A 57,671-nucleotide genomic window follows, 5' to 3' on the forward strand; every position below is an offset into this window, starting at 1 on the left:
ATTTCTTACTTTATTTAAAGAACAATTTTTAATATAATGTTAAAACTATACAAGAAAATTTAGATAAAAATTCACTCAAGGTTTAATCAAACCGCACGAAATACACGCCATATATAAAAATAACTATTTGCTAGTAATAGAAAAACTTGACAATAATTAAATTATTAAAGAAAAAATATATTGAAAAATAAATGCTTTTTATCAAATAAAGATCATCACCATTAAATAATAGTATCTTTAAGCAATTTTTCAAACTGCACACCATATTTTGTGCGGTTATTATCTTGTAGCGTGATCTTGATGCTCTCAAGCACAAATTTTGCTGCCTTTTTGATAGCATTTTGCATGCTTTTTCCATTTATCAGCGAGCCAAAAAGCACTGAAGCGAATATATCTCCTGTGCCACTTGCGTGAAATGGCAAATACTCGTGAAAATACTCCACTTTTTCTTTCGTTTTTGCATCGTAAGCTATGATACCACACTCATTTTGCTTGTATCTAATGCCCTTTAAAACGATCTTTCGCGCGCCAAAACTAGCCAAGCCCTCAAGCAACTCTAAAATGTAATCCTCGCCGTATCCCTCACTCAAAAATGACTTTTCACACATAAAACTTGCCTCAGTTATGTTTGGCGTGATGACGTGTGCCTTTGTGCAAAGTTCTCTCATCTTTGCGACAAATTTCTCATCAAAGCCGTGATAGAGCTTGCCATTATCGCCCATGCAAGGATCCACAAGCCTTAGCAAAGAGCCGCTATCAAACTCAGCAAAGACCTTTTCTATAAGCTCAAGCTGCCTAAAACTACCTAAAAATCCAGTGTAAATTCCATCAAAGCTGATGCCCTCTTTGTGCCAAACCTGCGTTATAGCGTCAAATTCATCAGTCAAATCACGAAAAGTGAAATTTTTAAAGCCAGTGTGAGTTGAGAGCAGTGCCGTTGGCAAGATGCACGCCTCGATGCCTTGGGCGCTGATTATGGGAAGTGCGACAGTGAGCGAGCATTTGCCCACGCACGAGATGTCTTGTATAGTTAAAATTCGCTTCATCTATCATCTCAATTTATAAAATTTAACGCCAGCAACGTCAGTTTGATAAACCACGCCGTCTTGCAAAAGGCTGTTTAAAATTTGCTTTGAGTGCTCTGAGAAATTTTCTTCTACATTTGCCATAGTTTGCGGACGGCGCTCTAGCATGGCTAAAATTTCACTCTTGCTAAATTTATACTTTTGCTCTATCTTGTGAGCCCTAGCTATGGTGACTGGCACGCCTTTTATCTTGCTTGCAAGCTCTTCAAGACTACTAGCATCAACGCCTTTTACGTTGTAAGCTGGCGGGCGATCTATCGTACCCACATCCACTCGGTGCGGAGCTATCTCATTTATAGTCTCATTAAGCGCTATAAATTCTTCTTCTTTATCGTTAAATCCGGCCACGACCAAAATTTCAAGCACAAGCTCACCCTTAAAGTCCTTGCGAAATTTAGCCATCGCTTTTACAAGCTCTCCAACTTCTATGCCACTTTTGTTGCGGTCTATCTTTTTAAATGTGCTTTGCACGGCGCTATCAAGGCTAAATTTAACTATATCAAGCCCTTGCAAGGCTTCACAAATTTTTTGATCTCTCGCGCCTGAGCCGTTGCTTAGGATGAGAGTTTTTGCCTTGCCTTTTATCTCATTTACTTTTGCCACCAGCTCTTTTAAGTGCGGATAAAGAGTTGGCTCGCCATTTGCTGTAAGCGTGATGACGTCGATGTTTTGATGAGCTTTTAATGCTTCTTTTAAAGCGCTTATGATTTCATTAACGCTTGGTGGATTTTCTATCTCTTCAACCGGCTTTGCACCCTTTAGCTCACAATAAACACAGTCAAAATTGCATGATTTTTGCTTTGGGCTTAGATCGATACCAAGACTCATGCCAAAACGGCGCGAATTTATCGGCCCAAAGACTGGAGTGCTATCTTGCACTTTTTCTTTGAACCTCTTTTATGAAATATTTTGCGTTTTCAACTGGCACATCAGGCAAGATCCCATGACCAAGGTTAAAGATATGCGGTGCGCCTTTCATCGTGCTTAAAATTTTATCCACGCCCTCATCTATCGCCTTTTTGTTATAAAGCCTTGTTGGCTCCATGTTGCCCTGAAGGACGTATCTTGGGCTAAGTTTTTCTTTTGCTAGCTCGATCGGCGTGCTCCAATCAACGCCAAAAACATCAAATTTACCTGAAATTTTATCCAGATAGCCGCTTATACCTTTTGGAAAAACGATGACTGGAATTTCTGGAAATTCAGCCTTAACACTATCAACTATTTTATTAATGTAGTTAAATCCAAACTCAAAATAAGCCTGCTCTTCAAGCGCAGCCGCCCAGCTGTCAAAAATTTGCACCGCATTTACGCCAGCTTTTATCTGCTCTTTGACGTAAAGGATGAGCGCTTGCGTCACTTTTTCTAAAATTTGATGTAAAAATTCTGGATTTTGATAGAGCATCTTTTTGCAGACCGCATAGTTTTTGCTGCCACCACCCTCTATCATATATGTAGCTATTGTCCATGGCGCACCACAAAAGCCAATGAGTGCCTTATCTTTGGCTAAATTTTCTCTTGTAAGCTTGATCGTGTCATAGACGTATGCTAAGCCTTTAACTGATCTTTCGATACTAAGCGCATCAAGTGCAGCCTCATCACGCAAAGGCTTTGTAAAAACTGGTCCCTCGCCCTTTTCAAAGCGCAGATCCATGCCCATTTCAAGAGGCACGACAAGGATATCGCTAAACAAAATCGCCGCATCAACGCCTAGGATTTCAACTGGCTGAAGCGTGACCTCGCTAGCCTTTTTATAGTCTTTGCAAAGTGATAAAAAGTCCCCTGCTTTAGCTCTTACAGCCATATATTCTGGCAGATATCTGCCAGCTTGGCGCATCATCCAAACAGGCGTATATGGGGTCGGTTTTTTAAGGCAAGCGTCTATGAAAATCATCAAATTTCCTTTAAATTTTTAAATGGATATTATCCAAAAATAGCTAAAGAAAAGATGTAGGAGAAATTTTAAGCGTAAAAACGCTTAAAATTTTAGTGATCTCCCTTGTGAAGGAAGTAAAGTCCAAGGCAAAGCGCTAGGATAGAAGCCGCAAGATAGGCCATTTCAAGCGGAGTTGTGAAGTTTGCATGAAGCACTCTTTGGAAGAAATTTACGATTAAAACCATGACGATCACTTTGCCAAGCTTGTCTTTTAACTCATCAAGTGAATGCACTTCAAGCACCTTGCTCTGCTTTGACTGCTTTAGCTGTGTGATCTCTGAGATGAAAAGCTCGTAAATTCCGAAGCTAAATATATAAAGAACAAGCGCCATCAAGTATAGATCGATCGCTCCAACGACCTCACCAACGACCTCTGAGTGGAAATTTTCAACGTGAAAATCTGCAGCGAAGAAATATTTATAAACCTCTAAAAGTACCTTGCCGACATCATAACTTGCGATGATGAAAAGCACGATCGCACCTAAAAGTCCAAAGACTACTGGAAAAAGCGTGAAACTGTTGCTTGCAAGCAAAATTCTCTCGAATATTTTACGCAATAAAAACCCTTTTTGTGAAATTTAAAAAGGGGGTATTTTATAGTTTTTTCCTTAAATTTTAGGTGCAAAATCGCAATTAATTTTAGCTCAGGCTACTCTTGCATCGTGATCCATTTTTGTGCGATCCTGACGGCATTTGTCGCAGCTCCCACACGGATCTGATCGGCACTACACCAAAGGTGAAGCACATTTGATCTAAAGTTATCAACTCTGATCCTGCCAACGTAAGTCTCGTTTGTATCACTTGAGATAGTAGGCATCGGATACTCTTTTTTAGCCGGATTATCGACTACGACGACACTTGGAGCTTTACTTAGAACCTCTCTTGCCGCATCTGCGCTCACATCTTTGTCAAAGTGGATAGTGATCGCCTCAGAGTGGCTTCTAAGCACTGGCACACGCACACAAGTAGCGCTCACTTCGATATCTTTGTGAAGAATTTTTTGCGTTTCATTGACCATTTTCATCTCTTCTTTTGTATAGTCATTATCCAAAAAGACGTCGATGTGTGGGATCACGTTTAGCGCTAGGCGGTGCGCAAATACCTTTGGCTCGCACTCATCAAGCTTAAATTCAAAAAACTTTTGCATCTGCACAACAAGCTCCTCCATGCCCTCTTTGCCAGCGCCACTTGCTGCTTGATAGGTAGAAACATCGACCCTGTTGATGCCAAAAGCGTCATTTAGTGGTTTTAAAATTTGAACCATTTGGATGGTTGAGCAGTTTGGATTAGCGATGATGCCGCGGTTTTTCCACATAGCAATGTCACTTGGGTTACACTCAGGCACAACTAGCGGGATATCTTTATCCATCCTAAAATGGCTAGTATTGTCGATAACTACTGCGCCGCTGTCAGCTGCAAATTTGGCAAATTTCTCTGAAACTGAGCCACCTGCACTAAAAAATGCGATATCGATCTCGTGCTCGCTAAAAACTTTCTCGGTTAGCTCTTTTACTTTGTAGTGTTTGCCCTTAAATTCGATCTCCATGCCAACGCTCTTTGCACTTGCAAGTGGCAAAAGCTCACCAACTGGGAAATCAACCTCCTCCATAACTCTAAAAAGCTCTTCGCCGACCGCTCCAGTAGCACCAACGACCGCTACGTTAATTTTTCTCATCTGCTCTCCTTGGTTTCTTTTAATTTTCTTAATTTGCATAATTTTACTAGCCAAAAACTTAAATTTTTACCTATTTTTTACTTCGTGCTTGCAAAAATAGATCTTTTGGCAAAATTTCATCACCCTCGCTTAGTATCGCTGCACGCTGCACGACTGAGATGAGCTCCCTTATGTTGCCTGGGTAGTCGTAGCCCAAAAGCTCCTCTTTGGCTGCTTTTGAGAAATTTTTAGCCTCAAAGCCATACTCTTTGCAGCATTTGTCCAAAGCATCCTGCGCGATAGGCAAAATTTCATCCTTTCGCTCGCGAAGTGGCGGGATGAAAAGCGGGATCGTGTTTAGGCGGTAGAAAAGGTCCTCTCTAAACCTGCCCTCTTTCATAGCAAGCTCTAAATTTGCATTTGTAGCGCAGATGATGCGAACGTCTATCTTTTCGCTCTTTGTAGCGCCAAGCCTTGTTATCTCGCGCTCCTGCAAAGCACGAAGCAATTTTGGCTGTAAATTTATAGGCATCTCGCCGATCTCGTCTAAAAATAGCGTTCCGCTATTTGCCAGTTCAAACTGCCCTTTTTTGGTAGTCGCAGCGTCAGTAAAGGCGCCCTTTTCAAAGCCAAAAAGCTCACTTTCTATCAAATTTTCAGGGATCGCAGCCATATTTAGAGCGATAAATGCCGCATCTTTTCTAGGTGAGTTTGCGTGGATAAATTTAGCAAAGATCTCCTTGCCAACGCCACTTTCGCCACTAAGCATTATTGAAGCGTCAGTTCTTGCAGCTTTTAGCGCGATATTTAGCGTGGCTTCTAGCGCCTTTGAAGTGGCTAAAAAGCCGTTATTTTCGCTTTTAGTTTCAACTTTTTTTATGCTTTTTGGAGTTTTTTGTTTTAGCGCTTCTACCCTTTTTATCGCTTCATATAGAGTTGAGACGTCAAATGGCTTGGTTAAAAAGTCCTTCACGCCGAGCCTAACGCTCTCGATCGCCTTGTTAAGTGTCGCATTACCTGTCATTATGATGACGTCAAATTTGCCGTTTAACTCTTTAATGAACTCGAGTCCGTCCATCTTAGGCATGTTTATGTCGGTGATGATTAGATCAGTGTCGTCGCTTAGCTTTTTTAGAGCTTCAACTGCGCTCTTGTAACTCTTGATGTTTAGCTCGTCGTACTCGCCAAGTGCGATCTCAAGCGACTTTCGCATATTGATGTCATCTTCTACTATGACAATATTCATTTGATCTCTTTTTTATTGAAGTGTGCCGATGATAGCGGATTTTGGCTTAAATTCCACCATAAATCTAACTGGCAAAATTTTCAAATTTGAAGCATTTGTGACCTGCGCATTTTTGACATTAAGCTCATTTTTTATCATCACTTTTTTTAAGGCAAAGCAGTCAAAAATTTCATCTTTGTGTAAATTTAAAAAGCCAAGAGTTGTTGTGTTTTCATCTTTAAAAGCATCTATCTGGCAAAGAAATTTTGGTTTTGGATTGGGCGTTAGAGTCATCGCCTTAGAAAATGAAATTTCTTCAAAGGCAACTATTTGATTTTTCGTATCGACCTTCGCCCAGAAGATAAACTCCTCCAGGCAAAAGGCGAAATTTAAAAGTATCGTTAGTAAGAAAAGACTTCTCGCCACTTATCTTCGTCTATCTTAAGCTCCATATTTACCTTATAAAGCCCGTCTTTGAAATTTTCATTCACGATCCTTGCGTTTTTAACAAGACCTTGAACCTTTGAAGTGATAGATGAGTCGTTTAGCATCGCGTCTCTTACGGTGTCTTCAGCGTTGATCTTTACGCCGTAAAGCTTGCCTGCAAGCTGCGAATAAGCATCAGCCATCGCTGCTCTTTTTGCAAGAGTGACTGACTGAGCGTATGAGAGCGAATTTAGCGGAGCTATGCCCTCGCCTGTGGCTCTAAAAGTGGTCTCTCTTGGAGCGCTATCATATATCATCTTCTCTTTTTTCATAACCTCTCTAAGATCGTCTTTATCGACCTTTTGGATGACTACGTTGCGGTTTGATGTGCTAGTTGGCTCGCCCATAAAGCCATTAAATGAGCAGCCGCCAAAAATAGCGATCATCAAAGCAAAAGATAAAATTTTAACCTTCATAAACAACCTTTTTTATGCTTTTATTTAAAATTTAATAGCAAAATTTATTCCAAAAGCCCCATATCTTCGCCTGATGCTTCATCCTCATCTTCGCCATCATCTGCCTTAGGGCATCTTGCGATACTTACAACATCATCGCCATCGACGTTTACGACGATCACGCCGCTTGTGTTACGTCCTGCTTTGCGGATGCTTTGCATATCTACTCTTATCATCTTGCCGCTTGATGTTAGAGCCATAAGGTCTTGCTCTTCATCAACCATCACAACGCCCACTAGATCGCCTGTTCTACTTGTTAGCTTCATGCAGATGACGCCTTTGCCGCCGCGGTTTGTCAAGCGGTACTCATCAGCTGTTGTGCGCTTGCCGATACCTTTTTGAGATATGCTTAAAATTTCTTGATCATTGCTTTCGATGACTGCTGCGCCTACGACCTCATCGCCTGGCTCTTTAAATTTGATACCAGTTACGCCGCGTGCAGTTCTACCCATTTGGCGAACTTTGCTGATCTTAAATTTAAGACACATACCCTTTTTAGTAACGACAAATAGCATTGTCTCATCGCCTGAGTTTGCGTCTTCTTCGGCATTTACATTATCTTCGTCGATCTCGTTTTGAAGCTCTTCAACTTCAAGCACCTCTGTCTCAACGCTTAGCTCATTTTCAGGGTCAGTTACTGGCATATCATCATATGTTTGAGCAATGAGTGCAGTTACAAGCTCGTCGTTCTCATCAAGGCTTATAGCTCTTACGCCAACTGAGCGGATGTTTTTAAACTCGCTTAAATTTGTGCGTTTTACGATGCCATTTTTAGTGAAGAATGCTAGCGATTTGCTCTCATCAAAGTCAGTCGTTGGGATGATCGCTTTGATCTTCTCATCAGGCTGCAGCTGTATCAAATTTACAACCGCTTTGCCCTTTGCTGTGCGGCTTCCCTCTGGAATTTTATAAACTTTTAGCCAGTATAGCTGTCCGCGGTCAGTCACAAACATAAGCGTATCGTGAGTATTTGAAGTAAAGAAGCTCTCTATAAAGTCATCGTCGTATGTCGTGACCGCTACTTTGCCCTTGCCGCCACGTTTTTGCTTCTCGTACTGCTTGCTTGGCACACGCTTGATGTAGCCGCGGTGTGTTATGGTTACGACCATATTTTCATTTGGTATGAGGTCTTCAATGTCGATATCATCGTAGTCATCAACGATCTCAGTAACTCTTGGCACTTTAAATTTATTTTTGATCTCAAGAAGCTCTTCTTTGATCAAATTTTCAAGCAATGTCTCGCTCTTTAAAATTTCATCAAGTCTTGCGATCTCAGCCATAAGCTCGGCTAACTCAGCCTCTAGTTTTTCTCTCTCTAGCCCTGTGAGCTTGCTTAGACGCATATCAAGGATAGCGTTTGCTTGAAGCTCTGAGAGATTAAATTTACTCATCAAGCCTTCTCTAGCAACCGCCGTATCAGCACTATTTCTAATAAGCTCGATCACCTCGTCGATGTTATCAAGTGCGATCTTTAGACCCTCTAAGATGTGGGCTCTTGCGCGCGCTTTTTCAAGCTCAAATATCGTTCTTCTAATGATAACTGTTTTTCTGTGATTTAAAAATAGCTTAAGTAGCTCGATAAGATTAAATACCTTTGGCTCTTTGTTATTAATAGCAAGCATAATAACGCCAAAAGTGCTCTCCATCGTGGTTGATTTAAATAGGTTATTTAGCACGATGTCGCTCATAGCGTCGCGTTTTAGCTCGATGACTACGCGGATGCCGTCTTTATCAGACTCATCTCTAACCTCGCTAATGCCATCTATCTGCTTATCTTTTACAAGCTCAGCGATCTGCTCGATGAGCCTTGCTTTGTTTGTTTGATAAGGTAGCTCATCGATGACGATGACGTCTTTGTTTGGCTTTTTTTCTATGTGAGTTTTGGCTCTTAGTTTGACCCTGCCACGACCTGTGCGGTAGGCCTCTATGATGCCTTTTTTACCAAAGATGATACCACCAGTTGGGAAGTCTGGACCTTTTATAAATTCCATCACCTCTTCAAGTGTCGCCTCTTTGTTTTCAAGAAGTAGTAAAAGACCGTCTATCAGCTCATCGAGGCTGTGTGGTGGGATATTTGTCGCCATACCGACCGCAATACCGCTTGAGCCGTTTAATAATAAATTTGGCACACGGCTAGGCAAAACATCTGGCTCGACCTCTCTATCGTCGTAGTTTGGTACAAAATCAACCGTATCTTTATCGATATCTTTTAAAAGCTCTTCAGTAAGCATAGTCATTCTAGCTTCGGTATAACGCATCGCAGCTGCGCTGTCGCCATCAATCGAGCCAAAGTTTCCTTGTCCATCAACGACTGGATAACGCATAGAAAATTTCTGAGCCATACGAACAAGTGCATCATAAACCGCTATGTCGCCGTGTGGGTGGTACTTACCGATGACTTCACCAACGATACGAGCTGACTTCATATAAGCACTTCTGCTGCCAACGCCGAGGTTATCCATAGCGTATAAAATTCTTCTATGAACTGGCTTTAGTCCGTCTCTAGCGTCAGGCAAAGCACGTCCAACGATGACGCTCATAGAGTAGTCAAGATAGCTATTTTTTATAGAATCTTCGATATCAACTGAAGCGATATCTTGAGTTAATTCAAGTAGATTGTCTTTCATTTTTATCCTTAAATTTAGCTTGTGGGATTTTAGCTAAAAATTGATAAAAACTTTCTAAGGGCAAAGCGGCCTGGGTTAAATTTAACCCTTAAGCACGCTCGTAATATGTAGCTCCGTTTGAAAAACGCTTTGTGTAAAGCGGGGTGTAAGGCACAAGATCAGCGTGTCCTGCGTAGAGCCTGCCCTCTGGTTTAAGTAGCTTGTGCAGCCTCTCAACGCACTTTAGTCTAAACGCATCGTCAAAATATATCATCATATTTCTTGAAAGGACGATATCAAATTTTCCAAGATTAAATATCGCATCATCAAAAACATTTAAAATTTTAAACTCACACCTTGGTAAAATTTCTTTTTTTATCTGGAATTTGTCATCAATTTTTGTAAAAAATCTCTCTTTTTGAAAATCGCTTAGTCTATTTAGACTTCTTTCACTAAAAATACCTTTTTGACAGCTCGTTATAGCTTCTGAGTTTATATCGATGCCAACGATTGAAATTTCATTTTGCTTGAAACCTAGCTCATAGGCCAGCATAGCTAGTGAATATGGCTCATCACCAGTTGAACATGGCGCACATAAAATTCTAGCCTCTCCAAGATCTTTAGCATAGTAAATAACATCTTTAAGCTGTGTCAGCTCTCTGTAAAAATATGTCTCATTTACAGTTACTAGATTTAAGATATCTTGGCGCAAATTTGAGTCATATCTTATCATCGAAACTAGATCTTTAAAGCTCTTTATCTGGCGGTTTTTAGCAAAAATGCTAATTCTTTGAAGTGTAATATCTCTCTTTGGCTCTAGATCGACCCCACAAAGTGTCTTTATAGTACTCATAAATTCGTTAAATCCATCCATGTCGCTTGGTGCTTTTACTTCCAAAGCTTCACTTCCCTTTGTATCTTTGTTAAAAAGCATTTAAAAAATCCTCCAATTCTTTTCTTATCATCATTAGATTTAACGATTTTAAATTTTGATTTAGTTCTTTAGCACGCTTTGGCATACCATAAACTATCGCACTCTCTTCATTTTCAGCTATGCATTTTGCACCTGCTTTATAAAGCTTATCAAGCCCAGCTGCACCATCATCGCCAATGCCAGTTAGTAAAATAGCTAGCACATTTGCGCTTTTACAAATTCCAACTCCAGAGCTAAACAAAACATCTACATTTGGTGTATATATCGTTTTTTCTTCAGGATTAGGTTTTGCACTTATTGGCAAAGTTGGCGCCACTAATGTATTTTGTTCACATATATAGACAACATTTTCTTTCAGATTTGTTTTTTCGGTCAAAATTTCAACATTTATATTGCACTCTTTTCCTATTTGTACTGCGAAAGAATGTATAAACATCTTGTTCATATGTTGAGCTATCACAATGATGGCACCATTTAGCTTTATGTCCTTTAATAGCTTCTTAATATGTCCAGGACCACCAGTTGATGCACCAATTAATATTAATTTTTGTGCCACAAATTACCTTTTATTTTATTTTGTGCTTACTATATCGTCTATTTTGTATAAATTTTTACTGCTAAATATCAATAATAATTAGCAAATATATAGTGTTTTTGTGAGTACTCTTAAGGTATTTTTATGATTTTTTATTTGTGATCTTATATAAAAAGCTAAATATCTCAGCCACCGCTTTATATAAATTTGGCGGTATCTCTTGATCGACCTCGACCTTGCTTAAAATTTCAATGAGATCAGGATCCTCTTTGATCGGTATGTCATGCTCTTTTGCAAGGCTTATTATCTTGTTTGCTATCTCGCCAGCACCGCTTGCAAGCACCTTTGGAGCGTTATCTTGCGATCTGTTGTAGCCAAGAGCGACTGCTTTTTTCTTATTTACTTGCATCAAATTTTCTTATCAAAGCCCACATCAAGGCCGCCAAAATTTTTAAATCTATCGTTTAGCTTCACCTTTGGCAAGGTTTTGATGTTAAAATTTGAAACAATTAGTCCAAGCTTTGAGATAGCTTGCTTTAGCTCGCTTGAGCTAGACAAGATAAGCTCTTTAAACTCATTTGTCTGCGTTGCCACCGATAGATCGATATAGCGTTTATCCACAAGCCCAACCATCACGTTTATCTGTCCAAATTTCTTAAAATTTAGATCGATCTGGGCATAAAATTTATCCTTTTTACCCTGCTTAAACGCGACATTTCCGCCCTCCACGCCGTCCCAGATATAAGGCATATAAGTTTGTATGCCTCCTTGCAGGCTTGAGACCATCTGGTGCATCTCTATTTGCGAGATCATCTTATTTGCAGCATTGACGGTCTGGGCGTTTTGGCTCTTTTCGCTGATATTTAAAAGCGTGCTTTTTACATCTTGATTTAGCACTTTTGAAATTTCACTCTGACTCTTTGTCGTGATGTTATTTATATCATTTGTGGCTAGTTTTAGCTGCTTTAAAAGCGCCTTACTTTCAGCTAGATCGCTTTTTGCCGTGCTAGCTTCTGGGTCTGCTAGGCTAAGGCTATGAGCTAGGCGTCTTGCTGCACTTTGGAGCTTATCTTGCAAGCTGCCCTCTTTTGAGACGTCGCTAACCTCGTTAAACGCCTTTACAAGTCCAGCCTCATCGCCTATGTTATTTAACATTTTTAGATCGTTTTTTAGGCTCTCAAGGATAGCTTTTAGCTCTTTGTGATTTGAGCTAAAAGCCACACTTTGATTTAGTTTTTCGCTAGCTAAATTTGCTACCTTCTCACTTAAATTTGAGATGAAATTCTCCATCTTACTGGTCTGATTTTTAACAGCGTCTGCGCTTTGCTCTTTTGAGAAGTTTTTATCTAGAAATTTAGCCACATTATCAAGCTTATCCACATCTTTTAAAAGCGTTTTTACGCTCGAGTTATCAAGGATGTTTTTAGCATCACCGCTCGCTTTTTCAAGCATAGAAGTAAGCTTCATAAATGAGTCTTGATTATCCAAGCTCTCATCATTTAGGGTTAAAATTTGACTAAGTAAATTTTGATTTGAGAGATTTTTTATATCGCTTAGTAGCTTTTGTATCGAGCTTGGCAGCTTCTCTGGGGTAAGCGCATCTTTTAAATTTGCTTCAAGCATGACGCCAGAGTTTTTTATCTGATCATTTAGCGAGCCAGCTTTAAGATCAGCTATTGGCTTTAGAAACTCTTTTAGTTTTAGAGCAAGGCTCTTTATCTCAGGGCTTTCATTTTGCGCAGCCTCGCTCTCTAGGCTTTTGACAAGGTCAGAGAGCTCGCTAGCTAAATTTGGAGCGATCTTTGTATCTTTTGCCTGAGATAAAATTTGCTCAGCTTTACTAAGGCTTGAAGCGCTTTTTAGATCATCAAGCACCCTAGCAACTAGCTTGCCAACGTTATCAAGGGCGTTTGAGACGCTCTGTTCGCTTGGCGTCCCAGCTGGCTGATTTTTAAAAAGCGAACCCTCGTTTTTACGGACAGGCGCGTTTTGAGCAGCATTTTGCCCAGTTTGAACCGAGGTGTTTGATATGTTTAGAGAATTTGCTACGTCCATTTTCTACTTTTTATTTTCTCTATCGGCAAAATTGCCATTTTGCTGAATAGTAGCGATGCCAGCCGTCCTTGCAACGAGCCTGTCGTTGTACTCTTTTCTCATGTGCTGTGGTATGGTTTTTTGCGTTAGTGCAAATAAAATAAGCCCAACATAAAGCACCAAATAGACATAGATAAAGCCAAATGCGCCAAAAATTTTCATCGCATAGCTCATAAGAAGCGGCGAGAAAAGCGAGGCAAAAGAGTAGCTAAAAAGTAGCGCGCGTGCCACTTGGACGCTCTTTGTCTTGTCTGTGATCTCGTCATTTGCCCTAGCAAGCGAAAGTCCGTATGTGCAGAAAATTCCGCCGCCAAAGAAAAATGAAAGTATGTATTGAATGATCAAATTTGAGCCATTTAGTAAAAAGAGTGCTGCGCTAACTAATGCCACGGCACTGCAAAGCAAGAGCGCTGGGCGTCTGCCGTATTTATCTGAAAAGCCTCCGATAAACGTTTGAGCTAAAAAGCCCCCAGCCATCGCTATGGTCATAAAAAATGACGCCTCTTTTGCACTATATCCTTGAAGCAAGACAAAGAGACTTGCCATAGAGAAAAAGCCATTTATCGCTAAGCCCGCAACTAGCGCTCCCACAAGGGCTAGCGGGACGATGCCAAAAATTTTAGGGATGTTTATAGGTTGGCGCTGTGGGATTTGAGGCTGGTTTATGCGGATTAAATTTAAAGGTATGCTTGAGAGCATGATAAAGGCTGCGCTGATGATGAAAATTTCAAATGCGCTAAGATCAAGCGCTAAGATCAAAATTCCAAGTCCAAAACTCGTGTAGAAAACGCACTCGTAAAAAGCGATGACACGCGATCTTATCTTGTTTGGGATCTTAGCGTTTAGCCAGCTTTCTATAACCATCAAAAGTGCGTAGTAGCAATATCCCAAAAAGGCTCGCAAAATCGCCCAAAAGATCAAATTTTCACTTATGGCGTGAAGCATGGCAGAGACTGCAAAGATAGCTGAAAAGATAGCAAAAGCTCTGATGTGGCCGGTGGTTGAGATGACCCTGTGCGCTGTGATCGTGCTAATTAACGCTCCTATGAAAAATCCAGTGTTAATTAGTCCAATCGCAAGTTCGCCTACACCATTTTGCTTAAGAAGCGCGCTACAAGATGCGATGACTAGGCCATTGCCTATAAAAAGTAGGCTCATACCTAAAAATAGCGGCCCCATCGAGCGAATGATCCTAAAGCTACTTGCCATCTGCGTCCTTTCTCAAATTATTTTGCATTATCCCAAAGATAAAAGCTCCAATGGGCATCGGAGCAAGCCCCACTAAAAAGCCGGGCACGTTTAGTAAATTTTCATTTTTTAAAAATATAAATCCAAAAAAAAGTATCGCGTAAGCAACCAAGCGATAAGGCATAAAAGCTGCCGCAAAGCTTCTATCTTTAAATGAAAATTTCTGCTTTTTTAGCCTTGCTTTTTCATCTTTTAGGCTAAATTCTTTTGCCTCATTTTGGGGCAAATTTTCTTCGTCCTCTTCATCCTCTTCATCCTCTTCTTCTATCTTGGCTAAAATTTCATCTCTTGCATTTTCTAGCCTTGAGTTTATGCGATTTTTATAGGCAAAAAAGCTAGCCGTTAGGATGATAAGCGAGGCAAAAAATGAAATTTGCGAGCTTATAAAAAATTGATTTGATATAAATTTGCCAACCACGCTAAGGGCTAACCAAAGCGCAAAGTAGCAAATAAAAAGCCTGCTAATCGTCCTCGTCATCATCGTCTTTTGTGTAGCCTTTATATCTAGTCTCGTCCTTTAGCTCATCTAGGCTTTTTACCTGCGCTTTGTATGCCTTATAGACATTTAAAATGGCAGCTGCGATGCCAAAGGCAAGCCCTATCCAAAGTGCTGGCGTGAAATTTATAGCCTTTTTTACAAGATATCCTAGCCCAGTGCCGATCACCACAGCCACGACCATCGATATGCCAAGACTTAGCTGCTCAGCTCCTGCTACGATATCTTTTATCTTAAATTTTGCCATTAAGCTTTTATCTCCAAAAATGCCTCTTTAGCTGCATTTACCGCTAGATCGATATCCGCTTCACTCATCGCATCGCAGATAAATCCAGTCTCAAACTGGCTAGGCGCTAGATAAATTCCACGCTTAAGCATCGCTTGGTGAAATTTAGCAAAGAGTTTTGTATCGCTCTTTAGCGCATCGTCGTAGTTTTTTACGGCATGATCTGTAAAAAAGTAGCCAAACATCGAGCCACGAACCTCGGTTTGGATGGTGATGCCAGCACTTTTTGCAGCCTCTTTGAAGCCGTCCATTAGTTTTTTAGCTAGTTTTTCAAGTCTGGCGTATAAATTTACATCGCTATTTATCTTTGAAATAGCCGCTATGCCAGCGCTCATCGCCACTGGGTTGCCACTTAGCGTGCCTGCTTGATAGACAGCACCTTCTGGACTTAAGCAGTCCATGATCTTAGCTTTGCCACCAAAAGCAGCGACGTTCATGCCTCCACCTATAACCTTGCCAAATGTGACAAGGTCAGCATCCACTTCGTGAAATGGATATGAGCCAAGGCGAGAAGCTCTAAAGCCGCTCATAACCTCATCAAGAATGAGCACAGCGCCAAATTTATCGCAAAGCTCTCTAAGCTCACGTAAAAATTTCTTATCAGCTGGCACAAGCCCCATATTTCCAGCGATTGGCTCGATTATGACGACGCCTATCTTGTCTTTATTGTTCTCAAAAATGGCTTTTACGCTCTCTATATCGTTGTAGATAGCTAAAAATGTGTTTTTTACAACATCTTGTGGCACGCCGCCGCTTGAAGCGTTGCCGTATGTCGTAGCGCCACTTCCTGCTTTGATAAGAAGTGCGTCGCTGTGTCCGTGGTAGCAGCCTTCAAATTTGATAAGTCCGTCTTTTTTAGAGTAGCCTCTAGCCACTCTGATAGCGCTCATGGTAGCCTCCGTGCCAGAGCTAACGAAGCGAATTTTATCTATTTGTTTAAACTCGTCACATATTAGCTTTGCTAGAGCGGTCTCTTTTGGTGAGGGAGCGCCATAAGATACGCCTTGTTTTACAGCAGAGATGATCGCCTCTTCGATATCTTTGTCGCAGTGACCAAAGATGAGCGGGCCCCAACTTTGGATGAAGTCAAGATATTTTTTGCCCTCGACGTCGTATAGATAAGCACCCTTTGCGTGATCTATCATCACAGGCTCGCCACCAACGCTGCCAAATGCACGAACAGGTGAATTTACACCGCCTGGGATATATTTTTTAGCTTCACTAAATGCCTCTTTATTTGTCATTTTTTATCCTTTTGATTTTGTGTTTTTAAATTTGTCTTTTGATTATCTTTTTGATTTGTTACTGGCTTTGCTGGTGTCTTTTGTGCCTGCGTAGTGGCTGGCTTTGCGGGCTCAGCTGGTTTTACTGGTGGCTTTTGTGCCTGCGCGGTGGCTGGCTCTACTGCTTTTGCGCTTGGGGCAGCTTTAGCAGGTTGCTCTGGCTGTTTTTGCGTAGCAGCAGGCGTGGCAGGTTTGGTTAAATTTTGCGATTTTGTCACTTTTGCAGGAGGTTTCATCTGATTTGTGATGTATTCATAAAGGATGGTCGTCTCCTCGTCTGTCAAAAAGTAGCTTGGCATGACGCCCTTTGGCTTTGTAAGAGCTGCTTTAAAGCTTTCAAAATCTATATCATTTATCTTTGGCGCTCTAAGCTCGTCATCGACCGTTTTGTTTGCTTTTTTGTCAAAGTGCTTATATTTAGAGATTAGGCTGCCCTCGCCCTTTGCGCCGTGACATTTATCACAGCCTATGCCACGTGGATTTAGGTAGAGCATCTTGGCGTACTCGGTCTTTGTGATAAAATCAGCACCAAAAATCGCCACGCAAAAAAGCAAAATCAAAAAAACAGACCTCATAAACCTCTCTTTTAAAAATTTAATTTATTTTTAGGTATGATACCACCCTTGTGATTAAAAAAGCTTTTAAGTAAGGATCGAATATGAAAATTTTAGACGGAAAAGCCGTATCTTTAAAGGTCAAAGAAAGCGTAAAAGTAAGAGCTGATGAGCTAAAGAAATTTGGTATCGAGCCAACCTTAGCCGTCGTCTTGGTCGGCGAAGATAAGGCATCTCAAACATACGTTAGAGCCAAAGAGAAAGCCTGCAACGAATACGGCATAAAAAGCGTGGCTCACCGTCTAAGCGAAAATACAACCCAAAATGAGCTACTTGCCCTTATAAACGTGCTAAATTTAGACGATAGCATCCATGGCATCTTGGTTCAATTGCCACTGCCAAAGCACATCGATACAAACGTCGTGCTCGCAGCGATCGATCCACGAAAAGATGTAGATGGTTTTCATGCTGTAAATGTTGGCAAGCTTGTTAGCGGGCTTGATGGCTTCGTGCCTTGCACACCGCTTGGCGTGATGGAGATTTTGAAAGAGTATGGCATAGATGTAGCTGGGCTAAATGCAGTGGTGATCGGCAGAAGCAACATCGTTGGCAAACCTATGGCAAATTTACTCCTAAATGCCTCTGCAACGGTTACAGTGACACATAGCAAGACTAAAAATTTAAAAGAAATTTGCAAAAATGCTGACCTTATCGTTGCAGCCATTGGCAAGCCATTTTTCTTAAAGGCTGATATGGTAAAAGATGGCGCAGTAGTCGTTGATGTGGGTATAAACAGACTTAATGATGGCAAGCTTGTGGGCGATGTGGATTTTGACGAGGTCGCACCAAAATGCTTATACATCACGCCTGTTCCTGGCGGCGTTGGCCCGATGACCATAGCCATGCTTTTAAACAACACAATCCTTGCTGCACAAGCAAAGATAGCTAAAAATTAAAGAGTGAGATAATGAAGAGAGCTTTTACTAAATTTTATGACTTTTGCTCGAGCTGGACAGGCACGGTTATCATCGTTTTGCTTGTCATTTTCTTTGTAGCTCAGGCCTTTGTGATCCCGTCTGGTTCGATGAAAAACACGCTTTTGGTTGGGGATTTTTTATTTGCTAAAAAGTATGTTTATGGCATACCAACACCAAGAATTCCATGGCTTGAGGTAAAAATTTTACCTGAGCTAAATGACAATGGTCACCTCATCACAGGCGATGGTCCTGCAAGGGGCGATATAGTCGTATTTCGCTATCCAAACGATGAGAAAACTCACTTTGTAAAGCGCTGCTTTGCAACTAGCGAGGACGAGATCGTCTTTACTGAAAAAGCCCTATATCTACGCCCAAAAGAGGGAGATAGCTTTATAAAGGCAAACTGCCGTGAAAATTTAAACGGCAAAGAGAGTAAATTTGGCTACTCGTGTAGCGATGTTGTCGAGCTTGATGGCAAACTTTTCATAAAAGAGCCATATAGATTTAGTGGCATCCACTACGATGAAAATGTAAATTTATTTGAGCAGATGGTTTTCATGCTAAATACAAACAAATCAAACGTTTTTATGAAGCCAGCGCTCATTAGCTCACTACCGCAAAATCCAAATTTTAACTTTAACGCTTTTTATGTCAAAGTGCCAAAAGATGAGTACTTTATGATAGGCGACAACCGCGACCACTCAAACGATAGCCGTTTTTGGGGAAGCGTGGCTTATAAAGATATAGTTGGTCAGCCTTGGTTTATATATTTTAGCTGGGACAATAACTACAATGTGCGCTGGGAGCGTATCGGACGCTTTGTAGATACGATAGAAAACGATGAGTTTTTCACAAAACAAGCTTTAAAAGAGGGAGAAGTTGATGGACTTCACTAATTTTGACCCCATAAAAGTCGCCACTATCGTCCTCTCTTTAGTGATCACCATCGTCGGTCACGAGATCGCTCACGGATATGTCGCTTATAAATTTGGCGATAACACCGCAAAAAATCTTGGCAGACTTAGCATAAACCCTATAAAACACATCGATCTTATTGGCACTATCATCGTGCCACTGGTGCTTTATCTAAGCACTGGTATGATGTTTGGCTGGGCAAAACCAGTGCCAGTAAATACCTACACAGTCGTGCGAAATGGCGGCTACAAGGCAGCTATCTACGTAAGTCTAGCTGGCATTTGCTACAACGTCATCTTAGGCATCTTATCGCTTTTTGTGCTAAAGGCTCTGCTAAATATAGAAACCTTTGAAATTTTACTTCAGTTTTTATTTACGCTTGCGCTTTTAAATTTGATGTTAGCAATATTTAACCTCTATCCGATACCGCCACTTGACGGCTTTCACGCGCTCGAGTACGCGCTTAGAAATTTTGGTTTTCACGCACTAGCTGAGAAGCTTGAGAGCATCTCAAGATACGGCTTTGTCATCCTTATCATCATCCTCGTCTCACCTTTAAAAGATACTATATTTTATCCGACAAGATACGTTTTAGATATCGCGAGCGCCTTTATAAACGGCTAAATTTAGAGCAAATTTGCTCTAAATTTTTGGCTTTGTGATCTTATAAGAGTACTCTTTTTTAAATTCCTCTTTTGGTGCAAGGCTAAATTTAAGCTCCACCTTGCCATCTTTGCTGATATCTTTTTTATCAAAGCCCTTTATCTCGACCTTTACCACCTCGTCGGCAGATACTGGCACGCGCTCGACCAAGGTGACATCGACACTTTTACTTGAGTTATTTTTAACACTTATCTCATAGCCCTCTTCGCTTATGCGATCCTTACCAAGAAACGAGCTCTTTTTAAATTTATTTAAGCGCTCTTTTTTAAGCTCGATTAGCTCGTTTTGTCCTAAAAATAGCTGCACTGGCTCATCTTTAGCTTTCATCTCAAACTCGCTTGGACTGCCAACACTCACGCCATTAACGTAAAACTGCGTTTTAGCTGGAGTTAGATCATCATTTAGCTTAAAGCTAGCTACGTTATATGCCTTTAGTGAGCCGTAAAAATCAGCAAAAACGCTAAAATTTGCATCCATTTTTTGCGTATCATAAGTTATATATTTGCTCTCGCCTTTTGCTAAATTTATCCCATCTATCTTCCAAATTTTGGCAAACTCATTTTCATCTCTTTGCACACGCATATCAGCGACCTCAGCGGCGACTTTCGCGGCTCTTAGCATATTTTTCGAAGCGCCGTAACCATCAGCCTCCGCCTCGCTCTCCTCGTACCAAGGGTAAAACTTGCTTGGAGCAAGCGCCTTTTGATATCTGGTCGGATAGATGGCGAGCTTTAAATTTTTAACATCGCTGGCAAATGGGTTGGTGAGTAAAATTTCTTGTTTTATCAAGATATTTTTGTTTTTTGTGTCTGCATAAATTTCATTTAGCGTCTTTGGGGCCTCATCATCCATATATGAAAGCGTCGCCTCTTTTTGGTCGCAAGCAAATTTCATATCAAGCTGCAAAAATCCAGCCATCTCGCTCTTTGGTTCATTTTCTTTAAGCGCTTCAAGCTCACTTTTAGCAGCTGAAATTTTCTCGATGTTTTCTAGGCTAAATTTATAAAACTCATCAGCTCTTTTTGTCACATCGTTACTTTTGTTTTCTTCTACTAAAGCTTGCTCTATAAACCTACCTCTTGCATTTAGCGCCTCAAGCTTGTTATTTAAATTTGCAACTTCTTGCTTCCATTTTATGTAACTTGGGCTATTTTCTTCGCTGATCTTTTTTAGATAAGCATTCGCGTCACAATCCCCATTTATCGTGATGTTCTCACTCTGCACACCCTCTGGCACAAAGGCGCTAAAAGAGCTATTTGCGTCACTAAATTTTTGAGTGATGATGGTTTGATCTGTGTAGATCTCTATCAAATTTTCATTTGCAAAGGCTAGCGTAGAAGCCACTAAAAAGAGCACTTTTTTCACATTTTCTCCTTTAAATTTTTGGTAAATTATAGCTTCATTTTGGCTGAGAGTAAAATTTTATTTTAATGCAACTTTGACTATAATCAACAAAAAATTTAACGGACTTTTCATGAAGATAGACAAAGTTTTCTTAGCTAGCGATCACGCTGGTTTTGAGCTAAAAAACGAGCTTAAAGAGGCTATTAAAGGGCTTGGATACGAAGTAGTTGATCTTGGCACAAACGATAAAAATAGCGTTGATTACCCTGATTATGCGCATTTGCTAGCAAGCAAGCTTGAGCCTAACTGCTACGGCGTGCTAGTTTGTGGCACTGGCATAGGCATCTCAATAGCTGCAAACAGGCACGAAAACGTAAGATGCGCCCTTTGCCACGACGAATTTACCGCTAGACTTGCAAGAGAGCATAACGACGCAAACGTAATCGCTTTTGGCGCAAGAGTTATTGGCGCTGGCGTGGCTATCTCAGCTGTTGAAGCCTTTTTAAAGACTGAGTTTGCAGGCGGCAGACACGAAAGAAGAGTCAAAAAAATAGAGCTTGAGGCAGGCAAATGATAGGCGAGTGGATCGTTTTTACCGCTCTTGTTTGTGCTGCGATCTACCTAACCGTCATGGTTTTTTACTTCAAAACGCTTCTAAAAAAAGAGCGTGCAACAAAAGATTTTATGAAAAATAACCTCCAAGACACTGAGGTTGTCATAAGAAAATTTCAGATCCAGCTCCAACGAAGTCTAGGCAACATCGACATCTTGACAGACGAGCTAAACAAAACTAAAAACGACGTGACCTCACTTCGCACAAGAAATTCCCAGTACCGCTTAGAAAACGACAAGCTAAGACAACGCATACGTGAGCTTGAAGGCAAGATCGAAGCGCTACTATAACCTCAAATTTAAGGAAATTTATGAAAATTTTAGATCAAAAAGGCAAAGAATTTTTACTAAACTCTATTCGCTGCATAAACGACTTCCCAAAGCCTGGCATAGTCTTTCGCGACATCACGACGCTACTAAACAACAAAGAGGCATTTAACTTTTTGATAGATCATTTGGTAGCTAGATATGAGGATGCAAAGATTGATTACATAGCTGGCATCGAGTCACGTGGCTTCATCTTTGGCGCAGCGCTTGCAGCAAGGCTAAGGCTGCCTTTTGTGCCTATTCGCAAGCCAAAAAAACTGCCTTTTATCACGCTTTCTCAAAAATATAGCCTAGAATACGGCGTTGATGAGGTTCAAATTCACATCGATGCTTTTGGAGAAAAAGCGGGTGCAAGAGTGCTTTTGATGGACGATCTTATAGCCACAGGAGGCACTGCAAAGGCTTCAGTTGAGCTTATCAATCAAACTAACGCAACCTGCGTAGAAGCTTGCTTTATCGTAGATTTAGTTGATCTAAAAGGTAGCGAAAAGCTAAAGTCGCTTACTAAAATTTACAGTGTTTTAGAGGTTTAGAATGGAAGAATTTTTTATAGAACTGCTTAAAGAGTACGGCTACATCATACTTTTTGTCTGGTGTATCATGGAGGGCGAGATGGCCTTAATAATGGCTGGAATTCTCGCTCACACCACGCACATGCACATCGCGCTTGCTATCTTTGTGGCTGGACTTGGAGGCTTTGTGGGAGATCAAATTTACTTCTACCTTGGCCGTTACAATAAAAAATACATCGCCAAAAAGCTTCACACGCAGCGGAGAAAATTTGCAGTGGCGCACATAATGCTGAAAAAATACGGCTGGCCGATCATCTTTTTGCAACGCTATATGTATGGTTTTCGTGTCATCATCCCGCTTTGCATAGGACTTACTGGCTATGACGCTAAAAAATACGCCTTTATAAATTTGATCAGCGCTTGGTGCTGGGCGGCGATCACGACCATACCTGCTTGGATACTTGGTGAGCATATACTTGTGCTGCTTCAAAAAGCAAAAGAGCACTGGTATGTCGCTATCCCAGTGGTTGCCATATTTATGGGGCTTTTGATCTACACATTTAAGCGCATCGAAAATAAAATTTTAAACGAAAGGAGAGACAGAAGACATGCAGTTTCAAATAGTTGATAAAAAATTAAAAGATATAAAAGCTGATATTGAACTAATTTTCGTAATAGATAAGGAGTTAAAACATAAATTTATAGGCGATAAAGAGGCTATTAAATTTAACAATTACAAAGGCGATAGCGTCCTTGTCCTAAGCGAGGCAAAAAGAGCTTACGTGCCACTTTCTAAGCTTGATCTTGACGAGTTTAGAGTTGCAGCCGCTAAAGCTTATAACGCACTAAAGTCACTAAACATTAAGAGCATAAAGCTAGCTTCTTACGTAGCGGAGTGCCAAAAACTAAGCTTTGAAGCACTAGCTGAGGGCTTTTTGCTTGGGAGCTATGAATTTAACAAATATAAAGAGAAAAAAGAGAAATACACCCTAAAAGAGATCATCTTTTCTACTGAAGAATTTGTTGGCAAAAAGGTCGATCTAAAAGCTGCAAATGAGGGCTTCAAAGAGGCAGATATAATAGCAAGTGCTACAAATTTCACAAAAGATATCGTAAATGAAATCCCAGAAATTTACACACCACAAAAGATGGCGCAGGACGCTTTAAATTTAGCCAAAAACATCGCAAGCATAAAGTGCGAGGTCTATGACGAGAAATTTCTAGCTAAAGAGAATATGAACGCATTTTTGGCGGTAAATCGCGCAAGCGTGCATAAACCAAGGCTCATCCACCTAACCTATAAGCCTAAAAAGTCTAAAAAACGCATCATCTTTGTTGGTAAAGGCCTAACATACGATAGCGGCGGCCTTAGCTTGAAGCCGGCTGATTATATGCTCACTATGAAATCAGACAAAAGCGGCGCAGCAGCAGCTCTTGGCATCATAAAAGGTGCAGCAGAGCTAAATTTACCATTTGAAATTCACGCCATTTTGGGTGCGACTGAAAATATGATCGGCGGCAATGCTTATAAGCCAGACGACGTGCTTATCTCAAGAAGTGGCGTTAGCATAGAGGTGAGAAACACTGACGCAGAGGGACGTTTGGTGTTGGCTGACTGCCTAAGCTACGCACAGGACTTTAAGCCAGACATCCTAATCGACATGGCAACCCTAACTGGCGCTTGCGTCGTGGGACTTGGCGAATACACAACAGGCATCATGGGCAACAGCGAGAGCCTAAAAAGCGAGTTTAAAAACAAGATAAAAGATAGCGGCGAGCTCGCGACTACGCTTGATTTTAACCCTTATCTTAGCGAGCTTATCAAAAGCCAGATCGCAGACGTTAGTAACTGCGCCTCAAGCAGATATGGCGGCGCGATCACAGCTGGCATGTTTCTAGCTAAATTTATCAAAGATGAGTATAAAGATAAGTGGCTACACCTTGATATCGCAGGTCCTGCATACCGCGAAAAAGCTTGGGGATACAACCAAGCAGGTGCGAGCGGAGCAGGAGTTAGGATGAATTTATACTTTTTACAAGCACTTAGCAAGGAGAATTGATGGGACTTTCAGTTGGAATAGTAGGCCTACCAAATGTGGGCAAATCAACGACATTTAACGCACTTACAAAGGCGCAAAATGCCGAGAGTGCGAACTATCCGTTTTGCACTATCGAGCCAAACAAAGCCATCGTGCCAGTGCCTGACAAGCGTCTAAATGAGCTTGCTAAAATAGTAAATCCAAATAAAATTCAGTATTCAACCATCGAATTTGTAGATATCGCAGGCCTTGTAAAAGGGGCGAGCTCAGGCGAAGGACTTGGCAATAAATTTTTATCAAACATCAGAGAGACCGAGCTTATTTTGCACATAGTTCGCTGCTTTGAGGATGAAAACATCACTCACGTCGAAGGCAGCGTCGATCCAGTAAGAGACATCGAGATCATCCAAACCGAGCTGATACTAGCTGACATCGAGCAGCTAAATAAAAAGATAGAAAAGCTCACAAGAGAGGCAAAAGCAAACGCAAAAGGCGCTAAAGAGGCGCTTGAGATAGCAAATTTGCTTCTTGCTCACCTAAATGATGGCAAAAGCGCAAGCAGCTTCGAGCAAAGAGATAGCGAGGCATTTTTAGCACTAAACAAAGAGCTAAGACTACTAAGTGCAAAAGAGGTAGTTTATGGCGCAAATGTCGATGAAGAGGGACTTAGCGAAGATAATAAATTTGTAAAAGCGCTAAAAGAGTATGCTAAGGCCTCAGACCACGAGGTGATCAAGCTTTGTGCCAAGGTCGAAGAAGAACTAATCGGCCTAAGTGACGAAGAGGCTCACGAGTTTTTGGCATCTCTTGGCACGAGCGAGAGCGGCCTTGAAAAGATCATCAAAACGTCTTTTGCAAAGCTAAATTTAATAAGCTATTTCACAGCTGGCGTCGTAGAAGTAAGGGCTTGGACGATCACAAATGGCTGGAAAGCACCAAAGGCAGCAAGCGTCATCCACAACGACTTTGAGAGAGGTTTTATCAGAGCTGAAGTGATAAGCTACGAGGACTACATCGCACATGGCGGCGAAAACGGAGCCAAAGAGGCTGGCAAGATGAGACTTGAGGGCAAAGAGTATATCGTGCAAGATGGCGACGTGATGCACTTTAGGTTTAATGTCTAAATTTAGCCCTTTTTGGGCTAAATAGCTAAATTTTGTAGATAAAATATTTAAGCCTTGGGTTGGCAAGGCAAATTTAAATTTTTATAACAACTTAATAAAATATCTTTTAAAAAATACGATAAGTCGTAATCTTATATCTTATTAATATATTTAAATAATGTAAAAGCTATCGACTTAGTAAAACAAATACCAGCTTACAGATGAGCCTATCAAATCTTAATCCTAGAGAAATTTTGGTAGATAAAATAATGTGCTCATCATCTTTTACAAGCCTTCATACCTATAATATTTTGAAGACTATAACTCATATTATAATGGATATATAAAAATTTACTCATATGCTTAGCGTATTTATTTTACAAGTCCGACTGCTTCAGCAAATTTAAGCTCTTTGTTTTTAAAGAGATTGTATCAGATCACATCTTTTTCGCTAAGTATGACAATGGTTGAGCCAAGCTCGAAATTTCCAAGACGCTCACCCTTTTTGATGTGTAAATTTTCATACTCATAAATTTGTGTAAAATTTGCCATCGCATTTGTCTGGATGCGATCATCAAAGCCAAATTTCATCTTGCCAACATTTAAAAACTAGGGTCGTTAGATAGGATAAATTTATCTTGGCATTAGTTATTCTTTTTAAAGCCAAACAACGCAAATTTACCCTTGCAGGTCAATTTGCCGCCTTGCAAATTTAATTATTTATCTTTTTGCAAATTCTTTTTATTATCCCTATACGCCATAAAGCACGCACATATAAAAACAAAAATCGTTATGGCTAGGATCAAATTTTGCCCTGGCATGAAAGCTCCTACTTTGTAAATCTAAACCTCTTTTGCGCTGTTTTTAAAGACATTTACCACGCTGGCTCGTTTGTGGCAAATTTCAGCATACTCTTTCTCGCTTTTTGAGTCATAGACTATGCCAGCTCCAGCTCCGATAAAGACGTCGCTAAAGCCGTTTTTGGCTGGCACAAAGATAGCTGAGCGGATGAGGATCGCAACCTGAGCGTCGCCATTAAAATGCAAAAATCCAATGCCCCCGCCATAGATATTTCGCTCAAAAATTTCAAGCTCATTAATTATCTGCATCGCTCTGATCTTTGGCGCACCGCTTAGCGTGCCAGCTGGGAAGATGCTAGCTAGCACGTCAAAAAGGTTAAGCTCCCTAGCACACTTGCCATAGACGTCGCTCACGATGTGCATCACTTTTTCAAATTTCTGGATGTGCATCGCATTTTTCACGACTACACTCTTTGGCTCTGAGACCCTGCCGATGTCGTTTCTGGCAAGATCGATTAGCATCTTATGTTCAGCCAGCTCCTTTTCGTCGCTTAGTAACTCATTTTCAAGTGCCTCATCAGCGTTTGCGTCGCCGCCTCTTGGTCTTGTGCCAGCGATTGGTGCTACAAAAATTTGCTCGCTTTTCATCTCAAAAACAAGCTCAGGTGACGAGCCGACCACATCGCCATAAGGCGTAGGAAAATGAAACATATATGGGCTAGGATTTGCTATGGCAAGCTTTTTGTAAAAGTCTAGGCTACTCATATTAGTTGAAATTTCAAGTAGCTTCCCAAGCACCACCTGAAAGACGTCGCCGCTTCTTATGTATTCTTTTGCAACTTCAACCATATCTTCAAAGTGTTTCTTTTCGCTACTAAGATCAGTTTTTATACTAAATTCGCACTCTTTTTCAGTGCCATTGCCTCCCTTTAAATTTAGCAAAAAGTCATAATACCTCTCTTTATCTCCATAAAAAGTGTAAATTTTACTCATCTTATCAAAGTGCAGATATGCTTTAGCGTCAGCGTAGATAAATTTTGGGAACTCATACTTTTTAGCTTTCTCTTCGCCGATATACTCAAAGTATCTCACACCATCATAAGCAAAAACGCCAAAAAGTCCAGCAAAAGGTGCGAGCGATCTGTTACGATTAGTATCAAAGTAGCTTCTAAGTCCGTAAAAGTCCATATCTTTTTCGTCGATATATTCGCAGTCTATGCCGATTATCGTTTGCGTCTTGTCTTCAGCAAGGTAGCTATTTTTAAATTTCTCTCTTATCGCTTCATAATAAAAAAGTGGTTGTTCTAAGAGCATATTTTTCCTTTTAAATTTTTATTGATTATAAAAAATTTTCGCTTTTACTTTTTAGAATTTTGGCTAAATTTTTAAATTTACGCCTTTTTTACTATTTTTTTAAGAGCCCCTTGGCTAAAATTTGCACCAGTCGAGGGAGAAAAAATGCTTTTTGTAGAACTATTTATAATCGGTATCGGCGTTGGTTACATCGCTGGGTTTTTTGGCATCGGTGGCGGCACGGTCGTCGTTCCTACCATGGTCGCCTTTGGATACGACGTGAAAACAGCCATTGGCATAAGCGTCATGCAGATGATCTTTAGTGCGACATTTGGCTCGTATCTAAACTACAAAGCTGGGCTTTTAAAGCTAAATCGCGGCGTCTTTTTGGGGCTTGGAGGCTTGGTTGGAGCTAGCTTTAGTGGCATCATCGTATCGCACGCGCCTGCACTTTTACTTGAGTCTATGCTACTTGCGACATTTGTCTTTTCGCTTATAAAACTATACTTTTCACCAAACAGCGACGGCTCAAATGCGAATAATTCGCTCTTTTTGCTATTTTTAGTTGGCGTTTTTGTTGGCGTTTTTGCCATTAGCATCGGCATCGGTGGAGGCGTCTTTATCGCTCCTATCTTGGTTGGCTTTTTGCGTTATGAGCTTAAAAAAGCCGTTTCTATGGGCGTGTTTTTCGTTATGTTTGCAGCCATTGCCGGCTTCATCTCACTCTCACTAAATGGTCACATCTCATACGCTGAGGGCACATTTTTAGGTCTTGGCTCGCTAATAGGCGCATACTTTGGCACCAAAAAGACGCAACATACCGACAAAAAAACACTCAAAAAGTGGTTTTTAGTCTTTTACATAGCGATGATATGTTTGATATTAAAAGATATGTTTTTTGAGTAAGAGCATGGCTAAATTTGCCACGCTCTTTTGCTAAATTTCTTCAAAAAAGTAAGCTTCGCTTAGTTTAAAAGCAAGCTCTTTTAGCTCATCTTCGCTTAAATTTACGCTCTTTGCGATCTCTTTAAAGCTAGCCTTGCCGTCAAATTTCAAGGCTGCTTTGATCTCCTCAAGGCTTAAACTAAGCTTGCCATTTAGCTCATTTGCCAAAGATATGACTGGCGAGCTAGCCTCTAAAAAATATCCCAGATACGCCGCTGCCATAGGCTTTAGCCTAGTTTTTTTAGGCTCGTATGTGAGTGCAGCAAGCTTAGATGATGAAATTTTGGTGTTTTGATCATTTAAAATTTCAAGTAGCCCCATAAATGCTTCACTCTCACTCTCTCCAAGTGCAGCCTTTACTTCACTTAAATTTAGACTTTGCGGATAGGCTTTGCTTAAAATTTCTTGCGTTTTTGTCCTTGGCTGCTCGCTAAAATAGGCAAAATAAATCCTATCAAGCTCGCTCTCTCCAAGCACCGCGTCAAAATCATCAGCGCCACCAAGCCTTTCTTTGTGCGCGATGAGGCTCTTTCTAAATGATCTATTAAACAAAAAGTCGTTTAGCTGCTCTTTCTTGATGCGAGTGTTGTAGTTTTGCTCGATGTGCGCGTCAAAGCGGTAGATCCCAGTTGAACTTGCAAAGATATCGTTTAGTGAGGCGTCTATGACGTAGCAAAGTCCGTGTTTGTCGATGTGTTTAGCAAATTTATGAAAGTATGTTGGCTCGTTGCTAGCCTCCAAAAAGTCATGCAAAATGTAATAATCACTCCCCTTTGCGATGATGCCTTGCAAGAAATTTAACTGCGTCAAAAGTAGCTTCATGCTGTCTTTATAGACGACGTCGCTTTGGTTTTGCAGGCTAAATTTCAAATAATCCTGCAAAAAATTTAGCTCCTCTTTGACGTGAGGTAGCGACTCTTTATCGCCCCTGTTTGCGCTTGCAAAGATCATGAAGTCTCTTAAGATATCAAGGCTCTTCCAACCTGGGTAGGTGTTATAAGAGACGTAGGCGATGCCATCTTTGCTAAGTAGCGCCTTGATCGTAGCAAGTAGCGCGTCTCTTACGTTTGGGCTCACCCAGCTATAAACGCCGTGAGCGATGATGTAGTCAAACTCGCCAAACTCTTTTATGTCGTGCTCATTCATGTGTAAAAAATCGCGCTCAAGAAGGGTGAAATTTTTTAAACCCATCTTCTTTGCGATCTTGTTGCCCTCTTCTACTTGGTGGCTTGAGATGTCGATGCCAACGACCTTTGCTTCTTTGTGCGAAGCTGCAAATGGCAAGATATTGCCGCCATACGATGAGCCAAGCTCCAGCACTCTAGCATCTTTTAAATTTGCCACCTTTAGCCCAAGAAATTTAGCAACCGCCTCTATCCTAACAGGCGAGCAGTCGCTAAATGCAGCTGAGAAATAAGGAATTTCGTCGTAAGCTTTTTTTGCCTTGTTCATCAGCCGTGCTTTCTGGCAAATTCTCTCATGAACTCGCCAAGTTTCTCAACGTCGCTTTGGCTAACGGCGTTGTAGATAGAGGCTCTTATGCCACCAAGATGTCTGTGACCTTTTAGTCCAAGCATGCCCTCTTTTAGCGCTTCTTCGACAAAAACTGGCTCAAGCGCATGATCTTTTGGTATCGTAAAGCTCACGTTCATATCTGATCTGCTTGATTTTTTAGCGTGACCCACGTAAAAGCCATTTGAGCTATCTATGATGCTATAAAGCGTGCTTGCTTTTTTAGCATTTATCTTCTCAACCTCGGCAAGTCCGCCAAGATCTAGCAGGTGCTGCATGGTTAAATTTAAAAGATAAATTCCAAAAGTTGGCGGTGTATTATAGAGTGAGTTTGCCTCTACGTGCGTTTTGTAGCGCAAAAACATAGGGACGTTTTGGCTGCTCACGCGATCAACTAGGTCTTTTCTTAAAATGACGATAGTCACGCCGCTTGGACCTGCATTTTTCTGAGCGCCACCATAAAGCAAGCCGATACTGCTAAAATCAAGCGGTCTAGCGAAAAAGTCGCTCGAAGCATCGACAACAAGGGGCGATTTGGTCTTTGGCATAGCCTTATACTGCGTGCCATAAATCGTGTTGTTTGAGCAGATATAGGCGTAGTCGGCATCGTCACTAAATTTAAACTCAGGGATGTAAGAGAAATTTTCATCCTCGCTGCTTGCTACGACATCTACATTTACGCCAAGCACTTTTGCCTCTTTGATCGCTTTATTTGTCCAAACTCCGGTGTTTGCGTACTCGGCCCTGCCACCTTGATATAAATTCATCGGTATCATGCTAAATTGCAAGTGTGCGCCGCCTTGCAAAAATAAAATTTCATACTCATCGCCGATGCCATAAAGCTTTCTTATCTTCTCCATCGCGCCAAAGTGGATCTCCTCAAAGGTCTTGCTTCTGTGGCTGATCTCCATGATCGAGTAGCCCTCGCCTCTGTAGTCGGTAAATTCTGCCTTTGCGTGCTCTAAAACATCTAATGGTATCGCGCTTGGGCCTGCGCTAAAGTTGATTTTTCTACTCATTTTTACTCCTTGATAATTGCTTTTTTATGTGTATTTTGCGAGATAAGCTCGATCTCATCATTCAAATTTAAATCCCTAAGATCAGCTCTCTTGCCATCTTTTCTAACCTCGATAAGCCCCTTCGTGCTCTCAAAAAAGAGCTCCCTCATCTCATAAGCCTTCTCTAGCGAGCTAAGGGCTGAGCCAAGAAGTAAGATCTTTCTTTGCACGGCATTTGTTAGGGCGTTTTGCTTGTTTGCCACCTCGCTAAATTTTAGCTCGATCCTAGCTTTTAGAGCGTTTGATGAAAATTTAGAAAGTAGTAAATTTAATAAATTTTGTTTCTTTGTGATCTTTAAATTTAAGGCGCTATCAAGATCATCGCTGAGCCTGTCAAGATACTGAAAAAACGCCTCTTCATCAGGCAAAAGATCAAGCATGGCTGCACTTGGTGTAAGCGATCTGCGGTCTGCTACAAAGTCACTTATAACGTAGTCTATCTCGTGTCCAATAGCGCTTATGACTGGCGTTTTTGTAGCGTAAATTTCGCGAGCTAGACCCTCGTCGTTAAAGCACCAAAGATCCTCTTTACTGCCACCTCCGCGAGCCAAAACGATCACATCGACGCCGTATTTATCGGCTCTGCGTAAGGCTTTTATAAGCGAGCTTGGGGCACTTTCGCCCTGAGTTAGTGCGTCAAATATATAAATTTCACTTAGTCTCCAGCGGCTTCTTACCACCTTTAGCATATCCTGAAGTGCGGCTGAAGTGGCGCTTGTGACAAGGGCTATTTTCTTAGGTAAATTTGGTATCTCTTTTTTTGCACCGATGTCAAAAAGCCCCTCGCTTTCGAGCTTTTCTTTAAGCTGCCTAAACGCAAGCTCAAGCTCGCCCTCGCCATCAGGCAGCATCGCGCTAGCCACTAGCTGATACGACCCACTTGGCGAATAAATGGTCACTTTGCCATAAATTTTGACCTTCAAACCCTCTTTTGGCAGAAATTTCACCTTTTGGTTATTCATGCGGTACATCACGGCTGAGATGCTTGACTTTTCGTCCTTTAGCGTGAAGTACCAGTGCCCAGAGGCGTGCTTAGTAAGGCGCGAAATTTCGCCACTTACCTCGACATAGTCAAGTGTCGCTTCAAGCAGCGCCTTTGCTTTTTCGTTTAGCTCAGATACGCTAAGCATTGATCTCTTTGACCTTTTTAGCGATAAATAGCGTTGAGATATCCATGCTAAAGCCCTTGCAAAGCTCTATCTCAAAGCCAGCTTCAACTAGCTCATCGCAAAAGCTCTTTGCGTCCAAGAAATTTTCGATCGAGCTTGGCAGATACTCGTATGCCTCTTTGTTTTTTGAGATAAAGCCGCCGATACTTGGCAAAATTTTACTTAGGTAAAAATCTCTTAGCGCAGTTATAAAGCCCTTTTTCTGGCGTTTGGTAAATTCGAGCACGACGACGTATCCGCCATCAGCCAAGACCCTGTTAAACTCCCTAAGCGCAGCCTTTCGCTCGACCACGTTTCTTATGCCGTAGCTTATGCTTAAAATTTGAGCCTCACCGCTTGCAAGCGTTGTATTATCAGCGTAGGCCTCTATAAATTTAAAATTTGGAAATTTCGCCCTCGCCTCTTTTAGCATGCCACTTGATGGGTCGATGCCAGTTAGGCTTTTCACCTCTACGCCAAATTCTTTTGAAATTTCACTCCAAAGCCCCATCATATCGCCAGTGCCGCATGCCACATCCACGATATTTATGCTTTTATTTTTAAAAATTTCTAGCATATATCTGCAGGCAAATTTCCTCCAGCTCACATCCACGCCAAGGCTTAGCACCCTGTTTGCGACGTCGTAAGTCGGAGCGATCTGGTTAAACATATCAACTATTTTTTCTTGTTTTTGCATAAATTTTAGACCTTTATATGTAGTAAATTTTTAAATTTCGCGAGATCTTGCGAGTTGCTTTTATAAATTTAAGCCGTTTTTTTAGTATCTCTTCTCTGGTTTTATAAATTTGTTTGTAGATTTTACTCTCAAGTTTTTCTTTACCAGCAGCCACTGGCAAGCGCTCCAAGATGCCCAGCCAGACGTCATAGTCTTGAAGCGAACCAAAGATCTCTTGCATATCTTTTAGCCGCTCTTCATACTTTTTAAGCCCGTCAAAATAAAAAATCTCACTCAAAAACTCGTAAGTATATCTCACTTTTTTTAGCTCGATCCTGATCTTGTGAAAGCTCTCATTTGGGCAGTTTTGATCTAGGCTTTTTAACCTTTTTTGAGCCAAAACTAGAAGCGTTCTAAGTTTAAACGAGCCAAGGCGCGAAAGGCTCACGTCAAAGAGCTTTGATCTATAAAACTCGCCCTCGTTTAAAAATATCTCCCACTCTTTTAAAAATGCGTAGTTTTCCTCATCGCCTAGGTAGCTTTTAACGTTTTCATACTCTAAATTTAGAGCCTTTTGCACAAAGTAAATTAGCTCATTTGCATGCTTTTGCTCGCTTAAAAAGCTTAGAAATATGTCAAGGTCTCGCTTTTTGTTGGTTGAGTTTGCCAAAATTTTAAAATTCTCTCCAAAAAAGAGCGTCACTTTCTCATCAAAAACACCGTTAAAAATTTTAAGTAGCGACCTAACCTTTCTTAAATTTACTCGCAGACTATGTAAAATTTCCTCGTCGTGATCTTGCAGATAGTCGCTCTTTAGCCTCTTTATCTCTTTAAAGATGCTTAAAAACAAAGCCCTAAGCGCCTCGCCACTTTTTAAATTTGCAGCAAAATTTGGCGAAATTTCTTTGTTTTTAAAGACATTGTAGGCTCTTTTATAATCAATTTGTTCATTTTCGTTTGCGTGGATGGCTAGAAATTTGTTTTTATATCTTTTATCGCAGGTGACATCGGCCTTACAAAACTGCTCCAAAAATGATGGCAGTTTAAAATAGACAGCCTCATTTTCATCACTAAATTCGATCTCAAACGTGCAAAGTCCATTTAAGCCGTCTTTAAAAACGTCGATGTTGCAGGGGTTGTTATTTAGCCGAAAAATGTATCTATCTTTTGTGATTACGCGACCGATGCGGTTTTTTTGAGCCTTTTTAAACTCCGCCTTTTCGCAAAATTCCTCATTTTCTTCTCTTATAAGATCTTTGCCGACCTTGATCGTTTTTATAAATTTATCTTCTTCACTTCTGAAGCGGATCTCTTCATTTTGCGTGATCTTGGTGTAAAACTGAGAAATTTCAAGGTGCTTAAAAACTACTCCAGCCTCTTTTAGAAAATCTAGAATTTGAGAATTTTTGAGTAAAAATTTACGCTCTATCTCCAAACCCACATTTTTCTCCGAAATTTTTTGCTTATTTTAGCGAGTTAGTGCTTAAAATAATGAGAAAAAAGCTAATTTCAGGCTTGTTTGAAGTATTTTATGAAGAAAAATAAAAATTTATGTTGCATAATGCAACATAAATTTTGCCTTATCGGCAGTGTTTACAGCTTTTTACGCTAGCAACGATATTTAGGCGCTCGATGATGTTACCGATCTTTTTTTCAAGTGCTTCTTGGTATTTGCCAAGCTCTGAGTCATCATAGCTCATATCCTCGACGCTACCGCAGTTTTCGCAAACCACGTGGATGTGTGGATGCTCGTAAATGTCATATCTCGCCTTTTGATTGACGATATTTACTTCAACCACCAACCCCTCGTCTTTTAGAGTGTTTAGGTTTTTATAGACAGTTGCGAGCGAAACTGATGGATTTTCTTTCAAAATTTCATCATAAAGCTCATCGATCGTTGGATGTGTGTGACGATCAAGAATTCTCAAAACGCTAAGACGCTGCGGCGTTACTTTAAGCCCAGACTGTTTTAGCAACGATACATATTGCATAATTTTCCCCTATACAAATTTTTGCTTTATGCTAGCAAAAGTAATATTAAACGTTTCTTTATTAAATGATATTAATTATTCTCTAGTAATTTTTGGGCAATTTGCTCAGCGCTTATGCCAAGGCTTTTTTCGACCTCAGCTGTCGAGCCATGCTGGATAAATTTATCGTCATATTCAAAGCTAACAACACTTACATTTGATATGCCATTTTCTTGTAAAAACGCACTTACGATCTCGCCAACGCCGCCTTTTTTAGCGCTATCACTAAAGATATACCACTTTTTAGTGCGTTTTGCTAGCTCACATAAAAGCTCTCTATCAAGCGGCTTTACAAAGACTAGATCAACTAAGATCACCTCAAGCTTGCCAGCTAGTAAATTTCTAACCAAATTTGCCCTGCCAACGCCGTTGCCATAGCCTAAAAATGCGATGTCGCTTTTTGCATCGGCTAAAATTTCACCCTTGCCAAACTCTAGCGGTTTGGCTTTAAACTCATCTCTTAAAATAAACGCACCGCGCGGATATCTAAACGCACTAACGCCCTTGTAAGAGTAAGCAAATTCCATAACATTTTTCATGCTCTCTTCGCACCTTGGAGCAAAAAGAACCATGTTTGGCACAGCATTTAAAAAGCTGATATCAAAAGCGCCCTGATGCGTTTCGCCGTCCTCGCCCACGATGCCTGCTCTATCCATCGCAAATGTGATGTTTAAATTTAGTATAGAAGCGTCGTGGATGACCTGATCGTATGCCCTTTGCATAAAGGTCGAGTATATCGCGACAAATGGCTTAAAGCCCTCTTTTGCCATGGCTGACATCGAGGTAACTGCGTGCTGCTCGGCTATCGCCACGTCCCAAAAGCGGTCTGGAAACTCATGTATGAGCGCGTCCATGCCAGTGCCTGTTGGCATCGCGGCCGTTACGCCAACGATGTCGCTGTGCTCTCTTGCCATCTTTAAAAGATGCTCGCTAAAGATCGCCGTGGCTGACTTGTTTGACTGTCTTTTTATAAATTCGCCACTTTTTAGATCAAATGGCCCAACTCCGTGCCAATTTTCATAGTATCCTTCGGCAAATTCATACCCTTTGCCCTTTAGCGTCTGCACGTGCACGATGACTGGTTTTTTCATGTTTTTAGCGGTTTCAAATGTGCTAAGAAGCGCTGAAAGGTCGTGTCCATCGACAGGGCCTATGTACTCAAGTCCAAGCTCTTCAAAAAACATGCCAGGAGTGATGAGTCTGATGCCCTCCTCCATGCGTCTAGCCATATAGGCTGCAGAGTCTGGCATATAGCTTAAAAAGCGCTCAACCCTGCCTTTAAATTTTTGATAAAACTGCCCTGCCATCATCTGGCTTAGATACTTGCTAAGCGCACCTATTGGCTTACTTATACTCATTTCGTTGTCGTTTAGGATGATGACACAAGGATATTTTCTATCCCCAAGCTCATTTAGTGCCTCATACGCCATGCCGCCACTTAGCGAGCCGTCGCCTATGACAGCTACTGGCAAGCGCTCTTCATTTTTTAGTTTGATCGCCTTTGCAGCGCCAACTGCAAGTGAAATGGACGTTGAGCTATGACCTGCTACAAAGTAGTCAAATTTGCTCTCGCTTGGCTTTGTGTAGCCGCTGATACCGTTAAATTTTCTAAGCGTATCAAAGTTGTCCCAGCGCCCAGTTAGTAGCTTGTGCGCGTAGCTTTGGTGGCTCACGTCAAAGATAAACGGATCTTTTGTAACGTCAAAAATTTTATGCATCGCAACGATGATCTCGACTGCACCGATGTTTGAGCTAAGATGGCCGCCATTTTTACTAACAGTGGATAGAATTTTATCTCTGATGTCGTGGCAAAGTGCGTTTAGCTCATCGACATTTAGGCTTTTAACGTCTTTATTCATTATTTACCAGCATTTTTAGCTTCTCAAGCCTTGTTTGCATCGTCGCATCGATGTTTCCGCCCTCGCTTATTATCACCACGCCACCTTTACTTATGGCATCATCAGCACTTACTTTTACGCGTTCGTTTTTACTAAACTGCTCTTTTAGATATTCGCTATCTTCAGGATTAACGCGAATTTCTATATTTTTTACGTCGCTTAGCTCTTTTATAAGCGAATTTGCTAGGTGATGAGCGATCTGGCTAGATGCGCTTGAAACCTCTTTTTCTATCACCTCTTTTGCGATCTTTATCGCAGTTTGCCCAAGCTCTTCCTCGCTCTTTTTCAAAAACTCATCAAATTTAACGTACTGCTCATCTAGCTTTGCAGCTGAAGCGCTAAATTTGGCTTCAAGCTCCTTTATCTTTGCCTCGTTTGCAGCATTTGTTTGAGCGATGCCTTCGTTTTTGCCATCCTCTTTTGCACGAGCGATCTCAGCTTCAAGGCGTTTTGCAAATTCACTCTCTTGATTTTCTATTTGCATTTGGAGTTTGATGATATTGCTACTTAGCTCATCTGTCTTTTTAAGCAGCTCCTCGACAAAACTCGAGTCAAATCCAGGCTGGTGAGCTTTGTTATTTTGAGACTGAGGTGCAAAGTGATTTTGCATGTTTGTCTGCACTGGGTGCGGCATCTGAGGTGCGAAATTTTCACCACCTTGCTCTAAATTTTGCTCATTTAGCTCTTCACTAAGGTTGTTCTCTTCTATCAAAACAGGTGCGCTATCTTGGGCTCTTTCATTGCTCCCAAGCACCTTAAATCTATAATTTTCTATAAAGTGAGCCGGCGAGGTCTCACTTGTTATTACGCTACTTTTCATTCTATCATCTCATCTGCTTCGCCAACTTGGAAGACGCCTTGATCAGCTAAGGTTTGTACTACTTCTACAATGCGTCTTTGAGCCTCTTCAACATCTTTTACACGCACGGCACCAAGGTATTGCATCTCCTCTTTAAAGGCTTCGGCTGCACGCTGAGACATATTTGATAAAAATTTATCCTTAATGCCATCGCTTGAGCCCTTAAATGCAACCATAAGATCCTTTTTATCGACATTTTTGAGAATTTCTCTAATCGCAGTTGCGTTAAGATTGATAATATCTTCAAATGTAAACATAAGCTCTTTGATCGTTGTAGCAAGCTTATCATCGCTTTGTTCGATGCGCTCGATCGTGCTTTTGCTAGCTTTTTGACCAAGTCTATTAAGCATTTCTGCCACAGCTCTTGGGCCACCAACCTCGACCTTGTAAGATGTAAGGCTTTCAAGTTTACCCTCAAGCACAGTTGAAACACGTTTTATTACTGATGGGCTAATATCTCCAAGATTTGCCATCCTGATCACGACCTCACTTCTTAGCTCATCCGAGAAAAAGCTTAGTGTCTCGGCGGCACTTGTTGAGTCCATGTGGGCTAGGATTAGCGCAATAGTTTGAGGATGCTCTTTTATGATAAAGTCTGCGAGTTGCTGTGGTTTTATCTTATCAAGATAGCCAAAACTCTTTGAGTTCTCCATGCTTTTTGCAAGCTTATCTAAAATTTTCTGAGCAGCCTCTGGACCAAAGGTGCGGTATAAAATTTCTTTTGCATACTCTAAGCCACCGCTTCTCATATATTGATTTGACTGCATTAGTGCGTAAAATTCTTCAAGCACCGCGCCTGCAACTTGTTTATCTATATTTTTTGCAGTTGCAATATAGCCTGAAATTTCAGTAATAACATCAACATCCATATGAGAAAATATAACAGCTGTCGCCTCTTCGCCAAGTTGAATTAATAAAATAGCAATCTTTTCAGGCATTGATAGATCATCGTAGATCATCTTTTGCTTATCATTTAACTTCATAGACATTAAATTTCCTTGCGCATGTTAAAGTCATTATCATTTTTAACCATATCTTGAAGTAATGCCGCAATCTCTTCACTACGTTCAGAGATAACCGTTCTCATTTTTTCTAGCAATACGTCGTATTTTAGCTCGTCTTCATTAAATTCACCACCAAGACCAAGTTGTTCTTCGACCTTCTTGCGAGCAGCTTTAAATTTCTCAAGTGTATCTTCAGCATCAGTCTCGATATCTTCAAACTCATTCTGAGCTTGTTCTTCTTCCTCTTTAGTCTCTTCAAGCATCTTTTGCATAAATGGTACGATAACTTTTTTGTAGAAGATGTAAAGTAGTAATGCTACAAAAAGATACTTAAATATCGGCAAGAAAGGCATCACATAGTTGTTCATAAAGCCATCCATCTTCTCGCCAGTGCTGACATCTTTGCCAGTTTTAAACTCGAAGTTATCCAAACTTACCTCATCGCCTCTATTTTGATTGTAGCCGATTGATTGTTTGATTAAATTTGTGATTGATTCTCTTTGCTCTTTGGTAAGCGGGGTGAATTCAAACTCGCCAGTTGGCTTGCCATCACTATCTTTTTTACTTTTATAAATGCCATCTATAACAACAGCTGCACTTACTCTGTTTATGCTAGCAAACTGCCCTTTGACATTTGTCACTTTCTTTGAAATTTCGTAGTTTGTCTGCTGCGAGCTTTTGTTGTACTGCTCTTTTAAAGTGCTATCATCAAGACCTTGAACAGGGCCTATGTTGCTAACCGCACCTGGTACGCCGCCTACTTCATTTGGAGCTGAGCCTTGGCGCTTTTCTTCGATGTTGCTCTCGCTTCTTACGACGTTATTTGGGTCATAAACCTCGCTTTTTGTATCTTTTTTATCAAAGTCAAAGTCGATATTTACCTTTGCTACGACCTTGTCCGCACCGCCCACGATAGGAGCTAGGACATTTACGATCTTTTGCTCGTAATTATTTTCAAACTCGCGCTTATAGCGGATCTGCTGAGCTATGGCATCACTATCAAACTCTCCGTCTTCATCACCAAGTGCGACGCCGTCTTGATTTACTATCTTGACATTTTCGGTGCTTAAATTTGTAACAGAGGCGGCGACTAGGTTTTTAATGCCAAAAATTTGCTTCGCATTTAGACTAACGCCTGGCTTTAGCTCGACTACGATAGAAGCGGTCGGGAGTGCTTGCCTTTCAGTAAAGACGCTCTCTTTTGGTATGGCTATTCTTACGGTTGCTTTTTGGATAGATGAGAGGCTCTCGATCGTTCTAGCTAGCTCGCCCTCAAGCGCTCTTTGGAATTTAACTCTCTGCTCAGCGTCCGTTGCACCAAATTCTTGCTTGTCAAAAATTTCAAAACCGATCTTGCTCTCTTTTGGTATGCCAAGCGTTGCAACAGCGATACGCTCTTTATATACATCGCTTGTTGGCACAAGGATCGTGCCTTCATTTGCTAGTTTATACTTGATGCCATCTTTGTTTAGCTGATCGACTATTAAGGCTGAGTCGCTTGGGCTGATGTTTTCGAAAAGGACGCTATATCCTGCAAAGCTATCACTTTTACTTTTGTAAAGCGTTAAAAATACCAAAAAAGCCACAACCAAAACGATCGAGCTGCCTGCAACGATCTTTTGTTTTAGTGAAAGCTTTTGATAAATTTGACTTATTTGATGAAGTAATGCCTTAAAATCCATATCCCTACTTTAAAATTTGCTCTAACTCTTCAAAAACTCTATCGTTTTGCCATGCCTGACCGATGGTGATTCTCACCGCATTTAAGGCGTAGCTTTTTAAATCTCGTAAAATTATACCTTTTTTTAGCATCTTTTCGCATATCTGGCTTGATTTTGGCTCGTTAAATTTAAAAGTGATGAAATTTGTGTAGCTTGGGATAAACTCTATGCCATTTTGCCTTGCAAACTCCTCATATCTCTTCATCTGCTCGAAGTTATTTTGCATAGTTTTTTGCACAAATTCATCATCTCCAAGTGCTACAATCGCTGCTCTTAGGCTTGGAGTTGTGATGTTAAATGGAGCTCTTAGCTTTGAAAGAGCGCCTATAATCTCTTCATTTGCCACGCCGTATCCCACGCGCATGCCGCCAAGTGCGTAGGCCTTTGAGAAAGTGCCAAGATAGATAACGTTTTTAAATTTCACCACCTCGCTTGGCTTTATCTCTTTTTTGCTATCTTTAAATTTAGCAAATTCGTTGTAAGCGCAATCAAGCACCACAAGCGTGTTTTCATCAATGTTTTTTATAAATTTATAGACTTCATCGGCATCGATGCACTCGCCCAAAGGGTTATTTGGCAGGCAAAGAAAGATGACAGAAATTTCATCTTTGTGCGCGTTATAAATTTCTAAAAACTCGCTCAAATTATGCTCCACGCTCTTTGTGCGGTAAATTTTAGCCCCTGTTTGTTTTGCATAAATTTCATACATCGCAAATGTCACGCCAGCCATCAAAACACCACTTTGCCTGTTTGCCTTTGCGTGAAGTGCAAACTCTATGATCTGGTCGCTTCCAGAGCCGATGATTAGATTTTTACTAGTTACGCCAAATTTCTTAGCCAGCCCCTCTTTTAGCTCAAAGTAGCTATCGTCTGGATAGAGATGTGCGTTTTTGGCGACATCTTTTAGCGCCTCTTCTACGCGTTTGCTCGTGCCAAAAGGGTTTTCATTGCTCGCTAGTTTTATCACATCTTTTGCATCGATGCCAAACTCTCTAACTACAAGCTCGATCGGCTTTCCAGCCTCGTAATTTACTAGATCATCTAAAAAGTCATTAAATTTCATTACTCATCTCCGTTTAAATAGCTTCCAAGCCAAGTTATCTCAGCGCCGCTCTCTTTTGCGAGTTCAAAGGCATTTTGCACCTTCTCATCGTCGATATGCCCTTCAAAGTCAAGGTAAAAAATTGACTTAAATTCGCGCTGCTTTATAGGACGTGACTCAAGTTTTGTGATATTGATATTCTCATTTTTAAAGATAGAAAGCAGATCAGCAAGGCGTCCTGGACTGTGATCAGTTTTAGCTAGGATCGAAGTTTTCGAGTTTTCAACCTTTGCATTTTTAAAATCACTTAAGATCAAAAATCTCGTTCTATTAGCCATATTATCTTCAATAGTCTCATAGACGATTGGCACGTTGTAAATTTTAGCTGCGATTTTTGAGCAAATGGCGGCTGATTCTCTATCCATAGATGCCATATATGCAGCTGCTGCGGTTGATTTGGCTGGGACAAATTCGACCTCATTTAGCAAGTGATCTTCTAAAAATTTACGGCACTGGTTGTAGCCTTGCGGATGCGAGTAAATTCGCTTTATCTCTTTTAAATTTTCATTTATGCTAACAAAGCTGTGGTGGATATCTACGTAGAGCTCTGCCACTATCTTTATATCATCAAATTTACTCAAACAATCAAGCGTAGCTCCAACAGCGCCTTCAGTGTTGTTTTCGATAGGCACGACGCCGTATTTTGCCTCTTTTTGAGCTAGCTTTGTAAAAACTGCCTCGATCGTAGCAAGTGGTAAATATGCACTCATCGCACCAAATCTACTCTGCGCCGCTTGATGCGTATAAGTGCCCTCAGGCCCTAGATAGACGATCTTTTGAGGCATCTCTAAATTTCTACTAACAGCAAAAATTTCAAGATAAATGGCCTCGATCGCAGCCTTATTTAAGGCTTTATCTTTGCTAAGGCTAGTTAAGCGGTTTATGATAGCTCGCTCGCGCTCAGGGCGATATATAGGCGTCCCAGTCGTTTGCTTTAGCTTGCCGATCTGCTCAACAAGCTTCATCCTCTCATTTAGTTTATTTAAGATGAGATCATCTATACTATCGATCTCTTTTCTAAGCTCATTTAGCTCTTGCATCAGCGCTCTCCAAAAACTCAATCTCAGGTGCCACGACGTCCTCGAAACTCTCGCGTCTTCTTATCAGCCTATCTTTGCCATCAAGCACGCAAACTTCAGCGGCTCTGTTTCTTGTGTTGTAGTTTGAGCTCATGCTAAATCCATAAGCCCCAGCCCCTTTAACCACGACTAGATCACCGCTCGCGCACTCTGGCAGATTGATATCTTTTGCTAAAAAGTCGCCGCTTTCACAAACTGGACCGACCACATCGCAAGTGCCTAAATTTTCATCCTTGCCATCGACAAAAATTTTGTGATGCGCGCCATAAAGGCTTGGTCTTATAAGATCATTCATCGCACCGTCAGTGATGACAAATCTCTTTTTGCCGTTAAATTTCTCATATAAAACACTTGCTACAAAGTAGCCAGCATTGCCCACGATAAAGCGTCCTGGCTCGCAAACGATGGTCACATCTTGACCTTTTAGTGCGCCTAAAATTCCTTGTGCGTAGTCGTATAAATTTATCTCTTTTTCATCGTTATAAATGATGCCAAGTCCGCCACCAACGTCAAAGAATTTGATATCGATCTCAAGTGCTCTTAGCTCTCTTAAAAGCTCGCTTACGATCTTTGCAGCGTCTATTATCGGGCTTAGTGAAGTTAGCTGCGAGCCGATGTGAAAATGTATGCCAGTTGGCTCAAGAAACTCTGATGCTTTAGCGTGGATATACATCTTTTTAGCTGTTTCCGCATCGACGCCAAATTTGTTTTCATTTAGCCCTGTCGAGATATATGGGTGTGTTTTTGCATCAACGCCAGGATTTACCCTGATGCTAATCCTTGCCTTTAAATTTAACCCTTTTGCAATCTCTTCAAGCCTTAAAAGCTCGGCAAAACTCTCGACATTTATCAGCAAAATTTCATTTTCTAAAGCCTCTTTTAGCTCTTCATCGCTCTTGCCAACGCCGCTAAATATGATCTGATATCTCTTAGCACCTGCAAGAAGCGCCCTTTTGACCTCGCCGATGCTCACGCAGTCAAAGCCAGCTCCAAGATCAGCCAGAAATTTTAAAACACTTAAATTTGAGTTTGCTTTTACAGCGTAGCAAACTAGAGATTTTCTAGCGTAAAATGCGTTTTTTAGCGCCTCGTAGCGCTCTTTAATGTAGTTAAAATCATAAACGTAAAGTGGGGTTTTGTATTTGCTTGCAAGCTCTTTAAAATCCATAAAATAGCCTTTTTTAAAATGGCTTGATTTTACAAAAAAGTTGCCAAAATTTGGCTTAACGATGCGATTTTATGAGATAAATGGCGTATGCAAAAAGCAAAATAACAGGGAGAACCATGCCGATCTCTGGCAAGATGACAGAGGTTTGAGCAAATTTGGTTAAGATAAAGAGAAGTCCCCAAACTACGAGTGTTATCACAACAAAGATAAATGTTGAGAGTGCGAGGTTAAAAAACCTGCCAGTCACTGGCAAATGATAGTAGAAAATAAGCAATAAAAATGGCGCAAAAAATGGCGTGATGGCAAGGTTATAAAATGCCGTCCTTGCGCTATCAAGTCCTATGCCTTCGTTTTTAAATGTCTTTATAAAATTTATCGCATCAGGTATGTTAAATTTCGAGTTTTCAACGCTTGCAGCACTCTCGATGCTCTTTGGCTTAAAGCCTCTTAACGCATCTAAATTTTCACTTTTTACCTTGCTAAAGCCATTTTCGCCAAGCTCTAAATTTCGAGGCAAAAAGGTCTGATTTACATCTTCTAAAACCCACTCATTATCTTTAAATTTAGCGTGGTTGGCAAAGGTTGTCGAGAGCAAGTCAGTGCCATTAATGTCAAAAATTCTCACGTCATTTGCTCTTTGCTTGGCTGAGTTTAGCTCTTTTATGTAGATAAATTTGCCTTCAAATTTCAAAAATGAGTCATTTGTACTTTTTGAAAAAGCGGTGTTTTTAGCGATACTTTTTTGATAATCATGCGCATAAGCAAACGGCGTAAAATTTAGCCCAACGTAAAAAATCGTCACAAAAAATGCGATAAGAAATGGCGGCAAAATGAGCTTGTTTTTGCTGATACCAAGAGCATAAAAGCTGATTAGCTCGTTTGAGCGAACCATATTTACATGTAAAATTATTAGCGCAAAAATGAGCGAAAGTGGCAAAACGTAGCTAATGGCACTTAGCGCAGTAAGGCCAACGTAGAGCAGCTGAAGGTTCGCAGATGGCGGCAGATCTTTTAAATTTGTAAGCAGATCAATGCCAACATAAAATAGCTCAAGCGCTAAAAATACGATAAGAAAAGATTTTATATAGACCCAGCCAACGTATCTGGCGTATAGTTTCATTTGATAAGACCTTTTTTTACCGTAAATTTTTGTGAAATTTCGTTGATGTCGCTCTTTAGTAGCTCGCAAACTGCATTTTTTGTATAGGCTAAAATTTCATCTAAAGCATTTTTCTCCTCGTCACTAAACTCGCCAAGGACAAAATTTTTAGCATCGCCCTCATGTCCGATACCAACACGCACTCTTTCATAGTCGTTGCCTATTAGATTATCGATCGATTTTATTCCGTTATGTCCGCCGCTACTGCCACCTTTTTTAAATTTAACCGCGCCAAAACTAAGGTCTAGATCGTCGTGGATGACGATTATCCTATCTGGTTTATAAAAGTCTTTTACTGCCTTTACGCTTTGACCTGAGAGGTTCATAAAGGTTGTTGGTTTTAGTAAGATAATGTCGTTAAATTTAAAAACTTCGCCTTGAAATTTGGCTGAGCTAACATCTTTGAAATTTGAGTCTTTTAGGAGGTCTATAAGCATAAAGCCTATGTTGTGTCTAGTGTTTTCGTATTTGGGGCCAGGATTTCCCAGCCCCGCTATTAGTGTCACAAAAGCCCTTTTTATTTAGCTTTAATAACTCCAAGTACCGCAACACGGTCAGCGTCAATGATAGTAACGCCTTTAGGAGCTGTGATATCACGAACCAAAATCGTATCATCAATGTCAAGTTTGCTTACATCAACGTCAAATGAATTTGGTAAATTTTCAGCCGTGCATTTTACGCAAAGACGTCTTTTTGACTGAATCAAAACGCCCTTATTTTTAAGACCAATAGGTGTTCCAACTGGCTTAACTGGGATCATATATTTTGATAAAACGCCAGGGAGTGCTACTTTTAGATCTACGTGTTTAAGATCGCTTGTAACAACATCTCTTTGGTAATCAACAATAACGACATTATAAACTTTTCCGCCTACTTTTACATCAAAAGCAAGGCTCTCTTTTTTGCGTGCCTCTTTGATAAAGTCATTGACTTTAAAAGCTGCTGCAACATTCTCTAATCCCTTGCCATAAATGTTGGCGATTAGATAACCATCTCTTCTCAAAGCCTTCGCAGACTTCTTACCGATACTCTCTCTAACGATACCCTCTAACATCGTTTTCCTTTCATAAAAAATAGGTGCTGATTTTATCTAATGCTTTATAAATTTCACATAAAGTTTATTAAATTTCTTTAAGTGCGATTACTTCGGGTTGATCTTGTTTGCTTTGAGGTTTGCCAAAATTTACACCATTTTCAAAGCTAAAACCTGCCACATTTGAGCTTTTTATCTTAAGCTGCAAATCGCCCCTATTGCTAGCATTGTCAAGCGCTACTTCGGCACTAATTATCTTATTTTCATAAAGCTCAAGCAGGTGCTGATCAAAAGTTTGCATGCCGTAAGTATTTTTTGACTCAGCTATGGCAAGATCGATCTCGTCAAATTTCTCTTCAGATATGAGCTCTTTTATGCGGGTATTTTTTCTCATGATCTCAACCGCTGGGCGTCTTGTGCCAAAAAGCGTCTTAACTAGCCTTTGTGAGATGACGCAAGCAAGCACTGAAGAGAACATAAGGCTGACTTTATCTCGCTCGCCTTGCGGGAAGCTATTTACTATTCTATTTACGCTCTCTTTTGCATCAAGCGTGTGAAGTGTCGAAAGCACCAAGTGACCAGTTTCTGCAGCTCTAATGGCAGTCTCAATCGTCTCAAGATCTCTCATCTCACCAACCAAAATGATATCAGGATCTTCTCTTAATGAAGCCCTTAGCGCATCTGAGAAATTTAGCGCATCTGCCCCGATAGAGCGCTGATTGATTATGCTTTTATCGTCGTTAAATACGTATTCGATCGGATCTTCGATAGTCACGATGTGCGATCTTTTTGTCTGGTTGATGAAATTTATCATGCTTGCAAGCGTTGTCGTCTTGCCGCTTCCAGTTGGGCCAGTCACTAAAATGATGCCACGAGTGGTCTCTGTGCAAATTTTTTCTATCACGCTTGGTAAATTTAGATCTTTTATGGTTGGAATTTTCGTTGGAGTGACACGAAAGACAGCAGAAATTCCATTTATCTGCAAAAACATATTTACACGAAAGCAGTACTCATCATTTAGTTTATAAGAAAAATCTATGTCCTTTTTATCCATAAACTCATCAAATTTAGCCCCCAAAAGCTCATTTGCGATAGCTACTGCATCACTAGGGCCCAAATTTTCTTCACTAAGTGGCATGATCTCACCATTAAATCTGCCATAAACAAGGCTTGCAGACTTTAGATGAAGGTCGCTGCCGCCTTTATCCACCAAAGAGCACAGATATGAGTCTAGGTCTTTTTTGGTCATTAAAGTGATTTCATAATGTCGTCAAATGCTGCAACAAACTGCTTTAAGCCATCATTTAAAAGCTCTTTATAAGTAGCATTTATATCGATCTCATTATTTTTTATGATGTGAAAAAAGCTTGAGATATTCTCTTTGCTAGGGGCATTTTTTGCCTCAGCTTTTTCTTTTATAAATTCTTTTATCGTCTCTATCGGAGCTGTGTTTATAGAGTTTTTATACATTAGTTCTCTAACGTAATAATCCCCTCTTAAGCCACCACCTTTTACGCCAGTGCTTGCAAAAAGTGTCCTTACGTTTTCTAAGCCAAAGTCCTCAATGATATGATAGATATTTGCAGCGTTCATTATGCCGATCTGTCCTGTTGGTAGGCTCTTTGCAGCCATTGTCTCATCAAGCTTTCTATCAAATCTACTAACAAAAACGCTGATCACACCTTTTGGCATCGTCGTATCCACAAAGCGGCTTGCATAAGCTTTGCTACCCTCTTTAAAGGCCTCTAGGCAGTTTTTAGCCTGATCTGGCGAGAAAATGAGCGTCGCATTTACGCTGATGCCTCTTGCCATGAGCGCACTCATCGCTTCATAGCCCTCTTTTGTAGCTGGAATTTTTATCATGACATTTGGCATTGAGATAAGGTTGTGAAGCCTGATGCCCTCTTCTATCGTAGCAGCTGTTTCGCCACTTAAATTTGGATCAACCTCGATGCTAACAAAACCATCATCGCCATTTGCGTAGTTTTTTAGCATTTTACATGCGGCGATCTTGATATCTTGGGTTGCTAAAATTTCATAAAGATCTTTTGGGTGACGCTTGTTGCTATTTTGTATGATCTGTTTGTAAGCAGGTGATGCAAAAGCTGTTTTAAAGATAGCTGGGTTGCTTGTAGCTCCGTTTATAACGCCTTTTTCTAATAAAGAGTTGAATTCATTTTGTAAAAAATCTCTCTCTATAAAGTCACACCAAAGAGAAAATTTAGCTTCATTGTCATACATTTTTTCACCTTATATATTTTAAAATTTCACGCAGATCCTTGATATCCACGCAATGCGTCGCCTCTTTTTTTAAAATTTCTTTCGCACAAAAGGCAATTTTTAGATCACATTTTCTAAACATTGACACGTCATTGGCTCCGTCGCCAACGCACATGATCTCACTTTTATCTAAATTTAACAGCCCCTTTAAGCGATCTATCATCTCGCCTTTTGAGCTACCAAACATCATCTCTCCGCCAACTTCACCTGTTAAAATTCCATCTTTGTGGTGCAAGATATTTGCAAAATTTGCATCAAATTTAAGTTTTTCTTGCATCTTATCAGTTGCGATGTGAAAACCGCCACTAAAGACCACAACCTTTATGCCTTTTTGCTTTAGAGCAGCTATAAGCTCGATAGCTCCTGGCATGATGGGTAAATTTTTACAAATTTCATCTGTTTCTAAAAGTGGCATTCCTTTTAAAAATTTTACTCTTGCTGTAAGACTTTCAAAAAAATCAAGTTCGCCGTTCATCGAACGCTTCGTTATGCTAGCCACCTCATTGCTGGCGTTATTAGCGGCGGCGAGGATATCGATCGTCTCGCCGTCTATTATCGTAGAGTCAAAGTCAAAAACACAAAGTTTTATCAAGCTATTCCCTAAAAATCACGTTTTAAAAGGCTCTCAACCTTTAAAATCGTAAGAATATTTTGATCGCGTTTGCCGATACCATAGATCATGCCTTTGTCTTTTACCAAAGTCTCTGGTGGCGGATCTATCCTGTTACGAACTATTCTTATAGCCTCCGTCAAGCGGTCTATCACGAAGCCTGCTATGTTATCCTCATCTTTCATGACGATATATCTTGTACTTGGGCTTTGTTTTGTAACATTTAGTGAAAAACGCTTACGCAAATCAATAAGTGGGATAACGTTTCCACGTAGGTTAAAGACGCCAAGAACATAGTCAGGCACACTAGGAACACGGGTGTATTCGATAGGTTTGATTATCTCTTGGATATTCAAAATAGGTATCGCATACTCTTCTTCGCCAACAACGAAGCCTACAAGTTGAACTATATCTTCATTGTTTTTTGACTCAGGTCCGTCAATTTGTTGTTTTTGTTTGCTTAAAACCTGGTTTAGTTTATCGTTCATCCCTTACCCCTAAGCTAATTTTATATTTTTTCTAACAACGTTTTCAAGGTATTCTGCTGAATACGGTTTAGTAATGTATTCAGTCATACCAACCTCTACTCCGCGCAATCTATCTGTTTTAGACGTCCTTGACGTAACAGCAATAAGCGGTAGATTGCGATATTTAGAGTATTTGCGAATTTCACCAGCAAGTGTATATCCATCCATCCTAGGCATCTCAATATCAATCAAAATTGCATCAAATGAATGCTCGCCGGATTTTATAACATTTAACGCCTCGACACCATTAGTTGCTTCTATTATAGTTACTCCGGTTGGTTCAAGTGCTTTTTGCATAATGGTTCTATCCATTTTAGAGTCATCAACAATCAAGACCTTATAATCACTTGGCTTTTCCTTTGCTTTTGTGCTATCTTCTATTTCGGCTCTAATATCTACCTTGATATCTTTAGCCATCTCCATCATAGCACCAACGTCTATAATAAGAGTTACACGGCCATCACCTCTAATAGTAGCTCCAGCGATGCCTGGGATATTTTGCAAATAATCACCCATTGACTTAATAACAATCTCTTCTTGACCAACTAAAGTATCTACTATGATGCCTAGTTTTGCTTCAGCAACGCCGATGATAACGACATAAGTATGATCACCGCCATCAAACACTTTTTCAACTCCAAAGACATCCGAAAGCCTAACAAGAGATAAGACCTCATCTCTTAGTCTTAGAACGTTTTTACCATCGATCGTATAGATATCATCGATAGGTACGCGAACAGTCTCAAGAACGCTCGCAAGTGGTATCGCATAAAATTCCTCTTGTGTTCCAACAAGAAGTGATTGAATAATCGCAAGTGTGAGTGGAATTTTAAGCTTCATAACTGTACCTTTTCCAACTTCACTCTCGATATCGATGATACCATTTAGCTTTTCGATATTTGTCTTAACAACGTCCATACCAACGCCACGACCAGATACGTTTGTAACCTTTGCAGCAGTTGAAAATCCTGGCTTAAATATAAGGCCAAATGCCTCTTTCTCACTCATCGCATCAGCTTCTCGCTCAGTAATAATGCCTTTTTCTATAGATTTAGATTTAAGCATATCAGCGTCTAGACCTTTACCATCATCAACTATCTCAACAACTATATGATTGCCTTCGTTATAAGCTTTTAGTTGAACAAGGCCTTTTTCAGGTTTACCCATTGCCTTTCTCGTCTCAGGATCTTCGATACCGTGGTCGCATGAGTTTCTAATGATGTGAACTAGAGGATCACCGATCTCTTCAACGATTGATTTATCAAGCTCTGTCTCTTCACCTGAAATTTCAAGATCTATTTGCTTGCCAAGGTCGCGGCTAAGATCACGTATCATACGTGGGAATTTGTTAAATACCTTTGCTATTGGGAGCATTCTAGTCTTCATAACAGCTAGCTGGATATCAGTCGTAACTAGACTTAGACTTGAGACTACTTGATTTAGCTCCTCAAGGAATTTCTCGCCCTCATATCTCTCTTCTACGTCATCATAAATTTTTAGTAGGCGGTTTTTACCAAGAACAAGCTCGCCGATTAAATTCATCAAGTGATCAAGTCTTTTTACCTCAACGCGTATCGTTTGCTCCTGTGCTACTGCACCACTGCTTGCAGCTGGTACTTTTTTATCTGTGTCTCTTTCCCTACTAGGAGCTGGTCTTGCTGCAGGCGCTGGTGCAGCGCTTGTGGCTGGAGCTATCTCTTTAGGAGATTTTGGAGCTATGCCTTTTGAAGCACGTCTTGCTTGATCTTCTGCTTTTCTAACTTTTAAAAGTCTCTCTATCTCAGCTTCAACCTCAGAGTCACTTAACTTTGAAAGCTCAGCATCACTTACTTCAGGAGCTGCTTCTTCAGCTGGTGTGGCTGGCTCTGGCTCTTTTACTGGCTCAGGAGCTTCTGCGGCTGCGCTTGGTGCTTCACCTTCTGAAATTTGAGTAAGTCTTACACAAATATTTTTAATATCGATACCAGCGGCTGCGTCACTACCGTTATCTCTAATGCTCTCTAGTAGTCCTTTCATCATATCAACTGACTCAAGAACAACGTCCATAATGTCTGGAGTGATCTTTAGTTCGCCTTTTCTAGCTTTGTTCAAAACATCTTCCATGTGGTGAGTAAGCTCTGTTAAAACATCAAAATTTAAAAAACTTGAGCTACCTTTTACTGTGTGAGCAACGCGGAAAATTCTATTTAAAAGCTCTAAATCCTCAGGGTTTGACTCAAGTTCGACAAGGTCATGGTCTATCTGCTCAATAAGTTCGAAAGCCTCTATCAAAAAGTCTTCCATTATTTCTTTCATATCATCCATGCTTCACCTCATTTTGCAGATTGAGAATGTGCTTCAATTACTTTTAGCACCTCTTGATAAAATACACTAGCATCAAATTTTGTAAGATACGCAGCGCCACCAGCCTCTTTACTCTTGATCTCACTAAATTCATTACTTAATGAAGAGTTAAATACAATTGGAACCTCTTTAAACCTATCATCATTTTTAATAGTTGAAGCAAATCGGTATCCATCCATTTGTGGCATTTCGATATCACTTAAGATAACTCTAAGCTCTCTTGTTAGGTTATCCCCATATCTTTGATAAAGCTCTTCCATTCTCTCTAAGCCCTCAACGCCGTTTTTAGCTTCAACTACACTAAGACCCATCTTCTCAAGTGCATCTTTTACCAGTTTTCTAGCAGTTGAGCTATCATCTAGCACTAGAGCAGAACCTTTTAGTTTTTGATCATCTGTTACATCAAATTCGATCTTTGGCGAGTAAATTCCTAGCTCTTCAACGATGCTTTCAAGATCAAGAATGAGAAGCACTTCATCATCTTCTATTCTTGTTACACCTGTGATCTTGCCCTTATCTAGAGTGCCAGACCCTGAAGCAAAATTTGCAGGCTCTATGTCTTTCCAGCTTATTCGCCTAATCCTCTTGGCCTCATGGACGATAAAACCGATTAATATACCGCTAAATTCAGCGATAATAACACGTGGCTTTATTACTACACCCTCGGTTGGCTCGATAATATTCATCCATCTTGCCAAATTTATAACAGGGATCACCACGCCTCTTAAATCAAAAATTCCCTCAATATACTCGGGAACACCAGGAAGCTCGGTAAGATTTGGCATCTTAATGATCTCCCGCACCTTTGCGACATTGACTCCGTATATTCCTTCATATACTTTGTTTTCGGCCTTTTTAAAGATACGAAAATCAACAAGTTCCATCTCGTTTGAGTCCGTTTTTAGTACGTTATCTCCAAACATCAATGTCCTTTCAAACTCATTTTGAGCAAATTCAACTTTTGCTGGGCGTATTCTACAACAAAATAACTTTGCTCGCATGCAAAACAAGGTAAATTTATATAAAATCTATCGTAAATATCAAATAGCTCACCTTGATGATAGTGTCCCTCTATCACTATACTTGCGCCAAAGCCCTGCAAATGCTTGCTCATTAGCTCCTTGAAGTTTGAAATTTTATAGTGCAGATTTTTCTTAGTAAGTTTGGATAGTATCGCTTTTGAAATTTTAAAATCCAAAATTTTATCAAGCGCGTTCATAAATTTCAAAAACCATCTAAGCCTTAAAAACCTAAGCGCATACTTATCTATAAAAGGTAAAAATATATCGCCATGCGCGATCTGGACGTGCTCGCCACTTATAGTTCTAAATTTCACTGGCTGGGCGCAAATGTCATAGACCTTTACCCCCTCAAAGCTTAGCCTCTCGCCTTTGTCCCAAAAATCTCTAGTTTTATTAAATAAATTTGAAAGTCTAAAATCGTGGTTGCCCTCAAAGTAAAAAATTTCTACCTTTTGTGAAATTTTATTTATAAGCCTTAAGTGCTCAGCGTAAAACTCCCTTGTATATTCGCCTTCGCCCGTTAAAAAATCAAATATATCACCAAGCAAGAAAATCTGTGGTGGCTCCTTGATCTCTCCGCTATCAACGGCGCGCAAAAATTTCAAAAAGCCATTTCTATTTACATTTTCATGCGCATCAGCCAAAAAGATCGCGCCTTCTTTTATAACGGGGGCATATAGGTATTCGCTCAAATTTTGCCTTAATTAAAAATTAGCAGAGCCAAAAAGCAGTTTTTTAGCCCTTCGCCTCATCTTTTTAGTCAAATTTTATAGGTTTGTAGCAGATCTTAACGAGCTCAACGTCGCTTCTGCCTTTTGGTAAATTTAGCGCTACCTCATCGCCCTCAGCCTTGCCTAAAAGCTGCTTTGCAAGAGGTGAGTTTATCGAGATATAGCCCTTATCTAGGTCACTTTCGCTCACACCAACTATCGTGTAAGTATGCTCGACCTCGGTCTCTTCGTCCATTATCGTCACACTTGAGCCAAACCTCACCCTATCATGCTCGTAGCTACTTGGATCGATCACTTCAGCATTTGCCAAAAGTGCGCTAAGCTCAGCGATCCTAGCATCTATAAAGGCTTGCTTCTCTTTTGCTGCGTGATACTCAGCGTTTTCTTTTAGATCGCCATGGCTTCTTGCGATGTCGATCTCTGTTACGATTTGTGGGCGTTGCACTAGCCTTAGATCTTTTAACTCAGCTTCTATCTTCTCGTATCCGTGCATTGTCATTGGTTCACTCATTTTTTACTCCATATTTTTTAAAATTTTTACTACATTTTTACTGCTGCCATGCGCCAAATAGGCTCTTAGCTCGTCGCAGCCTTTTAAAAATTTCTGCCTATCACAGCTCTTGTAGGCTCTTAGCAAATTTTCAGCCGTTGCAAACTCTTGTATAAACTCCTCATGAAGCGGCTCTTTGCCCATGAAATCAAACATTATATTTGCAAGTCCCGCATGCTTGATCTTTACAAATTTTCTAGCTATGAAAACGTCTATCGCTTTTGCCTTGTATGCTAGCACAAATGGCGTGCCAATGAGCGCTGCTTCAAGCGTAGCAGTCCCTGAGCAAACAAAGGCAAAGTCGCTCTCATACAAGGCTTCAGGCGTGTTTGAGACGACCTCAAAATCGCTCACATCGCCATAAATTTCGCCCACGTTATCAAGCAAAAATGGCGGCACGACAAGTAGCCTTTTAGCCTCTATCTTTTTAGCAAGCTCTCTATAAACTGGCATAAGCCTAGAAATCTCTGACCTTCTTGATCCCGGCAAAAACGCCACTTTGCCGCTGCTACTTAGGCTAGTTTTTTTAAGCTTTATCTCATCCATCAAAGGATGGCCCACGTAGGTCGAGCGGCTATAAAATTTCGCATCAAATGGCAGGATCGAAGCAAGGTTGTCACAGTATCTCTCCACAACGCTCACTCTTTTTGGCTTCCACGCCCAAACTTGAGGCAATATATAGTATGTCACGGCTGCTTTTACGCCAGCTTCTTTTATCGCCTTTGCAAGCGGCAGGTTAAAGGCTGGACTATCTATTAGCAGCACTGCATCAGCCTCTTTTGCCATCTGGCTCATCACTTTCATCGCCTTTTTTGCCTTAAAAATAAGTGGCAAAACCTCGACAAAGCCCATCGCTGAAAACTCGCTGCTTTTCATATATGGCATGCCAAGCTCTTCGCTAAAAATTCCCATTAGCTCAAATTCGCCCTCGAAATTTTTCAAAATTTCTTTTAAATGCAAATTTGCCGATGGCTCAAGAGCGGAGACTAAAATTTTCATTTACACACTTTCATCAGGTCTTTTTTTGGGGGGCATTATACGCAAAAATTCTTTAAAATTTTAAGAAAGCTGTGATAAAATCCAACCCTTTAAAGGATAAAATTTGAAAGAAATTTTGATAACAAATGACGATGGATTTGAGGCGACTGGCCTGCTTGCCTTAAAAGAAGCTTTAAGCGAGCTAAAAGACGTAAATGTCACGATCGTAGCTCCAAGCTCTGAAAAATCAGCCTGCGCTCACTCTTTGACGCTCACAAGGCCTCTTAGGTTTATAAAACTTGATGATGGCTTTTTTAAACTTGATGACGCAACGCCCAGCGACTGCGTCTATCTCGCACTTCACGCACTTTATAATAAAAAACCAGATCTAGTGATAAGCGGCATAAATCACGGGGCAAATTTGGGCGAAGATATCACCTACTCTGGCACGTGTGGAGCGGCGATGGAGGGCGTTTTACAAGGCATTAGAAGCATCGCTTTTTCACAGTTTTATGAAAACAACTCACTAAATGAACTTGGCTTTGAGCTAGCAAAAAAGATCGTTAAATTTATCGTGCCAAAGGTGCTAAATGATGAAATTTCGCTAAATCAAAGAGAATTTCTAAATGTAAATATCCCAGCCACAACTATCAAAAATTTCAAAGGCTACTCCGTCGTGCCAGCTGGCAGACGCACCTACGCCACGCATGCCACGCTTAACCGCAACCCAAGAGGCATCGAGTACTACTGGCTTGGAAACGCCGCACTTGAATATGAAAAAGGCGAGCCAAGCGACATCAGCAAGGTAAATGAGGGCTTTGCAACGATAACACCCATAAAACTAAATATGACTTCATACGAGAGCTTGGAGAGCTTAAAAGGGAAATTTGATGCAAAATGATAGATTTACAAGGATAAGGTGGCTCTTTGGAGAGGATGGTTTTAGCAAGCTTCAAAGCGCAAAAGTGCTAGTTTGCGGAGCTGGCGGCGTTGGTGGAATCTGCGTGGACGCGCTTGCTAGAAGCGGGGTCGGAAGCATCACGCTGATCGACAAAGACATCTTTGACGTGACAAATCAAAACCGCCAAATTTACAGCGAAAATGTAGGCGGCATAAAGGTCGAGGAGTTTGCCAAAATTTATCCTTGCATCACGCCTATGCAGACGCTGATCACGCCTGAGTTTGTCGCTGGATTTGACTTTAGTAAATTTGACGTGGTGATCGATGCGATCGATGATATCAATGCCAAGATCGCCCTTGCAAACGCAGTAGATCCTAGCAAATTTATAGCCTCGATGGGTGGGGCAAAAAGGGTTGATCCAACCAAGATCAAGGTGGCCTGCGTTTGGAAAACTTCGGTCGACCCACTAGCTAGAAAATATAGATATGAGCTCAAAAAATCAGGCTTTAGTGGTAAATTTGACGTGGTCTTTTCAACAGAAGAGCCACTCTGCAAGCCACTTGGCAGCTTCATGGGCGTGACTGCCTGCTTTGGGCTAAATTTAGCCTCACTAGCTGTTAAAAAGATAGTTGAACAGTAAGCCTAAATTTACACTCCGAGCAAAATTTCAAATTAGAGCTAACATTTTTGGATATAAATTTAATAGTCAGCTCTACAAAAGACTAATTTAACAACCCAATATGAGCATCTAGCAAATTTTAAAATTTCATGAACGAGTAATTTTAGTAGTCAGTTCTTAGAGGTGAATGAAAGTTTTAAAATTTGAAAAACGCAGTAAATTTAAAGAGTAGCTAAATTTAAATTAGCTAGCTGCAAATTTAGCAGCCAGCTAAAATTTTAGTTTTTATGGATGCGAAGGTAGCTATTTAGTGCGCCGACATAGGCCTTAGCGCTTGCCATCATCGTATCAATATCAAGTCCGTGACCCATTACGGCTGTTTTGCCCTCAAACTCGACTTTTACATCGACCTTTGCAAGTGCATCTTTGCCTTGAGAAACAGCTGTGACCTTGTAGTCTTTGAGCGTGCCGTTAATGCCACTAATGCGATCAACTACCTTAAATATCGCATCTGCTGTGCCATTGCCAAGGGCTGAGTCGCTAACGATCTCATCGTTGTGCCTGATGCTCATAGAGGCACTTGCTAGGCTGCCACCGCTACTTTGAAGCAAGTCTGTGATCTCGTAAGCTTGTGGGATCTTGGTGATCTCCTCTGCCACGAGCGCTCTGATATCATCGTCAAATATCTCTTTTTTCTTATCCGCCAAGTCTTTAAATTTCTCAAACGCCTTATTAAGCGCATCGCTATCAAGGTCAAATCCAAGGCTTGCAAGCTTATCTTTAAACGCATGTCGGCCACTGTGCTTGCCAAGAACGAGCGAGTTTTTCTCTAAGCCGATGCTCTCAGCACTGATGATCTCGTAGGTCTCTTTGTGTTTTAGCACGCCGTCTTGGTGGATGCCACTTTCGTGTGCAAAGGCGTTTTTACCAACGATTGCTTTGTTTGGCTGTGGCTCGATGCCTGTGATGCTAGCGATCAGTCTTGAAGTCGGATAAATTTCTTTTGAGATGATGTCTGTGTAAAGCGGCGCAAAGACGTCCTGACGAGTTTTTATAGCCATCACGATCTCTTCAAGTGCAGCGTTTCCAGCGCGCTCACCGATGCCATTTATCGTGCCTTCAACCTGCCTTGCACCAGCTTTTATAGCAGCTAGCGAATTTGCCGTAGCCATGCCTAGATCGTTGTGGTTATGCACCGAAACTACCGCTCTACCACCTATAAATTTTACTATTTCGCTAATGCGAGCTGTGATCTCCTC

Annotated in this window: 57 protein-coding genes and 2 pseudogenes (1 of these 59 running past the window's edge); 12 read left to right on the forward strand and 47 right to left on the reverse strand. The window is 40.8% G+C overall.

Going from position 1 to position 57,671, the window contains the following annotated elements:
• Positions 1-221: 221 nt before the first annotated feature.
• The 18 genes and pseudogenes from CYP05_RS05850 to CYP05_RS09975 form a co-directional block, all read right to left on the reverse strand.
• Positions 222-1,046: a pyridoxamine kinase gene (locus tag CYP05_RS05850; protein ID WP_021083617.1), complete on the reverse strand. Its 825-nt coding sequence runs from the start codon at positions 1,044-1,046 to the stop codon at positions 222-224.
• Between the two features lie 3 nt (positions 1,047-1,049).
• On the reverse strand, positions 1,050-1,964 hold the full coding sequence (locus tag CYP05_RS05855; RefSeq protein WP_103642277.1) for a radical SAM protein: 915 nt from the start codon (positions 1,962-1,964) through the stop codon (positions 1,050-1,052).
• A complete protein-coding gene (hemE, locus tag CYP05_RS05860; protein WP_103642278.1) occupies positions 1,954-2,976 on the reverse strand; it encodes a uroporphyrinogen decarboxylase in 1,023 nt (340 codons plus the stop codon). Before hemE ends, CYP05_RS05855 begins: the two co-directional genes overlap by 11 nt.
• 92 nt (positions 2,977-3,068) lie before the next feature.
• A complete protein-coding gene (locus tag CYP05_RS05865) occupies positions 3,069-3,575 on the reverse strand; it encodes a YqhA family protein (RefSeq protein WP_103570282.1) in 507 nt (168 codons plus the stop codon).
• Positions 3,576-3,667: 92 nt separating this feature from the next.
• Complete coding sequence (locus CYP05_RS05870; RefSeq protein ID WP_103642279.1) at positions 3,668-4,693, reverse strand: aspartate-semialdehyde dehydrogenase; 1,026 nt, start codon at positions 4,691-4,693, stop codon at positions 3,668-3,670.
• Between the two features lie 70 nt (positions 4,694-4,763).
• Entirely contained in the window at positions 4,764-5,918 is a 1,155-nt protein-coding gene (locus CYP05_RS05875) for a sigma-54-dependent transcriptional regulator (protein ID WP_103642280.1), read from the reverse strand.
• 12 nt (positions 5,919-5,930) lie between these two features.
• Positions 5,931-6,323 (reverse strand): hypothetical protein, encoded by a 393-nt coding sequence (locus CYP05_RS05880; protein ID WP_084041423.1) that lies wholly within the window; start codon positions 6,321-6,323, stop codon positions 5,931-5,933.
• Positions 6,299-6,799 (reverse strand): LPP20 family lipoprotein, encoded by a 501-nt coding sequence (locus CYP05_RS05885; RefSeq protein WP_002939671.1) that lies wholly within the window; start codon positions 6,797-6,799, stop codon positions 6,299-6,301. Before CYP05_RS05885 ends, CYP05_RS05880 begins: the two co-directional genes overlap by 25 nt.
• 44 nt (positions 6,800-6,843) lie before the next feature.
• Complete coding sequence (gyrA, locus tag CYP05_RS05890) at positions 6,844-9,465, reverse strand: DNA gyrase subunit A (RefSeq protein WP_103642281.1); 2,622 nt, start codon at positions 9,463-9,465, stop codon at positions 6,844-6,846.
• An 88-nt stretch (positions 9,466-9,553) separates the two neighbouring features.
• Positions 9,554-10,378, reverse strand: coding sequence for a CheR family methyltransferase (locus CYP05_RS05895; RefSeq protein ID WP_103642282.1), 825 nt, complete (start codon positions 10,376-10,378; stop codon positions 9,554-9,556).
• The gene (locus CYP05_RS05900; RefSeq protein ID WP_103581427.1) at positions 10,368-10,934 is read right to left on the reverse strand and encodes a CheB methylesterase domain-containing protein; all 567 of its coding nucleotides are present in this window, start codon (positions 10,932-10,934) and stop codon (positions 10,368-10,370) included. Before CYP05_RS05900 ends, CYP05_RS05895 begins: the two co-directional genes overlap by 11 nt.
• 121 nt (positions 10,935-11,055) lie before the next feature.
• Entirely contained in the window at positions 11,056-11,325 is a 270-nt protein-coding gene (locus CYP05_RS05905; protein WP_223154848.1) for a FlhB-like flagellar biosynthesis protein, read from the reverse strand.
• Positions 11,322-12,968, reverse strand: a complete 1,647-nt coding sequence (locus CYP05_RS05910) for a flagellar hook-length control protein FliK (protein ID WP_103642283.1) — start codon at positions 12,966-12,968, stop codon at positions 11,322-11,324. Before CYP05_RS05910 ends, CYP05_RS05905 begins: the two co-directional genes overlap by 4 nt.
• A gap of 3 nt (positions 12,969-12,971) precedes the next feature.
• Positions 12,972-14,216: an MFS transporter gene (locus CYP05_RS05915; protein ID WP_103642284.1), complete on the reverse strand. Its 1,245-nt coding sequence runs from the start codon at positions 14,214-14,216 to the stop codon at positions 12,972-12,974.
• A complete protein-coding gene (locus tag CYP05_RS05920; RefSeq protein WP_258031526.1) occupies positions 14,206-14,733 on the reverse strand; it encodes a hypothetical protein in 528 nt (175 codons plus the stop codon). The genes CYP05_RS05915 and CYP05_RS05920 overlap by 11 nt, the downstream gene beginning before the upstream one ends.
• Positions 14,717-14,998, reverse strand: a complete 282-nt coding sequence (locus CYP05_RS05925) for an AtpZ/AtpI family protein (RefSeq protein ID WP_103642286.1) — start codon at positions 14,996-14,998, stop codon at positions 14,717-14,719. Before CYP05_RS05925 ends, CYP05_RS05920 begins: the two co-directional genes overlap by 17 nt.
• Entirely contained in the window at positions 14,998-16,281 is a 1,284-nt protein-coding gene (gene hemL / locus CYP05_RS05930; RefSeq protein ID WP_103642287.1) for a glutamate-1-semialdehyde 2,1-aminomutase, read from the reverse strand. Before hemL ends, CYP05_RS05925 begins: the two co-directional genes overlap by 1 nt.
• Before the next feature lie 278 nt (positions 16,282-16,559).
• Positions 16,560-16,895 (reverse strand): annotated as a pseudogene (locus CYP05_RS09975) (c-type cytochrome); the annotation flags it as partial.
• Between the two features lie 83 nt (positions 16,896-16,978).
• Between CYP05_RS09975 and folD the strand changes: the two are divergent.
• The 3 genes from folD to CYP05_RS05950 are packed head-to-tail and all read left to right on the forward strand — an operon-like array spanning position 16,979 to position 19,390.
• Positions 16,979-17,830, forward strand: coding sequence for a bifunctional methylenetetrahydrofolate dehydrogenase/methenyltetrahydrofolate cyclohydrolase FolD (gene folD, locus CYP05_RS05940; RefSeq protein ID WP_103642289.1), 852 nt, complete (start codon positions 16,979-16,981; stop codon positions 17,828-17,830).
• A gap of 11 nt (positions 17,831-17,841) precedes the next feature.
• On the forward strand, positions 17,842-18,747 hold the full coding sequence (lepB, locus tag CYP05_RS05945) for a signal peptidase I (protein ID WP_103642290.1): 906 nt from the start codon (positions 17,842-17,844) through the stop codon (positions 18,745-18,747).
• Positions 18,734-19,390 carry a site-2 protease family protein gene (locus CYP05_RS05950; RefSeq protein ID WP_103642291.1) on the forward strand — a complete coding sequence of 219 codons (657 nt, stop codon included), beginning with the start codon at positions 18,734-18,736 and terminating at the stop codon, positions 19,388-19,390. The genes lepB and CYP05_RS05950 overlap by 14 nt, the downstream gene beginning before the upstream one ends.
• An 18-nt stretch (positions 19,391-19,408) precedes the next feature.
• Here CYP05_RS05950 and CYP05_RS05955 read toward each other — a convergent pair whose 3' ends face one another.
• Positions 19,409-20,794 (reverse strand): DUF4139 domain-containing protein, encoded by a 1,386-nt coding sequence (locus CYP05_RS05955; protein ID WP_103642292.1) that lies wholly within the window; start codon positions 20,792-20,794, stop codon positions 19,409-19,411.
• A 109-nt stretch (positions 20,795-20,903) separates the two neighbouring features.
• Between CYP05_RS05955 and rpiB the strand changes: the two genes are divergently transcribed.
• From rpiB to ychF, 6 genes are read left to right on the forward strand one after another with little or no spacing between them, the layout of a single operon-like run.
• The gene (gene rpiB / locus CYP05_RS05960; RefSeq protein ID WP_021086444.1) at positions 20,904-21,347 is read left to right on the forward strand and encodes a ribose 5-phosphate isomerase B; all 444 of its coding nucleotides are present in this window, start codon (positions 20,904-20,906) and stop codon (positions 21,345-21,347) included.
• Positions 21,344-21,676, forward strand: a complete 333-nt coding sequence (locus tag CYP05_RS05965) for a hypothetical protein (protein ID WP_002939538.1) — start codon at positions 21,344-21,346, stop codon at positions 21,674-21,676. Before rpiB ends, CYP05_RS05965 begins: the two co-directional genes overlap by 4 nt.
• 20 nt (positions 21,677-21,696) lie before the next feature.
• Positions 21,697-22,245, forward strand: a complete 549-nt coding sequence (apt, locus tag CYP05_RS05970) for an adenine phosphoribosyltransferase (protein WP_103606388.1) — start codon at positions 21,697-21,699, stop codon at positions 22,243-22,245.
• A 1-nt stretch (position 22,246) separates the two neighbouring features.
• Entirely contained in the window at positions 22,247-22,852 is a 606-nt protein-coding gene (locus CYP05_RS05975; RefSeq protein WP_103642293.1) for a DedA family protein, read from the forward strand.
• Positions 22,833-24,284, forward strand: coding sequence for a leucyl aminopeptidase (locus CYP05_RS05980; RefSeq protein WP_103642294.1), 1,452 nt, complete (start codon positions 22,833-22,835; stop codon positions 24,282-24,284). The genes CYP05_RS05975 and CYP05_RS05980 overlap by 20 nt, the downstream gene beginning before the upstream one ends.
• Positions 24,284-25,387: a redox-regulated ATPase YchF gene (ychF, locus tag CYP05_RS05985; protein ID WP_103642295.1), complete on the forward strand. Its 1,104-nt coding sequence runs from the start codon at positions 24,284-24,286 to the stop codon at positions 25,385-25,387. Before CYP05_RS05980 ends, ychF begins: the two co-directional genes overlap by 1 nt.
• 411 nt (positions 25,388-25,798) lie before the next feature.
• Here ychF and CYP05_RS05990 read toward each other — a convergent pair.
• Together CYP05_RS05990 and CYP05_RS05995 are read right to left on the reverse strand one after the other, a co-directional pair.
• Positions 25,799-25,972, reverse strand: a pseudogene (locus CYP05_RS05990) (phosphatidylserine decarboxylase); the annotation flags it as partial.
• A gap of 236 nt (positions 25,973-26,208) precedes the next feature.
• On the reverse strand, positions 26,209-27,480 hold the full coding sequence (locus CYP05_RS05995) for an anthranilate synthase component I family protein (RefSeq protein WP_103642296.1): 1,272 nt from the start codon (positions 27,478-27,480) through the stop codon (positions 26,209-26,211).
• A 144-nt stretch (positions 27,481-27,624) separates the two neighbouring features.
• Between CYP05_RS05995 and CYP05_RS06000 the strand changes: the two genes are divergently transcribed.
• Positions 27,625-28,365 carry a sulfite exporter TauE/SafE family protein gene (locus tag CYP05_RS06000; RefSeq protein WP_103642297.1) on the forward strand — a complete coding sequence of 247 codons (741 nt, stop codon included), beginning with the start codon at positions 27,625-27,627 and terminating at the stop codon, positions 28,363-28,365.
• Between the two features lie 30 nt (positions 28,366-28,395).
• On the opposite strand, the gene CYP05_RS06005 is transcribed toward CYP05_RS06000, so the two are convergent.
• From CYP05_RS06005 to lpxB, 25 genes are all read right to left on the reverse strand, one after another.
• Complete coding sequence (locus tag CYP05_RS06005) at positions 28,396-29,856, reverse strand: class I SAM-dependent methyltransferase (protein ID WP_103642298.1); 1,461 nt, start codon at positions 29,854-29,856, stop codon at positions 28,396-28,398.
• Positions 29,856-30,935, reverse strand: a complete 1,080-nt coding sequence (serC, locus tag CYP05_RS06010; RefSeq protein ID WP_103581985.1) for a phosphoserine transaminase — start codon at positions 30,933-30,935, stop codon at positions 29,856-29,858. Before serC ends, CYP05_RS06005 begins: the two co-directional genes overlap by 1 nt.
• Positions 30,936-30,937: 2 nt before the next feature.
• The gene (gene xseA, locus CYP05_RS06015) at positions 30,938-32,104 is read right to left on the reverse strand and encodes an exodeoxyribonuclease VII large subunit (protein ID WP_103612377.1); all 1,167 of its coding nucleotides are present in this window, start codon (positions 32,102-32,104) and stop codon (positions 30,938-30,940) included.
• Positions 32,097-32,819, reverse strand: a complete 723-nt coding sequence (gene ubiE, locus CYP05_RS06020; RefSeq protein ID WP_021086011.1) for a bifunctional demethylmenaquinone methyltransferase/2-methoxy-6-polyprenyl-1,4-benzoquinol methylase UbiE — start codon at positions 32,817-32,819, stop codon at positions 32,097-32,099. The genes xseA and ubiE overlap by 8 nt, the downstream gene beginning before the upstream one ends.
• Positions 32,820-32,832: 13 nt before the next feature.
• On the reverse strand, positions 32,833-34,239 hold the full coding sequence (locus CYP05_RS06025) for a CHAD domain-containing protein (RefSeq protein ID WP_258031528.1): 1,407 nt from the start codon (positions 34,237-34,239) through the stop codon (positions 32,833-32,835).
• Positions 34,240-34,378: 139 nt separating this feature from the next.
• Positions 34,379-34,789, reverse strand: a complete 411-nt coding sequence (locus tag CYP05_RS06030) for a Fur family transcriptional regulator (protein WP_009294652.1) — start codon at positions 34,787-34,789, stop codon at positions 34,379-34,381.
• 71 nt (positions 34,790-34,860) lie between these two features.
• Complete coding sequence (gene dxs / locus CYP05_RS06035) at positions 34,861-36,687, reverse strand: 1-deoxy-D-xylulose-5-phosphate synthase (protein ID WP_103642299.1); 1,827 nt, start codon at positions 36,685-36,687, stop codon at positions 34,861-34,863.
• Entirely contained in the window at positions 36,680-37,546 is an 867-nt protein-coding gene (fliH, locus tag CYP05_RS06040; RefSeq protein WP_103642300.1) for a flagellar assembly protein FliH, read from the reverse strand. The genes dxs and fliH overlap by 8 nt, the downstream gene beginning before the upstream one ends.
• Positions 37,543-38,574, reverse strand: a complete 1,032-nt coding sequence (gene fliG, locus CYP05_RS06045; protein ID WP_103642301.1) for a flagellar motor switch protein FliG — start codon at positions 38,572-38,574, stop codon at positions 37,543-37,545. The genes fliH and fliG overlap by 4 nt, the downstream gene beginning before the upstream one ends.
• On the reverse strand, positions 38,574-40,271 hold the full coding sequence (gene fliF, locus CYP05_RS06050) for a flagellar basal-body MS-ring/collar protein FliF (protein WP_103642302.1): 1,698 nt from the start codon (positions 40,269-40,271) through the stop codon (positions 38,574-38,576). Before fliF ends, fliG begins: the two co-directional genes overlap by 1 nt.
• A gap of 4 nt (positions 40,272-40,275) precedes the next feature.
• Positions 40,276-41,373 carry a histidinol-phosphate transaminase gene (gene hisC, locus CYP05_RS06055; RefSeq protein ID WP_103642303.1) on the reverse strand — a complete coding sequence of 366 codons (1,098 nt, stop codon included), beginning with the start codon at positions 41,371-41,373 and terminating at the stop codon, positions 40,276-40,278.
• Positions 41,373-42,452: a prephenate dehydratase gene (gene pheA / locus CYP05_RS06060; RefSeq protein WP_009294657.1), complete on the reverse strand. Its 1,080-nt coding sequence runs from the start codon at positions 42,450-42,452 to the stop codon at positions 41,373-41,375. The genes hisC and pheA overlap by 1 nt, the downstream gene beginning before the upstream one ends.
• Positions 42,436-43,659, reverse strand: a complete 1,224-nt coding sequence (lysA, locus tag CYP05_RS06065) for a diaminopimelate decarboxylase (RefSeq protein WP_103642304.1) — start codon at positions 43,657-43,659, stop codon at positions 42,436-42,438. The genes pheA and lysA overlap by 17 nt, the downstream gene beginning before the upstream one ends.
• Before the next feature lie 55 nt (positions 43,660-43,714).
• Complete coding sequence (locus CYP05_RS06070; RefSeq protein WP_103642305.1) at positions 43,715-44,779, reverse strand: LptF/LptG family permease; 1,065 nt, start codon at positions 44,777-44,779, stop codon at positions 43,715-43,717.
• The gene (gene pth, locus CYP05_RS06075) at positions 44,776-45,324 is read right to left on the reverse strand and encodes an aminoacyl-tRNA hydrolase (protein ID WP_103642306.1); all 549 of its coding nucleotides are present in this window, start codon (positions 45,322-45,324) and stop codon (positions 44,776-44,778) included. Before pth ends, CYP05_RS06070 begins: the two co-directional genes overlap by 4 nt.
• Before the next feature lie 11 nt (positions 45,325-45,335).
• Positions 45,336-45,872: a 50S ribosomal protein L25/general stress protein Ctc gene (locus CYP05_RS06080; protein ID WP_002939542.1), complete on the reverse strand. Its 537-nt coding sequence runs from the start codon at positions 45,870-45,872 to the stop codon at positions 45,336-45,338.
• A gap of 67 nt (positions 45,873-45,939) precedes the next feature.
• Complete coding sequence (locus tag CYP05_RS06085; RefSeq protein ID WP_103642307.1) at positions 45,940-47,100, reverse strand: type IV pilus twitching motility protein PilT; 1,161 nt, start codon at positions 47,098-47,100, stop codon at positions 45,940-45,942.
• Positions 47,100-48,092 carry a transaldolase gene (locus CYP05_RS06090; protein WP_103642308.1) on the reverse strand — a complete coding sequence of 331 codons (993 nt, stop codon included), beginning with the start codon at positions 48,090-48,092 and terminating at the stop codon, positions 47,100-47,102. The genes CYP05_RS06085 and CYP05_RS06090 overlap by 1 nt, the downstream gene beginning before the upstream one ends.
• A gap of 4 nt (positions 48,093-48,096) precedes the next feature.
• Positions 48,097-48,723, reverse strand: a complete 627-nt coding sequence (gene serB / locus CYP05_RS06095; RefSeq protein WP_103585308.1) for a phosphoserine phosphatase SerB — start codon at positions 48,721-48,723, stop codon at positions 48,097-48,099.
• An 8-nt stretch (positions 48,724-48,731) separates the two neighbouring features.
• Entirely contained in the window at positions 48,732-49,229 is a 498-nt protein-coding gene (locus CYP05_RS06100; RefSeq protein WP_009294664.1) for a chemotaxis protein CheW, read from the reverse strand.
• 9 nt (positions 49,230-49,238) lie between these two features.
• Positions 49,239-51,572 carry a hybrid sensor histidine kinase/response regulator gene (locus CYP05_RS06105; RefSeq protein ID WP_103642309.1) on the reverse strand — a complete coding sequence of 778 codons (2,334 nt, stop codon included), beginning with the start codon at positions 51,570-51,572 and terminating at the stop codon, positions 49,239-49,241.
• 8 nt (positions 51,573-51,580) lie between these two features.
• Positions 51,581-52,534, reverse strand: a complete 954-nt coding sequence (locus CYP05_RS06110; protein WP_103642310.1) for a chemotaxis protein — start codon at positions 52,532-52,534, stop codon at positions 51,581-51,583.
• Complete coding sequence (locus CYP05_RS06115; RefSeq protein ID WP_103642311.1) at positions 52,534-53,325, reverse strand: UDP-2,3-diacylglucosamine diphosphatase; 792 nt, start codon at positions 53,323-53,325, stop codon at positions 52,534-52,536. Before CYP05_RS06115 ends, CYP05_RS06110 begins: the two co-directional genes overlap by 1 nt.
• 64 nt (positions 53,326-53,389) lie before the next feature.
• A complete protein-coding gene (gene greA / locus CYP05_RS06120) occupies positions 53,390-53,875 on the reverse strand; it encodes a transcription elongation factor GreA (RefSeq protein ID WP_103642312.1) in 486 nt (161 codons plus the stop codon).
• Between the two features lie 3 nt (positions 53,876-53,878).
• Complete coding sequence (gene lpxB / locus CYP05_RS06125) at positions 53,879-54,913, reverse strand: lipid-A-disaccharide synthase (RefSeq protein WP_103642313.1); 1,035 nt, start codon at positions 54,911-54,913, stop codon at positions 53,879-53,881.
• Between the two features lie 103 nt (positions 54,914-55,016).
• Between lpxB and surE the strand changes: the two genes are divergently transcribed.
• Positions 55,017-55,793, forward strand: a complete 777-nt coding sequence (gene surE / locus CYP05_RS06130; RefSeq protein WP_103642314.1) for a 5'/3'-nucleotidase SurE — start codon at positions 55,017-55,019, stop codon at positions 55,791-55,793.
• A complete protein-coding gene (locus CYP05_RS06135) occupies positions 55,783-56,433 on the forward strand; it encodes a tRNA threonylcarbamoyladenosine dehydratase (RefSeq protein WP_103642315.1) in 651 nt (216 codons plus the stop codon). Before surE ends, CYP05_RS06135 begins: the two co-directional genes overlap by 11 nt.
• Before the next feature lie 257 nt (positions 56,434-56,690).
• On the opposite strand, the gene CYP05_RS06140 is transcribed toward CYP05_RS06135, so the two are convergent.
• Positions 56,691-57,671: the 3' portion of a 2-isopropylmalate synthase gene (locus CYP05_RS06140; RefSeq protein WP_103642316.1), read on the reverse strand. It continues 534 nt past the right edge of the window; the window shows 981 of its 1,515 coding nt (coding positions 535-1,515); its start codon lies off the right edge, out of view — the gene reads right to left on this strand; its stop codon occupies positions 56,691-56,693.

Origin of the sequence: Campylobacter concisus, from assembly GCF_002913545.1 — a bacterium.
In the GTDB taxonomy this organism is placed as follows: domain Bacteria; phylum Campylobacterota; class Campylobacteria; order Campylobacterales; family Campylobacteraceae; genus Campylobacter_A; species Campylobacter_A concisus_AV.

Coding starts and splice junctions, on each gene's coding strand:
- CYP05_RS05850 (WP_021083617.1), bottom strand. CDS start 1,046: ATGAAGCGAATTTTAACTATACAAGACATCTCGTGCGTGGGCAAATGC.
- hemE (WP_103642278.1), bottom strand. CDS start 2,976: ATGATTTTCATAGACGCTTGCCTTAAAAAACCGACCCCATATACGCCT.
- CYP05_RS05870 (WP_103642279.1), bottom strand. CDS start 4,693: ATGAGAAAAATTAACGTAGCGGTCGTTGGTGCTACTGGAGCGGTCGGC.
- CYP05_RS05875 (WP_103642280.1), bottom strand. CDS start 5,918: ATGAATATTGTCATAGTAGAAGATGACATCAATATGCGAAAGTCGCTT.
- CYP05_RS05885 (WP_002939671.1), bottom strand. CDS start 6,799: ATGAAGGTTAAAATTTTATCTTTTGCTTTGATGATCGCTATTTTTGGC.
- gyrA (WP_103642281.1), bottom strand. CDS start 9,465: ATGAAAGACAATCTACTTGAATTAACTCAAGATATCGCTTCAGTTGAT.
- CYP05_RS05895 (WP_103642282.1), bottom strand. CDS start 10,378: ATGCTTTTTAACAAAGATACAAAGGGAAGTGAAGCTTTGGAAGTAAAA.
- CYP05_RS05910 (WP_103642283.1), bottom strand. CDS start 12,968: ATGGACGTAGCAAATTCTCTAAACATATCAAACACCTCGGTTCAAACT.
- CYP05_RS05915 (WP_103642284.1), bottom strand. CDS start 14,216: ATGGCAAGTAGCTTTAGGATCATTCGCTCGATGGGGCCGCTATTTTTA.
- CYP05_RS05920 (WP_258031526.1), bottom strand. CDS start 14,733: ATGACGAGGACGATTAGCAGGCTTTTTATTTGCTACTTTGCGCTTTGG.
- CYP05_RS05925 (WP_103642286.1), bottom strand. CDS start 14,998: ATGGCAAAATTTAAGATAAAAGATATCGTAGCAGGAGCTGAGCAGCTA.
- hemL (WP_103642287.1), bottom strand. CDS start 16,281: ATGACAAATAAAGAGGCATTTAGTGAAGCTAAAAAATATATCCCAGGC.
- folD (WP_103642289.1), top strand. CDS start 16,979: ATGAAAATTTTAGACGGAAAAGCCGTATCTTTAAAGGTCAAAGAAAGC.
- lepB (WP_103642290.1), top strand. CDS start 17,842: ATGAAGAGAGCTTTTACTAAATTTTATGACTTTTGCTCGAGCTGGACA.
- CYP05_RS05950 (WP_103642291.1), top strand. CDS start 18,734: ATGGACTTCACTAATTTTGACCCCATAAAAGTCGCCACTATCGTCCTC.
- rpiB (WP_021086444.1), top strand. CDS start 20,904: ATGAAGATAGACAAAGTTTTCTTAGCTAGCGATCACGCTGGTTTTGAG.
- CYP05_RS05965 (WP_002939538.1), top strand. CDS start 21,344: ATGATAGGCGAGTGGATCGTTTTTACCGCTCTTGTTTGTGCTGCGATC.
- apt (WP_103606388.1), top strand. CDS start 21,697: ATGAAAATTTTAGATCAAAAAGGCAAAGAATTTTTACTAAACTCTATT.
- CYP05_RS05975 (WP_103642293.1), top strand. CDS start 22,247: ATGGAAGAATTTTTTATAGAACTGCTTAAAGAGTACGGCTACATCATA.
- CYP05_RS05980 (WP_103642294.1), top strand. CDS start 22,833: ATGCAGTTTCAAATAGTTGATAAAAAATTAAAAGATATAAAAGCTGAT.
- ychF (WP_103642295.1), top strand. CDS start 24,284: ATGGGACTTTCAGTTGGAATAGTAGGCCTACCAAATGTGGGCAAATCA.
- CYP05_RS05995 (WP_103642296.1), bottom strand. CDS start 27,480: ATGCTCTTAGAACAACCACTTTTTTATTATGAAGCGATAAGAGAGAAA.
- CYP05_RS06000 (WP_103642297.1), top strand. CDS start 27,625: ATGCTTTTTGTAGAACTATTTATAATCGGTATCGGCGTTGGTTACATC.
- CYP05_RS06005 (WP_103642298.1), bottom strand. CDS start 29,856: ATGAACAAGGCAAAAAAAGCTTACGACGAAATTCCTTATTTCTCAGCT.
- serC (WP_103581985.1), bottom strand. CDS start 30,935: ATGAGTAGAAAAATCAACTTTAGCGCAGGCCCAAGCGCGATACCATTA.
- xseA (WP_103612377.1), bottom strand. CDS start 32,104: ATGCTTAGCGTATCTGAGCTAAACGAAAAAGCAAAGGCGCTGCTTGAA.
- ubiE (WP_021086011.1), bottom strand. CDS start 32,819: ATGCAAAAACAAGAAAAAATAGTTGATATGTTTAACCAGATCGCTCCG.
- CYP05_RS06030 (WP_009294652.1), bottom strand. CDS start 34,789: ATGCAATATGTATCGTTGCTAAAACAGTCTGGGCTTAAAGTAACGCCG.
- dxs (WP_103642299.1), bottom strand. CDS start 36,687: ATGAATAAAGACGTTAAAAGCCTAAATGTCGATGAGCTAAACGCACTT.
- fliH (WP_103642300.1), bottom strand. CDS start 37,546: ATGAAAAGTAGCGTAATAACAAGTGAGACCTCGCCGGCTCACTTTATA.
- fliG (WP_103642301.1), bottom strand. CDS start 38,574: ATGTCTATGAAGTTAAATGATAAGCAAAAGATGATCTACGATGATCTA.
- fliF (WP_103642302.1), bottom strand. CDS start 40,271: ATGGATTTTAAGGCATTACTTCATCAAATAAGTCAAATTTATCAAAAG.
- hisC (WP_103642303.1), bottom strand. CDS start 41,373: ATGAAATTTAATGACTTTTTAGATGATCTAGTAAATTACGAGGCTGGA.
- pheA (WP_009294657.1), bottom strand. CDS start 42,452: ATGCAAGAGCTAAATGAGCTTAGAAAAGAGATCGATAGTATAGATGAT.
- lysA (WP_103642304.1), bottom strand. CDS start 43,659: ATGGATTTTAAAGAGCTTGCAAGCAAATACAAAACCCCACTTTACGTT.
- CYP05_RS06070 (WP_103642305.1), bottom strand. CDS start 44,779: ATGAAACTATACGCCAGATACGTTGGCTGGGTCTATATAAAATCTTTT.
- CYP05_RS06080 (WP_002939542.1), bottom strand. CDS start 45,872: ATGTTAGAGGGTATCGTTAGAGAGAGTATCGGTAAGAAGTCTGCGAAG.
- CYP05_RS06085 (WP_103642307.1), bottom strand. CDS start 47,100: ATGACCAAAAAAGACCTAGACTCATATCTGTGCTCTTTGGTGGATAAA.
- CYP05_RS06090 (WP_103642308.1), bottom strand. CDS start 48,092: ATGTATGACAATGAAGCTAAATTTTCTCTTTGGTGTGACTTTATAGAG.
- CYP05_RS06100 (WP_009294664.1), bottom strand. CDS start 49,229: ATGAACGATAAACTAAACCAGGTTTTAAGCAAACAAAAACAACAAATT.
- CYP05_RS06105 (WP_103642309.1), bottom strand. CDS start 51,572: ATGGATGATATGAAAGAAATAATGGAAGACTTTTTGATAGAGGCTTTC.
- CYP05_RS06110 (WP_103642310.1), bottom strand. CDS start 52,534: ATGTTTGGAGATAACGTACTAAAAACGGACTCAAACGAGATGGAACTT.
- greA (WP_103642312.1), bottom strand. CDS start 53,875: ATGAGTGAACCAATGACAATGCACGGATACGAGAAGATAGAAGCTGAG.
- lpxB (WP_103642313.1), bottom strand. CDS start 54,913: ATGAAAATTTTAGTCTCCGCTCTTGAGCCATCGGCAAATTTGCATTTA.
- CYP05_RS06135 (WP_103642315.1), top strand. CDS start 55,783: ATGCAAAATGATAGATTTACAAGGATAAGGTGGCTCTTTGGAGAGGAT.